Source organism: Bacteroides sp. D20 (assembly GCF_003436255.1).
GTDB classification, from domain to species: Bacteria; Bacteroidota; Bacteroidia; order Bacteroidales; family Bacteroidaceae; genus Bacteroides; species Bacteroides uniformis.
Genome location: NZ_QSOO01000009.1, coordinates 1 through 57,671 on the forward strand (window position 1 = coordinate 1; position 57,671 = coordinate 57,671).

The following is a 57,671-nucleotide window of genomic DNA, read 5'->3' on the forward strand; positions in this document are numbered from 1 at the left end:
TGCGGGCGATTTCACGTGCCACGGAGGGCTTTTCTGCAATGATTGTCTTCATGCTGTTTTACTTTTTAATGGATTATTACTTTGGATTTAGTGGCGGACACGGGATGTTACATCTTCATGCCCTTGTTGTTTTTCTTCTGAGGCTTTTCCTGCTGCTTTTGCTGTTTGTCGTCTTTCGGAGCGGTCTGCCCTTTCAGCAACGGCTCTTTCAGGTTCTTGGTCGCCTCGTTGGTCTTTCCTTCGCTGTTCACCGCCACCTGTGTGCGGCTCTCGTTGGACGGGGCGACCTTCTGCGCGTTGTCGGGGTTGGTGTCGTAGCGGTACGGACGTCCCTTCTCCGGGTTGAACTTGATGTACATCGTGGCGTGGAAGCCTTGCTTGTCGGTCACGTTCTCCAGTTTGATGGCTTTGCCTGCCGCGTAATCGGCTTTCTGCTGGTCGGTGAAGTTCACACCGCTCCATTTGCTGATGGGGCGGATGCTGCCGTCGGCGTTCGTCCACGTGTTGCGGCGTTGCTCTTTCTGTGGGGCTGCGGAGTTTTCCATGCCCTGAGCCTGTCCCTGCGTGGGATTGTTCTTGGCTTCCTGCGTCTGGGCGGTACGGGGCGACCTGCCGGTTCCCGGTACGAACTCCACGCCTCGCTGCTCTACATTCACTTGGAGGGTGGTGACGAACTTCCTGCCGTCGTTACGCTCGATGAGCTTGTCGCGCACGGGCAGCCCGGCACGCAACATATCCTGTTCCTGTTTGGTGATTTCCGTCTTTCCGATGCGCTCCGGTATGCGTACCTTGTTTGCTGGTATGTCTGTGATTTCATTCGTCTTGCGGTCTATGCTGATGAACGAGGGGATGATTTCACCCGTTTCCCTGTCCACGATGTCCACGACCCTGCCGAGGTTGCCCGTTTCGCGCAGGTTCTTACGGTCTTCGTCGGAGAACTTGTGTTCCTTGTACTCGTCGAGTTTCTGCTCCTTGCGGATGAAATGCGGCACGAGGCTGACATTGCCTTCACCGTCTTTCTTGAAGGAAAGGCGGGCATCCAGCTCGAAAGCCTCGCCGCCGAACTTGGGCGACACTTTCACCAAATCGGACTTGCCGTAGTTGAGCATCTTCTGAAGGTCGCCGGACTTTTCAAGGTCGTCACGTTTCACGCCCCATTTCTCTTCCAGCTCCTGCCAGTTGATTTTGCTCTCGTCAATGGGCTGGTAGCCCCGTCTGCCTTGCGTCTGTTGTTGCGGGCCTTCCTGATTCTGTTCCTGCTTCTTTTCCATTTCTTCCTGTTTTGGGGTTTCTTTGGGCTGCTCTTCCTGCTTTTGTTCCGTCTGCTCCGTCTTTCCGGCGGTCTGTTCTTCCTTCACCTGCTTTTCGTAGCCGGAAGTGTCCACCTTGTGGGGCGCAAGCAGTTCCTTGTTGGCTTCGGGGTCTTTCAGCAGGTCTTTCATCACCTCCATCAGTTTGTCGGCTTGGTCTGCCGCGACACGGTAGAAACCGAAGCGGCTGGGTTCCTTGCACTGCCGGAAGAAGTTTTTGAAGAAGTTGTCCAGCACGTCGCCGTGGCGGTCGAATTGCAGGAAACTCTGCGCGTTCTCCGCTTTCGCGGGGGTGCGCTTGGGGGAACCGTCGGCATCCAGCCCGGCTACCACGCTGATCTCGCCCGTCTTCTCATCACGGACTATCAGCACGTCCTTTTCGCTTTTTTTCTTTGCCATTTGAAAAATGTTTTAATGGGTTATTTTTGAAAGAAATTATGGATACGAGCCTTGTAGAAGGCTATATCTTCCTTTTTGAAGTCCTTTACGTGTCCGGAAAGGAACGTCAGCACGTCCTCTTCGCTGTAATAGGTCTTTTTGCCGAGCGTCTTGTACGGCAACGCGCCGATGCTGCGGTAGCGTTGCAGGGTACGCTTGCTTATCTGGAGCAGCATACAGAGGTCTTGGTTGTCGAACATCCTGATACGCTCCATCGGGTTCGGGGCTTTGCCGGACGGCTGCAAGGACAGCAGCAGTTCGTCCTGACGGTCGAGCCGTTCCATCAGCTTCCGCATCCAGCTCTCAAAATTGTTTCGGGTAAGCAGTTCCATATGTCACGTCCTCCTTCTTTTGGGTTTGCCGCCGCCCGTGCGTAGCGTATGGTTGCGTTTCAGTTCCGTCGGTGTCGCCGCGTCTTCCATGACGGTGCAGTCCGCAAGCAGGCGGTCGATTTCAGACTGTCGGTAGCGGCATTTGCCGCGCAGCACTACATAGCCGATGCGATGCTCGTTACGCATACGCTGGAGGGTGCGGGTACTCACATTCAACAGGTGCGCCGCCTCACGGGTGGTGAGCAACCTGTCTGCGGATTTTTCCTTTCTTTCGCCGGAAACGGCACGCACGTGTGCCGCTATCTCGGCTATCTGTTCCGTCAATGCGGTGAAAGCGGAACTTTCCATCGTTATTACTTTCATATTCAGTCCTTTCTTTTGGTTTCTGCGGCAAAATTCGGCAATAAACAAAAGGGGCTTTAACAGCTCACTACGTGTCTCACGTAAGATTTTTATTGGAAATGGCTCCATTACCCGGACAGACGGCGCAACATACAGCCTTTCAGCGGGAAACGATATGCGTTCATGAGGATGGCGTTACCTTTGCGGCAAACCTGAAATGTTTTGAATATGGAAATTGTATCTATCGAGAAAAAGACCTTCGAGATGATGGTGGCGTCCTTCAACGCCCTCTCGGAGAAGGTTGCCGCCCTGAGGCGCAAGAGCGACGGCGGGCGGTTGGAAAGATGGCTCACGGGCGAGGAAGTCTGCGGGCAGTTGAGAATCAGCCCGCGCACGTTGCAGACGTTGCGCGACAAGCGGCTTATCGGCTACTCGCAGATAAACCGCAGGTTCTATTACAAGCCGGAAGAAGTTAGGAGGCTGATTCCGCTTATCGGTACGCTCTATCCCGGCGGCAGGTAATCTTATTATTCACCCACTGAATCCAAAGTTATGATGAACGAGAACAACGATGTTTTTACACTGGAGGACGAGCCGCTTGCCACCGTGGTGCAGAATATGCGCAAAGGCTCTAAATGGCTCTCTGCATTTTTGGAAAACTACCGTCCACCGCTGGACGGGGAACGTTACCTGACGGACAGGGAGGTGGCGGAGTTGCTCCGTGTGAGCCGCCGTACCTTGCAGGAATACCGTAACAACAGAGTGTTGCCCTTTATCCTTTTAGGCGGGAAGGTGCTTTACCCCGAATCGGGATTGCGTGAACTGCTGGAGGCGAATTACCGCAAACCGATGGAGTAATGTCCTGACATTCCGGAATAAAATGCGTACCTTTGTGGTTAAAACGAATACCATTATGCTTCGGAGTGAATTTGCAAAATTGTTAGAATCCACAATAATTCCTGAAGGAATTGAGCAAGAGGACATAAAATCCCGAATCTATCCTATAAGTGCAGCATTGATGTCAATGTTGCCACAAAAACTGTATAGATATAGGAGTTGTTCAACATTAAACCTTGATGCTTTTGACAAGGATCTGGTTTATGCTGTTACTGCTGATAAGTTTAATGACCCCTATGACACTCTTGTTTATTATAGTTTGGATAATATTCAAGAGCAAATGAGAGCTTGTTGTACAGAAGAATTTCTTGAACAATTCAAACAGATACTTGAAACTAAAGATTTCGAATTTCCTCCAAGTGTAATCCAATTTTTCGGAAGAAACAATTTGACAGGTTTAAAAAAACAGGTAATATCGTGTAACGGCATAAATCCATTGACATTAGCTCTTTTTAGTGTTGTAATGGAAAACATATTGAAAGAAATCCTATTAAAAATGGGGGATACATTAAAGGTCGTATCTACAATAGCATGTTTAAGTGAAAGCATAGATTCTGTTATAATGTGGAGTCACTATGCCCAAAATCATGAAGGGTTTGCATTGGAATATGATTTAAGGTTCTTATTAGAACAAGGAGAAATGAATTGTTGTATCTTGCCTGTTATATATGATAATAACCGCTTTGATGCAAATAGTTTTATTCAATGGTATATAGCAAAGAGCTTGGGGCTGGATGTTAAAAATATAGATTCACTATCGCATTTGAAAATGGCTATTCACAAATCCACACAGTGGGAATATGAAAATGAATGGCGTATTATTCATTCAGAGAAACAACCTGCCGCACATTCTCGTGCAACAAGCCTGAAAATTGTTCCTAAAGCAATCTATTATGGAGAGAGAATTTCAAACATCCACAAGAAAACTTTGCATTATATAGCACAAGAAAAAGGAATTGCGGAATATGATATGTACATTGATTGTGGCTCGTTAAAGTATGAGATGTTATATAAGCCATCTCAATTTTGATACCTCATATTCTTTAGCACATAATTTGTATATTCAAAATTGACTATTTTAAAGTTAAAACGGACAGCTTGATGGTTGTCCGTTTTTAATTGATTTTCATCGTCTTTTCAGCAGTAACCGCCTTTTCCGCTATGTACGAATAACATGTAGGCGGTATGCTTGTCTTTTGCAAGTGCCTTGTCCATCAGCCAGCGGCGGAAAAGATGGGCATGGTATGTGCTCAGCCGAAAGGTGACGGGGATGATTATCTCAAGCGAGTAAACATCCGCATACAGACCGTTTTCAAGTTGGATGTAGCGGCATGCCTCGTAGTCGTTCAGCACGTCCGTTTTGAGGATGGCTTTGATGGCGGCGTTCACTGCCGGGACACCCGTGTGGAACAGTCTGGCGATTTCTCCGGCGGTCATCCATACATCGTTACCGGTTACGCTGACCGCCTTGTCCTCAATGATGATTATGTCACGTTTCATGGCTTCTCTGTTTTAGATGGTACGACCTGCAAATTCTTCGATTTGGTTCAATCTCGCGGCAAGGTTCTCCATGTCTTGATTGAGCTTCTCTTTGGTTATTTTCGCGTATATCTGCGTTGTCTTTATGCTTTTGTGTCCCAGCATGGAACTGACCGTTTCGATGGGTACGCCGTTGGAGAGGAACACCGTCGTGGCGGCCGTGTGGCGGCTTTGATGCCATGTAATATGCTTGGTGATACCGCAACGCTTGGCGACGGCACGGATTCCGGCAAGGCACGTGTTATAGTGGGGTACGGGGAATATCCTGCCGTCCCCACACAGCCCACGGTATTTGTCGATGATGCGCTTCGCTATGTCGAGCATACGGATGTTGGACACCACACCCGTCTTCTGGCGGTTGATGTTTATCCACTCGTGTTCGTCAAAGTAGGTGCGGATATTCTCTTCCGTCAGGTTGCGCATATCGGCGAACGACAAGCCCGTGAAGGCGCAGAACAGGTATAAATCACGATACAGTTCTTGCTTCGCATTCTTCAGCTTACCTTCCATCAGCAGGCGGATTTCATCTTTCGTCAGAAAGCTGCGGGTCGTTTCCTCCTTCTTGATTTCATACTCGCGGAACGGGTCGCGCGTGAGCCACTCATTGTTGATGGCGATGAACACCATCGTCCGAAGCGGGCAGACATACAGCCACACGGTGTTGGTGCAGCAGTGTTTGTCCGTGCGCAGGAACATTTCAAAATCGGAAATGAAAGCGGGGGTAAGCTCTTTCAGGGCGATGTCCTTCACGTGGTAGCGGATGGTGAGGAACTCTTGCAGGTGCTTGTAAACGATCTTGTATTTGTCAAACGTGCCTTTGGCTTTCATGCCTGCCTCCACCTGCTTGGCATAGTCCTCGTTGTGTTGCCGGAACACCTGCAATAGCGTGTGGTAGCGGTGTTCCAGTCCAAGAAAGGCGTTTTTCACCTTTTCCGCAGTGACGAAGTTGTCACGCTCCATGATTTCCTGATAGTGCTTGTTGATGCGTACGCGCATCTTGTCGAGCATACGGTTCGTTTCGAGTGCAGCCGTGCTTCTGCCCGTGACACGTCCTCCTTTGGTGTCCCACAGCTTAGGATCGACGGTCAGTTTGCAGCTGAACTGTGTTTGGCTGCCGTCCACCGTGATACGTCCCATGACGGGTACTGTCCCGTCCTTTTTCACTACCTGACGTTTGAGGTAGTAGATAACTGAAAATGTACTCTTCATCGTCCTTAATTTTTTTAGGTTCAAAATTAGTCGGTGAAGAATCCTTCGTCGGTACGCAAAACACGGAGGAACGACGCAATCTTTTTCCGTAACTGGATTTGTCGCGTGAGTTGTTAGTAACTCACTATATCACAACGCCTTGTTTTGCCATTCGTGCCAATTTCGTCACCTATATGGTGTGGTTACGAACAAGTAACGTTGCGACGTCTTGACTTGGCTTCGGCAAGGATTGTGGTGGCGTTGGAGATAATCGGCTGCTTAAATGAAACCTCTGTAAATCAATTCTATTACTTCATTCTTCTGTATTCCACTTTTTTGTAGTATCTTTGTATTAATACTATTCACGATGTAATATATATTTCGGCTATATTACATATGCGAACAAACAATAAGAAAAACAGAAAAAGGGGAAAAACAATATAAGTGCAGCTTAAAAAATAGTTTAGAAGAATTATTAATACCTGAGAATGAATGTTCTTAAAAAAGAAAAAGACTGAATAACTAAGTATTCAGCCTTTTATAAAGAGCGGCAAGCGAGACTCGAACTCGTGACCCTCAGCTTGGGAAGCTGATGCTCTACCAACTGAGCTACTGCCGCATAAACATTTCCAAGGTCATGCCTTAAAAACGGTGGCAAAGTTAATAAATTCCTTCCTAAAAAAACAAACGTTTCGTCAAATATTTCCTATTTTTGCTCGGGAAAACAAAGATATTCTTTCAAAATACAGACTAAATACCAATGAAACGAATCATACTCATCACCGGAGGAGCACGTTCCGGCAAAAGCACCTATGCGGAAAAGTTGGCACTCAAGCTCTCTCCCACTCCCGTTTATCTTGCCACAGCACGCATTTGGGACGAAGAATTCCGCCAGAGGGTAATCCGGCATCAGGAACGCCGGGGACCGGAATGGACAAACATCGAAGAGCAGAAAGAACTCAGCCGCCACCGGCTGGAGGGACGGATCGTCCTGATAGACTGCATCACCTTATGGTGTACCAACTTTTTCTTCGACCTGCATTCAGATACCGACCGGGCACTTGCCGCAGTAAAGGCAGAGTTCGACCGCTTCACGGCACAAGACGCAACCTTCATCTTTGTAACCAATGAAATAGGTATGGGAGGAGCTTCCGAGAACGAACTGCAACGAAAGTTCACGGACATGCAAGGCTGGATGAACCAATATGTAGCCGCCCGTGCCGACGAAGTGATACTGATGGTATCCGGCATCCCACTTACCGTAAAAAACACTCATTCATAAAACAACAAACAATTAAAATTCAACAGACTGATGAAAACATTTCATATCACCCGTCCGGACGAGTCAATCCGTCCCGCATTGATTGACAAAATCAACAACCTGACCAAACCCAAAGGTTCATTGGGCATTTTAGAAGAACTGGCACTCCAAATCGGACTCATACAACAGACATTATCCCCCGCCTTGAAACATCCGCAAAACATTATCTTCGCCGCCGACCACGGCATTGTAGAAGAAGGTGTCAGTCTGTCTCCAAAGGAAATCACCTGGCAGCAAATCAGCAACTTCCTTCATGGAGGGGCAGGTGTCAATTTCCTCTGCCGGCAGCACGGCTTTACCCTGAAAATAGTAGATGCAGGAGTAGACTACGACCTCCCCTACGAGAAAGGCATCATCAATATGAAAGTGCGCAAAAGTACCAGAAATTATCTGCACGAGGCAGCCATGACGGAAGAGGAAATGGAGATGTGCCTGGAACGGGGTGCCGAGGTGGTGCGCCAATGCCATGAAGAAGGCAGCAATGTCCTCAGCTTCGGTGAAATGGGTATCGGAAACACCTCTTCATCCTCCCTGTGGATGACCTGCTTTACCAGTATTCCTCTGGAACAATGTGTCGGCGCAGGCAGCGGACTCGACAGCGCGGGCATCCGCCACAAATACGAAGTGCTGAAACAGTCTATGGAGAATTACAAAGGCGACGGCTCTCCCCGGGACATCATCCGCTACTTTGGTGGACTGGAAATGGTAATGGCCATAGGCGCCATGCTGCAAGCTGCCGAGCTGAAGATGATTATCCTTGTTGACGGATTCATCATGACCAACTGCCTGCTTGCCGCCGCCAGGCTCTACCCGGAAGTGACGGATTACGCCATCTTCGGACACTGCGGAGACGAGTCGGGCCACAAACTGGTGCTCGACGCCCTGCATGCCCGTCCGCTGCTGAATCTGGGGCTGCGTTTGGGAGAAGGAACAGGGGCCATCTGTGCATATCCCATTGTCGACTCGGCCGTGCGGATGCTCAATGAAATGGATAACTTTGTACATGCCTCCATCACCAAATACTTTTAACATGAACAATGTCTTGGCTGCATTCATAATGCTCACCCGACTGCCCTTCTGGAAAATCAAGGAAGTACCGGCAGAATGTTTCAAGCATGTGGTTCCCTATTGGCCGCTTATAGGCTGGCTGACGGGAGGCGTGATGGCGGCAGTGCTGTGGCTTGCCGGACAGATTATGCCGGTGTCATTGGCATGGATTCTTGCCCTCATCGCACGCCTGCTTGTCACCGGTTGCCTGCACGAAGACGGACTGGCGGACTTTTTCGACGGCTTTGGTGGCGGCACCACCCGAGAACGGACTCTTGCCATCATGAAGGATTCCCACATCGGAAGCTACGGTGTCATCGGATTGATATGCTATTTCCTGCTGTTGCTCCAACTTCATCACCTGCCACTGGGACTTCTCTGCATCCTTGTGCTCAGCGGTGACTGCTGGTCCAAGTTCTGTGCCTCCCAGATTGTCAACTACCTGCCCTATGCCCGGAAAGAGGAAGACAGCAAAAGCAAAACCGTCTACAACCGCATGAGTCGGCACGAGTTACTGGCCGGATTTCTTTGCGGCCTGCTTCCTTTCGTACTGCTGCTGCCTATAAAACTGTGGATTGCCACCCTCTTCCCACTGCTCACCTTCTTCCTGCTCTACCGATTGATGAAGCGACGCCTGCAAGGATATACGGGGGACTGCTGCGGGGCTACTTTCCTGCTATGCGAACTGTCCTTCTACTTGGGAAGCCTTATCCTAATTATAAATTAAAACCAAAAATTAAAGATGGAAGTAATACTCATTCGACACACTTCGGTAGATGTTCCTCCGGGCGTATGCTACGGACAGACCGATGTTCCCCTGAAACCCACGTTTGAAGCGGAAGCCGCCGTGACAGCAGAAAACCTGAAGGCATACCTTCCGTTCGACCACGTCTACACCAGTCCCCTGACCCGCTGCGTGCGCCTCGCCACCTATTGCGGCTATCCCGATGCAGAACGGGACAAACGGATTATGGAAATCAATTTTGGCGACTGGGAGATGAAGCCGTTCGAGCAGAATGAGGACCCACGCCTGCAGGAATGGTATGCCGACTACATAAACGTGGCAGCTACCGGTGGAGAATCTTTTGCTATGCAATACCGGCGTGTCAGCCAGTTTTTGGACGAATTAAAGAAGAAGCCCTATACACGCGTTGCCATCTTCGCACACGGAGGCGTATTAATCTGCGCACAACTCTATGCCGGAATCCTTAAAGCCGAAGAAGCCTTCGACGCATTGACGCCCTACGGCGGCATCGTCCGCATCAATCTCGACAAGGAATAGTGAACGAAATAGTAGGGCCTTCCTCCGCTTCGGTTTGCACCTTGTAGATACCTCCAAAATAATGAATAAAATGGGCATTGATTTCATGGCGAATCAAGCTCGTTTTATTCTCAAAATGTACCTTTGCAAACGGGGCGTTGACCACGTCGAAATAAAGGAGCGGTTTACTCCGGTCGCGTCTGATGCGGATAATCGCCTCATAACGGGAAGTGTCATTCTCTGACGGAGTCAGCAGGCTGACAAGCAATGTATCGAACCACCTCCGGTCCGTCCTTGCAAGCTGTTCCTTGAGATCGGTCTGCAGGCTGACAGACACAGTGCTCTCCCCACGACCGTTCACTTTATCCAGCACCTCACTGCACAACTGAATAACGTCACACTCCTCGTCCTCATACTGAATCTTGCCGGACTCCAAGCGGGACAACTCCAGAATGCTGTTGACATAATTCAGCAGACTTTCCGCATTGGTCTGAATCATCTGTCCGTACTCCTTCTTAGTCTCTTTATCCAGCTCCTCTTTCCCGATCAGCAATTCGGCAAAGCCCACCACCACATTCAGCGGGGTACGTATATCATGGCTGATTTCCGATTTCAGACGCTCCTTCGCGATGTTGTCCGTCTCTGCCTGCAAGGCGGCTTCAGCCGTCTTCTTCTCTACGACAGCAATCTTTCCGGAGACATAGCGCGTATACAGATAGAAAAGCAGCATCAGCAGCAGGCAGACACCCAGGAATATAAATCCTATACGGTAATTCATGTCCTGAATCTTCTGCTTCTCCAGCAACAGCTCGTCAATGTGGTAAATCTCCTTCACCTGCTTCAACTGGTTGGCCGAGAAGGCATTGTTCAGCGAATCCTGCTTGCGTATGAGGTAGCGCCGGGTCTCGATGGCCCCGTCAATGTCCCCCTTGTCATATTGCGTACTCGCCTTGTAGTTTATCAAAGTGGCAAAGGTGGAGACGTAGTTGTTCAGTACCGTAGGGGTCACCTCGTCTATCAATGCGATGCTTTTGTCATACTCATCGGTCTTGGCATAATATTGAAGCTGTATCAACTGGACATTCAGCCAGAAGACGGGATCTACATGCGGCTCAAGCAGTTTCTTTACTTTCTCGATATGCTCGTGCGCCACTGTAAAGTTCTTCTGGTTCATGTAGTGCAGGATATACTTCACTTCGCAGTCAATCTCGAAATTGCTCCAGTTCTTCCGTGTCTCGGGTTCTTTGGAAATGACCGCCTGCAACGTCGTGTCCATTTCATGCAAATAGGGCAGCTTCAGGCTGTCTTTACCGCCATTGCCGTATACCTGGGCAATACGCGACAGTATATCCACCTTCAGGCTGGCCTTTGTCTGGGGAGAGAAATTCCGGTAAGCCTCCAAGAAAGAGTCCAGTGCCTCATTCGGGCGGCTGGACACTCCGTAGGCACATCCCAGACTGTTATACGCTGCTATCATCCCGTTATTGCTATGGCGGAGTTTTGATTCCTCCAACGTCTCCTTAGCCACATACACCGCTTTCTCTATCTGTCTCTTGGAAGCCAGGGCGCGGCTGATGGCAGCCTTCTGCTCCAGATAATAATCGTAAGTGCCTACCTGGGGGACAAAATCCTTCAGCACATCCACCCAATACGACAGACTGTCCGGGTCGTGTTTCTTGTCATAACATGCCGCCAGATAGTAAGCGCCCATATTCTCATAGAAAGCGTTCTTCTGCCGCCGCGCCTCCTCGTACAGACGGGTGGAAAAAGTCATGTTATAGGGAGCATACTGGTGCTTGTAGGCCATGTCACGGAGATACGTCAGCCGGACAAGGGTGGCCGGCAGGGTATCGGCAACCTTCAGGATGCTGTCCTGATACCGGACAGCCCCCGTGTCTTCTGCCAGCAGCGGACAGATATATCCGCAAAACAAAACATGGATGAGAATCAGTATTCGTTTCATTGCGCCGTTCCTCCGTGTAATGCGGGATTATACTTCAAAGGATGCGTAAAACAGAAACGCGCGCCACGGGTGTACCCACTGTCCACCCACAGCTTGCCGTTCATATATTTCACAATCAGTTGGCAGATGGAAAGGCCCAGTCCGCTTCCCTGCACAAAATCATTCAGCTTTTCAAAGCGTTCAAAAATCAAGTGCTGCTTCTCCGGTGGAATGCCGCATCCGGTATCCGTCACGGAGAAAAGTGCCGTACCGGCATCAGCCATCTTCAGTTCCAGCACGATGGAGCCTTGTTCCGTAAACTTGGTGGCATTCACCAGCAGGTTTATCAAGACTTGGCGGAGGCGCGCATCGTCCGTATCCAGCATCAGGACGGACAAATCCGTGTCAAAACGCATTTCAACCTCCAGCTTGCGCGAGGCCATCACGGTCTCCACGACCTCATTACACAACTTCACGGCATCATGCGTGCGGATGTTGAAGGTTATATTGTCATTCTCGAAATCCGAGAAATCCAGAATGTCATTGATAAGTTTCAGCAACTGAAAGGAATTCACCTTGATAATTTCGGAGAACTCCCGGCGCGATTCGTCATCGAACGACTCGTCCTCATCCGTCAGTACCGCCGAGAATCCGACAATGGCATTCAGCGGCGTACGTACCTCATGGCTCATGTTCGAAAGAAACATATTCTTCCGTTGTATGGCTTGCACCGCTTTCTCCTTCATCGCCTCCTGCCGCATCTGGGAACGCTTCAAACGGAATATCTTCTTCCAGCCCAGCACCAGGAGGAATATCAGAAACAGTACGGACACAATGATGCCTGCCAGATAGAAACGCATGGATACAATGCGGTCGCGTTCGTTCTGGTAGGCCAGTTGGTCGGCCTGGAAACGGGTACAGAGCCGGTCTATCTCCTTGGGATAGTTCTTCTCGAACGAAGTCTTGATATACGAAAAGACCTTGCCGTACTGTCCGTAGGCTTCTTCCTTATTTCCCATCTTCACCAGTAAATCCGCTTTTTCGAGCAGAGCTTCCTTGTAGATGTTATGGTTTATCCGGGCATATTCGGTTTGAAGGAAATCATTGTAGGCGGTCAAGGCTGCCTCATGCTCTCCGGTGGCCACCAGATAACGGGCATCTATAATCAGAAGGTATTGCCGTATCTCCGGAATCAGCTGCGTTTCAAGCTGGCCTATCTGTACCAGACAATGGCTGGCAGCTTTCAAGTCACCCTTGAATAATTGGCAGGAAGCATTGGAGATGTGACGCATGGCCAGCTCCAGCGGAGAAAGCCGGTCTTCCGGATAGAGGTTCAGACGTGCAAGATAACGCGAGGCACCGTTTACATTCCGTATGCGCAGGTTATAATCTATCAGTTCCACCAGTAGCATACGGATATGCACATCCTCCCCGTCCATCCCATCCAGCAGTCTCAAGGACTCTTCATAAGCGACACCGGCTTCCCGGAGCCTGCCGGTATAGCTGTACACCTCTCCCATGGCATTCAGCGCAAGGGCATTGCCGAAGGGGTAGGCAAGCGCGCGGGCTTTGGAGTACATCTGGTCGCTCTGGGCAATAGCCATACGGATTTCTCCACGGAAAAGGGAGGATTTTATAAGTATTCTTTCCAGTTCGAAATAGGTGTAATAGCGCTGGGATTCATCCAATTGGGACAAAAGGCCGTCGGCATTCAGCGAGTCACACTCCTCCCGGGTCAGATAGTCGAAACCGAGGCTGTTGTGAAAAGTGGAGATGACCTCATGGACTATACTTTCCTTTTCTTTAGTCCAAGAATCCGCTTTATCTGTTGCCGATGCAATTATTGTGCTCCCGAACCAAATAAAGAAAAGGAATATATATAGTTGCTTTATCCTCATTTATAAGACTTTGTCTGCTTTAAAAGTTACATTTTTAATGCAACGCGGTCTTGCAAAGATATTATATCTTTTTGGAACGGACAAAGAATCAGTTAAAATAACAACATTTTAAAAACAAAAGGAAGCCAAGGTCGATGTCACTATTACGGCAACTACCATCCACCACTCCACACGCCGGTTGATGCGGACAGCCACACGCATATCTTCTGTCTTCAGAGGCCGTTCATTAGAACCGATATAAGGTTTCCATACCTCCTCGCCGAAATAGTTGTGCGGCCCCCCGAAACGGCAATTCAAAATACCGGCAAGGGCGGCTTCCGGATAACCGGAATTGGGACTGGCATGCTGGCTGCCATATCTGCCCACAAAAGCAAACAAGGAAAGGCGACCGGAAACCAGTACCATCAGAAAGGCTGTCAGACGAGCAGGAATATAATTGGCAACATCATCCAGACGGGCGGCGAAACAGCCGAACCGACGATAGCGCTCGTTCTTGTAGCCGACCATGGAATCCAACGTGTTCACCATCTTATAGGCAAGCATGCCCGGAACTCCCAACAGCAGATACCAGAATAAGGGAGCAACGACCCCGTCACTCAAATTCTCTGCCAAAGTCTCCAATGCCGCGGTTCTCACCTCCTGCGCCGAGAGCGCAGACGTATCACGCCCAACGATACGTGCCACTTGCATCCTCCCTTCCTCCAAGGAACGGTCCACCGCCTTGAACACCATACGCACCTCGCGAACCAGCGTAGTGCCCGCCAAGCAATAGAATATCAGCAGTATCTGCACCGTCAGCAGCATGCCCGGAGAAAAGAGTGCAGCCAAGCGGAGTAGCAGAAGCGTGACGAAATACACACCTGCCACGAGGAGCACCGTCATAAGCGCTCCTTTCAGGAAACGCGAATCGCCCCGGTTCAACCGGTGCTCACAGAAAGAAATGGCTTTGCCGAAAGCCACCACCGGATGGGGTAGCCACGCCGGGTCGCCCAGCCAGTGGTCGAGCAGCCAGGCTGTGAGAAGCGGCAGGTTCAAGTTGAAGGCGACACCCAAAAGTATAAGCACATCTTCTTCCATCGGTTATTCCTCCTCAAGCCATTGTCCTATTGCTTTTACAAGCCTGTCATTCTCCTCCCGGCTCTGGGCGGCTATACGGAAGAAATGCTCATTCAGTCCGTCGAAGTTGGAGGCGTCCCGAATCAAGATACCATGCTCCCCTGCCAGATAGTCTTTCAAAGCGGAAGCCCTACCCATACGGAGGCACACCAGCATGAAATGGGTTTCGGTGGCCCATACCTCCAGTCCTCCCAATGCCTCGAGCGCACTGCGCAGGCGGGCAGCCTCTTGCAAGTAAGACGCCACATCCAGCGGATTGGGAACATCATGTTCCAGCAGATGGAGCCCTGCCTCAATGGCAAGCTGGTTGACCGACCAGGGCATACGGTTGGTACGCAGACGGTGCAGCAGGTGGGGGGCGCCGGTGACATATCCCAGTCGCAGACCGGGAACGGCATAACGCTTGGTCATGGAGTGCAGCAGCAAGACGTTGGGAAACTCCGCAGCCTCGGCAGCAGAGAAAAGCGGACGCAAGGTGAAAAACTCGTAGGACTGGTCGATGACGAAACAGACCTGCGGATTATGACTGATAAGTGTTGCCAGATATTCCTTCTCCACAACCGTTCCGGTAGGGTTATTGGGATTGCACAGCCACAGCATGCGCACCTCTTCCGGCAAGCGATACCCCTCGCTCTCCGCAGGAAGCCGGTAGAGGGAAGTGACCCGATGGCCGTGCATGCGGCAGGCATCGGCATATTCACTGAAAGTGGGCTGCACAATGGCGGTGTTTGTCCCGCGGAAAGTCTGTGCGGTAAGATAGATGGCTTCGGTAGCTCCGTTCGTCACGCACACTGCCTCGGCAGGAAGACGGTGGCAGCGGGCAAGGCAGGCCTCAAACGTGTAAGGCTCCGGTTCGGGATAGTTGCCGATGCCGTCAATCCGGGCACACAGATGCGCCTTCAAGGCAGAGAGGTCTACCCTGCTGTAAACGTTCGAGCTGAAGTTTGCCGTAATGGGACGGCTGTATTTATAGGAATCGTCTCCGTGTCCTTCAATCATGGTTCTTTGTCAATATTTGGTAGATAAGCGGCAGGTTGACGTGGCGGCGCACGTGCTCGGCAAGCCTATCGTATTGTTCTTCTTTGAATGTATGGTAATCGAAAGCGCCGGCATTCCCGGACAGTTTGTCTGCAAAAGGCGCAAGCAGGAAATCTATGAATTCCGGATTGTCGAGAATGCCATGAATATAGGTCCCCATGCAGGTGGAGTCCACGCAGTAACCGTCGGTAGAGCCGTTCTCCAAAAGATTCAGGGGAGAATCGGGAGTACCTTCCACGGGGGTGGTCACTCCCATATGGATTTCATAACCCTGCATTAATGAAGAATGGAGAGTGGAAGATGGAGAATGGGGACTGCACAGACCGAACTTCACCTGGCGGGTCACCTTCTCTCCCGACATGCGGGTACTGATGGGCAACAGCCCCAGTCCGGGCAGGCGTTCAATGTCCCCCTCCACATGCTCAGGGTCGAGCACCTCCTGCCCCATCATCTGATAGCCGCCGCAGATACCCATCACGGTGGCACCTTCACGGTGGGCACGGATGATGGCAGCCGCCACACCGTTACGGCGTAATTCGTAAAGGTCATCAAGCGTGCTCTTGGAGCCGGGCAGCAGGATGACGTCGGCCTTTGCCAGCTCATCCACATTGTTGGTATAGAAGAGATGTACGCGCGGGTCACGTTCCAGGACATTAAAATCGGTAAAGTTACTGAGGTGGCGCAGCAGAATGACGGCGATGTTCACCTTTCCCTTCTCGGCACGGACAGACTTTGCGGCAAGCGCCACGGAGTCTTCTTCTTCAATGTAGATATCACGGTAGTAAGGTACTACCCCGACAACGGGAATGCCGCAAAGCTCCTCCAGCATCGTAATGCCCGACTCGAAGAGACGTATATCCCCCCGGAACTTGTTGATAAGAATTCCTTTAATGCGTTCCCGCTCATGGGGACGAAGCAACATCAGCGAACCATAGACACTGGCAAACACACCGCCACGGTCAATGTCCCCCACAAGGATTACATCGGCTCCGGCATGCAGGGCCATCGGCAGATTGACAAGGTCGGTATCCCGCAGATTGATTTCGGAGATGCTTCCCGCGCCTTCCAGCACAACGGGATTATAGCGAGCGGCAAGGCGGTCGTAGGCAGCACAAACCTCCCGGCGCAGCTCGTCGCGTCCTTCCTTGCGGAAATACTCATAAGCATTGCGGTTGCCGATAGGACGCCCGTTGAGGACAACCTGCGAGGTATGGTCCGACTGTGGTTTCAGCAGTAGCGGATTCATGTCCGTGTGGCAAGGCACTCCGGCGGCTTCTGCTTGCACAGCCTGGGCACGGCCTATCTCCAGCCCTTCGGGAGTGGCAAATGAATTGAGCGCCATATTCTGTGCCTTGAACGGTGCGGGCTGATAGCCGTCCTGCTTGAAGATGCGGCAGAAGGCGGCAGCAATGATACTCTTTCCCACATCACTGCCCGTCCCGGCAAACATAATCGGATGAAGTTTCTCCATAAATTCCATTTTAGCGAATGCAAAGATAGTGCAAATCCGAATATCTCTCCCATTCATAAGCCATATCTTCGGAAACTATTCGTTATATTTGTAACGTTCTATTCAAAAAGATGACTACTGAACAATTCCCACCTCCTCTTGTTTAGAGAAACAAGAACCCCTAAACCGAACGAACTTATGAATAATCTATTATGCCGGAGATTCTTTCCGGCTGCTGCCTGCGTGCTGCTTGCCATCGGTGGAGTGGCCGCACAAACCTCCCTTCCCCTTAGCTTCGGTGATGCCCTGAGGCAGATGCAAAACGGCAACCGCAGCCTGAAAATAGCCGACAAGGGAATTGAAGCCGCCCGTGCGGAACGTGACAAACTGAATGCCCTCTGGTACCCCTCCCTGCAAGGTGCCGGTACGTTCGTGCATCTTTCCGAAAAGATAGAGGTAAAACAGCCCCTTTCCCAGTTCACCGACCCGGCAAAGGACTTTGTGCACAACATCGTGCCGGACGACCAATTCATCAGCAGCATACTCGACCAGATAGGCTCCCATACCCTTGCCTTTCCACTGGCTCCACGCAACCTGACTTCCGTCGGCCTGACCGCCGAATGGGTCGTATTCTCCGGCGGCAAGCGCATCCGGGCCTCGAAGATAGGCAACACCATGATAGACATCGCCCGCGAAAACCGGGGACAGACCGATGCCACGCAACGCACCCTGCTGGCAGAAAGCTACTTCGGGCTGAAACTTGCGCAAGAGGTAGTACGCGTGCGGCAGGAGACTTACAACAGCCTACAACGCCATTACCAGAATGCCCTTAAACTGGAAGCTGCCGGCATGATAGACAAGGCAGGCCGGCTCTTTGCCCAAGTGAATATGGATGAAGCTGCCCGTTCACTGGAGGCTGCCCGGAAGGAGGCCTCCGTCGTGCAAAGTGCCCTGCGCACCCTGCTCAACCTGCAAGACACATGCAGCATCCATCCTACTTCGGAGCTTTTCATCAACAACCAACTGCCCGCCAAAGAGGAGTTCCTGCAAGCCATGCGGGTGGAGAACTACACCGTGAACCAACTGCAACTGCAGTCACAGATTGCCCGCCAGCAGCTCCGCATCGACCAGAGCGGCTACCTGCCGGACATCGCCGTATTCGGCAAGCAGACCCTCTATGCCCACGGCATACAAAGCAATCTTGTCCCCCGCACCATCGTAGGTGTGGGCTTCACCTGGAACCTGTTCGACGGACTGGCGCGTGAGAAGCGCATCCGCCAGTCGAAGATAGCCCAGCAGACCCTTGCCCTGGGACAAGAAAAAGCCAAAGAAGACCTGAGCGTAGGCATCGACAAGCTATACACCCAACTGCAAAAGGCACAAGACAACGTACGCGCCCTGAATACCACCATCGAGCTGAGCGAAGAGCTGGTGCGAATCCGCAAGAAATCCTTTGCCGAAGGCATGGCAACCAGTACCGAGGTCGTAGATGCGGAAACGATGCTGGCAACCGTCCGCGTGGCGCGTCTGGCAGCCTACTACGAATATGATGTGGCACTGATGAACCTGCTGGCTATCTGCGGAACGCCGGAACGGTTCGAGAAATATTTCGAGACAACTTATTAAAACCTACCCTTTATGAAAATCAATAATAAAAGCATCAGCATTGCATTCGTCATTATCCTGGCCGCAACGGTCATCATTTCGCTTGCCGGCATATTACTCATGAGCCGGCAGCCCCTGGTTCTGCAAGGACAAGTGGAAGCAACGGAAATACGTATCAGCGGGAAGCTGCCCGGACGTGTGGACTCCTTCCTCGTACAAGAGGGCGACTGGGTGAAGGCAGGCGATACGCTTGTCGTCATCAACAGCCCCACCATCGAAGCCAAATACCGCCAGGTGAATGCCCTGGAGCAGGTGGCCCAGGAGCAGAACAAGAAGATAGACGCCGGTACCCGCCGCCAGATTGTGGCCACCGCCCGGCAACTCTGGAACAAGACGCAGAGCGACCTTGCCCTCGCCAAGACTACTTACCAGCGCATTGTAACGCTTTATAAGGACAGTGTCGTCACCTCCCAGCGGCGTGACGAGGTGGAAGCCATGTACAAAGCCGCCCAAGCCGCCGAACGTGCCGCCTACGAGCAATACCAGATGGCCGTGGACGGAGCGCAGAGCGAGGACCGTGCCTCGGCCCGCAGCCTGGTGGAAGCGGCGCGAAGCACCGTCGATGAAGTCTCCTCCCTCCTCGTCGACTCCCGTCTCACCGCTCCCGAAGACGGCCAGATAGCCACCATCTTCCCAAAACGCGGAGAGCTGGTGGCCCCCGGCACTCCCATCATGAGCCTTGTCGTGATGGACGATGCACACGTGGTACTGAACATACGCGAGGACCTGATGCCGCAGTTCAAGATGGGAGGCACTTTCCGTGCCGATGTCCCCGCCATCGACGGCAAGGACATTGAATTCCGCATCTATTACATCAGTCCGCTGGGCAGCTTCGCCACCTGGAAATCCACCAAACAGACGGGCAGCTATGACATGCAGACGTTCGAGATACACGCACGTCCCACACAGCAGGTAGAGGGATTGAGACCGGGGATGTCCGTACTCTTAAAAATGAAGAATAAAAAATGAAAGATAAAGAATTTGGCTACGCAATGAAAGCGCTCCGCATGGTTATCCGTCGCGAATGGCACCGCATGACCTCCCGCCGTCTATACCTCGGCGTCTGCGTCGTGCTACCCTTGCTCTGTCTGTTCTTCATGGCCACCATCTTTGGAAACGGACAGATGGAGAACATTCCCGTGGGTATCGTCGACCTGGACAACACTGCCACTTCGCGCAATATCTCCCGACGCATCTCTGCCGCCCCCACCTTCCGTGTGACGGAGCATTTCACCGACGAAGCCGACGCCCGCCGGGCATTGCAACAGAAGGACATATACGGCTACCTCGTCATCCCGCCCCGCTTCGAACAGAAGGCGGTGACGGGAACTGGCGCAACGCTCACCTATTATTACCACTATGCCCTTCTTTCAGTAGGCAGCGAGCTGATGGCGGCGTTCGAGAATACGCTTGCCCCCGTGGCGCTCTCGCCCATCGTGATGCAGGCCGAAGCTCTGGGAGTCAGCGGAGAACAGATACAGACCTTTCTGCTCCCCGTAGAAGCCAGTACCCATCCCCTCTACAATCCGGACATGGACTACTCCATCTACCTGAGCCAGCCTTTCTTTTTCGTACTGTTCCAGATACTCATCCTGCTCACCACCGTCTACTCCATAGGCAGCGAACTGAAATTCGGCAGCGCCGGCGAATGGCTGGAGATGGCACGAGGCAATATCCTCACTGCCGTAGCAGGGAAACTGCTGCCCTATACCCTCATCTTCTCGTCCATCGGTATCCTGGCAAACTATGTACTGTTCGGCCCGCTACATATCCCCTTCGCTGGCAGTCTGTGGCTGATGAATGCAGTGACCGTGCTCTTCATCATCGCTACCCAGGCATTGGCGGTCTTTATCTATTCTGTCTTTCCCAAGATTGCCTATATCATCAGTGTAGTATCCATGGTGGGGTCGTTGGGGGCTACGCTGTCCGGAGTCACGTTTCCCGTTACAGCCATGTATGCGCCCGTGCATGCGGCCTCCTACCTCTTCCCCGTGCGGCACTTCACGGAGGCGGCACAAGCCATGATTTACTTCGATGCAGGATTTGCCTACTTCTGGCAGTCGGTAGCTACACTCTTCATCTTCCTATTGGCAGCACTGCTGATACTGCCATTGCTGAAATGGTGGATAAAAAAAGAGATAAGGGAAGAAGCAATCTCCGCCTCCCCATCACCTTGCCCACCTACCGCATTGTCAACAGCTTCCGTCATCCGCCACGAGTGGCATGCCATCGCCACCAATCCCGCCATCCTGCTCGTGCTGGCAGGCGGTATCTTCCTCTACGGACTGCTCTACAACTACATGTACGCCCCCAACCTGGTGCGCAAGGCTCCCGTCGCAGTGGTAGACCTCTCCCACTCCGCCCTCAGCCGCGAATACATCCGACTGCTCGACGCCACTCCCCAGACCGCCGTCTACGGCCAGACACCCAACATCCTCGAAGCCCGCCAATGGATGAAGCAGGGCGACGTGGCAGGCATCCTTTACCTGCCTGCCGACTTCGAGGCACGTGTGGCACGGGGCGAGACTTCGGTCTTCGTACTCTATGCCGCCACGGACGCTTTCCTCAACTTCAAAGGACTGCAAGAATCCAGTGCGCGCGTCATGCTTGCCGTGAACGATGCCCACCGCATGGAGGGCACCGTATTCCTACCTCCGCAAGGACTGCTGGCAGTGGCTTCGTCCGCTCCCGTCAGCGTGTCCGGCACGGCGCTCTACAACTATACAGAGGGCTACGGTTCCTATCTGATTCCCGCCGTCCTAATTGTCATCATCTTCCAGACGATGCTGATGGTGATTGCCATGCTGACGGGCGAGGAAGCGGAAGCCCGAAGAAAAGGAATACGGCTGATGCGTGCCGACTCATTGAAGGATACATTACGGATTGTCGGAGGCAGGACCTTCGTATACTTCATGCTCTACGTGGTGTTTTCCCTATTCCTGCTGGGACTGTTGCCGCACCTGTTCAGCATCCCACACATCGGCAGCGGAGGAGACATCGTCACAATGATGATACCCTTCCTGCTGGGCACGAGTTTCCTTGCCCTGGCCGTCTCCCGCTGGTTTACAGACTCCGAAGCGCCGTTGCTGATGATAGCCTTCTTCTCTGTGGGCTATATCTTCCTTTCGGGCGTGTCCTATCCGCTGGAGCTGATGCCGTGGTATTGGCAGACAGCCCACTATCTGTTTCCGGCAGGTCCTGCCGTACTTGCTTTTGTAAAACTGAATTCAATGGGTGGAACGCTGGCCGACGTATGGCCGCAGATGCTGACGATGTGGATACAAGTATTGGTCTATGGAACTTTGGCGCTCTGCACTACACGCCACCTCTACGGAAAAGGAAAAGTGAAGGCATAAAAAAAGGCTATCTATCCCAGACAGCCAATCTTTTGTTAACCTTAAATCTAATACTATGAAAAACACATTGCAAATGTACGGACTTCCCCGAAATATCCAAAATTTCTGTCCATGACGGTCTCATTTATAACATGGTTTAATAGGAATATGCCGTTGTTAACAGATAGAGGCTGATCAAATAAGAAATTTTCACTATCTTCATCCCCAAAATCGAACATCATAACTAAAGAATATTTTGCCATGATTCATACCATACTCGATACAGACCTTTACAAATTCACCACCTCGTATGCCTACATCAAATTGTTTCCCTATGCCATGGGCACTTTCAGCTTCAAGGACAGAGACGACACCGCCTATACGGACACGTTTCTGAAGGAACTGCAAGAGGCGGTGGACAGCCTGGCACAGACCGTACTTACTGCCGAAGAGCTGGAATACATGACCCGCCACTGCCGTTTCCTGCCGAGGGTCTATTGGGAGTGGCTCTCCTCCTTCCGCTTCCAGCCGGAGAAGGTAAGCATCCATCTGGACGAGGACCGGCACCTGAACATTGAAATCACGGACTATCTGTACAAGGCCACCCTTTACGAAGTCCCCCTGCTTTCCATCGTATCCGAAATAAAGAACCGTTCTTTGGGAAACGTGGCCGACATGGACGGCATACTCTGCAAACTGTCCGAAAAGGTGGCACTCTCCAACCGACACCAGCTGTATTTTTCGGAGTTCGGCACCCGGAGACGCTTCTCGTTCGAGGTACAGGACAAAGTCATAGACCGTCTGAAGGAAGCCGCCGAATACTGTACCGGGACTTCCAACTGCCACTTCGCCATGAAATACGGCATGAAGCCTATGGGGACGCATCCGCATGAATGGTTCATGTTCCACGGCGCACAGTTCGGCTACAAACACGCCAACTACATGGCCTTGGAAAACTGGGTGAACGTGTACGACGGTGACTTGGGCATCGCACTGTCCGATACCTATACCTCCGGCATTTTCTTAAGTAACCTGAGCCGCAAGCAGGCCAAACTATTCGACGGTGTACGCTGCGACTCCGGCGATGAATTCGATTTCACCGACAAGCTCGTTGCCCGCTACCGCGAACTGGGCATCGACCCTACCACTAAAACCATCGTCTTCAGCAATGCGCTCGATTTTGGCAAGGCACTCGACATCCAGGAGCATTGCAGGGGCAAAATCCGCTGCTCCTTCGGCATCGGCACCAATCTGACGAATGATACCGGATTCAAGCCCTCCAACATCGTAATGAAACTGACGCAATGCAAGATGAACGTCAACCAGGAATGGCGCGAATGCGTGAAGCTGTCCGACGATGCAGGAAAGCATATCGGCAGCGAAGCGGAAGTACGGGCATGTCTGTATGATTTAAGGCTCGGACAGCAAATAGAACCCCTATGCTGAAAACAGCTTCCCGGCGGTTAGCGATAAGTGCTTACTGTCTTTTCCTTTTGTAGGCAAACTCTTGCCATTTCTCCTCCGGCCAGTCCTGCCGCTGCATCTCCATGCGGGCCATGACGAAGAACAAGTCCGAAAGGCGGTTGATGAAGCGCAGAATATCCTCGTTCACGGGGTCTTGGCGATGGAGTGTCCACAAACGGCGTTCGGCACGGCGGGCCACGGTACGGGCAAACTGCAGTTGGGCTGATATGGGAGTGCCACCAGGCAAAAGGAAGTAGCCGTTGTCCGTCAGCAAGACGGTCATGGCATCCATCTCCTGCTCACAGCGTAGCGTGAGCTCTGCGGCAGAAAGCGGATTAGGATTTACCACTCCCGAGGGAGTGGCCACATGGCTCATTACCACCATCAGTTCCCGCTGGACAGCATGCAGCAACTCCTGCCAGCTATCTTCTGCCGAAAGCATGGAACGCACAATGCCAATCACCGCATTCAGTTCATCAAGGCATCCGTTTGCCTCGATACGGATATCGTCTTTCGGCACGCGCATGCCACCATGAATACCTGTTGTTCCTTTGTCTCCAGTTTTGGTATAGACTCTTTTCATTCTCTATTTGATAAGGAACTGTGCCCACTGCGGGATTTCCTCTACATATTGTTTGAAGAGGGTCCCGTTTACAGTGCGGAACAATAATCGAGGAATTTGATTTTCTATTGAATTATCGTAGACATATACCCTATCAACCAAGGATATTGCTTTGCCTATATTCAATAACGATTTATAATAACGGGAAATAATTTTGGAAATGGGAACTTCATGCCCTCCATTCAAATAGCGCTGTGTAATACGCCGTACATTTATCTCAGGATTATTTGTACAGACAAAAAAAATGCGAATAAAAAATCCTGCTTTTTTTGCTTCTTCAACAAATGCAAGTTTTTCGTCTGAGGAAAAGACTGTTTCAAATACAAAATCTTGCCTTTTCCTTAAACACTCATAACGCATTTTAGTCGCCAATTCTGCTGCCTTCAATACTGCAACGGGAGAATTCCAATCACCATATTGTTCTTGCGCTATATTATCAGGATTAATGTAAAGGCTATTTTCTGCCCATTCATTATGAAGCAGTTGCACTGTCGTAGAAGTTTTACCCGAACCATTCGGACCAGCTACTATACAAAGTGTCGGATTTTTTTCGTTCATCACATGGATATATCACTTACATTTTTAGCTCTATATGCTTTCAATTTTTCTCTCACCTCTTGCATTCTCCGCTCCAATTCTCTTTTTGCCTTGCGAGAACTTTCACGGGCCGCAACAGCCACTTGTTCCATCAAAGCATGCAGTTGTTCATCAGTAGGGTCTTCCAAAGAAGACAAGCGATAAGTATTCAGTTTCATAATCAATATATTTAAATGAAAACAAAGATACTCCACTATTTCGAGAACACAAACGAAATTACATAAAATATCAATGCGCTATCCGGACTTTTTCATAATGAATTCAAACTTAGATTAGGACTATTTTTAATCAAGGAATGATTAAAATGCAAAAAACGGCCGGACATGCCATGCAGAAGTCTTATTATATCCTTGTAAGCAAACCCTTTCCCACTTATATAAGGGATCATCAATATGCCAGAGAAGCATCCAGCTTCTATCTTTATCATATTGAGAACTGCAACTGAAACCAAGTCTGTAGTTCACGTTAAACTGCGGTAACGATTTACCAACTTTGAATAACTGTCCTTCTAATTTATCTAACGTTTCCTGTCCCCACTTTTCATCTTGTAAACCATTACCGGTATTGTGTTGGAAGTTTTCCGGAGATCTTCCACAAATATTCACCAACATATCAAACCATTGCCCTATACTTGGCAGAAACCACGGACTGCGTTCAATCCCATCCGGTACCTTATTGCTGTTATTGTAAGTTTTCACCAGATAAAAAGCACGACAGTCGCTTACAAAAGATGCATCACCCTCATGATTTGCCAGCATCTGTAAAGTTTCAGAGTAGCCATTCATGTTATTCTTGATTCTACTAAAATCATGCTTTGACTTTACATCAGCTATTGATATTGTGTCAATACCCACTTCGATTAAATCCACCGGTCCCCAATTCCCTTCTTTCAAACTATCCAACATCATCACATAGGCATGATTCCATCCCTTTTCATTGCACTTCTTGTCTGTCATCCTTTCCGGATCGCAAGTAATTACCATTCCGATAGCATTTTTATAATCATAGATTTTCCCATCTTCTTCCAACATTCCATTTCCTGGATGTACCTCTATTCTTCTATCGATTTCGTTCTGAAAGATAAAATCCCCGGGATAAAGCTTTCTTTCTATACTTCCTTTACCGGGTACGGGACTGATAACTTTCAGAGTATAGCATTTTCCAGAAACAAGAGTAATGGAGCTGCCCGAATAATTTATCTTTATATTCGTATCATCTCTTCCATTGGTAGTCGTATAGTTTCCGGTAACCCGTGCATTTGCTTGTGGCGGAACAATGGCACAATATTTCAAAGAATCTATCTGATATGGAGTAATACCATTCAGACTCACATTAATAGCTACCGAGTCTGTTCCTAAAACCCTCGATTCCATATGGTAAACAAAGCCTGCCTTTTCAGGAGCAAAACAACCTACGTATACTTGCGGTTGCAACACAAGCAATGCAAACTGGTGTTGAAACTGCAAGCTCAAGATTATTCCGGAAGAATTGTCAATAGCAGGTACGCCGGTGGCAATCAACAAGTCGCTGACAATATGCTTTTCTGTTGTGGACTGGTCTTTCGAAGGTTGCAGTTTTTCATTCCCGGTCAGTGAGGCAATAGCTCCGTCCATACCCTTTGAGACATCTATTGTGATATTCCTCCTATATGGATAGTATGCGACATAACTCACTCCATCATACCAATAAAGTGTACCATTTCCCACCGGATTCCAACTGCCGCTTGACCTATTGTAAACCAATTTGGCATTATCAATATCATCCATTATAGCACCGTCCTTTATGGCAAAAACACCAATCGAATCACCATCGACAAACTCCATTTTAAGATGTTCATCCTTTACAGAGGTACGTGTAGAGGACTTTCCTGCATGGGATAACTCTTCAAAATCAGCTACTATAGCCCGGATTGTAAAGGGGACTCCCTCACAGCCCGTAGACCTTTTCTCTATCGCAAAGATACAAACAAATTTGGAATATAAATATGCAGAAATACCGGGACTTTTCAAGCAAAACATGAAAGGAAAAAGAAGGAAAGTCCAGCAGATTCAAAAGATGTTTTACAAGATTAGGCTCCACCGAACAAAGACATCACATCCATCTCGCCCCAATACAGATGTGTATAGCTGGCAATCAGGTTCTTATAACGAAAAATGGGAGTAGCGACCTTCTCTCCTCTGGCATTGAAAACCTGCACTATCGAGGGAGTAAGACTGTACGCACCACTTTCTTTTCCACCAGCTTCGGGCACAGCAAGCTGCGTATAATGGAATTCGTGTCCTTTAAGCCGCCATCCGTTATAGTCGAACCGACGGTATCCCAATGTCAGTTTCCTGCGTTTACGCTCGTTCGTGATGCTGAAAGGTAATACTCCCACCATCTCATTTCCGACATTGCTTACACTGTTCCCGGTGCTTCTTCCGTCTGTATCACTGCCTCCCCCGTCCGTATCCCCATCAGAAAGAACGGACTGCGAAAGATATATCATCCCCCCGCATTCTGCCAGCGTCCTGCCACCAGCCTCTATATAGCTGCGGATAGACTCCCTGGCAAGCCTTGCCCCGGCAAGTTCCTCCAGACGGTTCTCGGGATAGCCGCCGGGCAGATAGAGCAAATCCGTCTCTTGCGGAATAGCCCGGTCCTGCTCCGGATTGAAGAAAGTGACCGTGCCCATACAGCGCAGAATATCCAGATGCTCCGCATAGAGGAAGGAAAAGGACTCTTCGTTGCGCGCTACCGAGATATGCAGCTTCCCCGGCTCTGATAGTACCGACTTCTCCTCCACAGCCGCCGCAGGCAATGGAAGCCCGATTGTCGAGAGTAGCAGTTCCCAGTCCACATGTTCCTCCAGCAAGCCTGCCAGCATGTCCAGCCCCTCCGTCTCCTTAGAACGGCTGAAATCCAGCCCCAGATGGCGTGACTCCTGCTCCAGTTCCTTCCGTTTGGGCAGATAGCCCAGACAAGTCACGTTCAAGTCTTCACAGACCTCCTGCAGCATCCGGTAGTGGTGGGGTGAGCCGACACGATTGAAGATAACTCCCGCAATACGTATATCCGGACGGAAATTGATGAACCCCGACAACAAAGGAGCCATGGAATAGGCAGCCGACTTGGCATCGACCACCAGCACCACAGGAATACCCAAGAGCCGTGCCACTTCTGCCGACGAGCCCCGGTCGCGGTCGTACCCGTCGTACATCCCCATCATCCCCTCGACCACGGCAACATCAGCATCTGCCGAATAGCGTGCATACAGACTGCGGACATGCTCCGGAGATGCCATGAAAGTATCCAGATTGATGGAAGGACGGCCACATACCGCCTCGTGATACTTAGTATCTATATAATCGGGACCGCACTTGAAAGGCTGCACCTTCAGACCTTTCTTCACAAACAATGCCATCAGTCCACGACTGACGGTGGTCTTTCCACTGCCCGATGTAGGGGCGGCTATGAGAAACTGAGGAATGGAATCCATTATGAAGCTATCAAATTAAATATTTTCCTCCTGCAAAGGTAAGCATATCTCCGACAAAAGTTTTATCTTAGCTGCGAAAATAAAACATACCACCATGATAACCGAAGAACTTAAGAAACTCTACATCGCACATACCGGACACGAACCGGAACAGATTGACGAACTCCCCTCCTCCGGCTCCAACCGCCGTTACTTCCGCCTCATCGGAAGTCCTACACTTATCGGCGTCAGCGGAGAGTCTGTGGAGGAGAACCGCGCCTTCCTCTACATGGCAGAACATTTCCGCCAGAAAGGACTGCCCGTACCGCAAGTGTTCATCCGCTCCGAAGATGATATCTATTATCTGCAAGAAGACCTGGGCGACTCGCTCCTATTCAATGCCATCGAGAAAGGCCGCAAGACCAGCGTATTCGGTGAGGAAGAGAAACAGTTGCTGCGCAAGACCATCCGTCTGCTGCCCGCCGTACAGTTTGCCGGAGCCGACGGCATGGACTTCTCCTACTGCTACCCGCAGGCAGAGTTCAATAGCCGCAGCATTCTGTGGGACTTGAACTACTTTAAATACTGCTTCCTCAAGGCTACGGGAATGGACTTCCAGGAAGACCGGCTGGAAGACGACTTCCAGAAGATGGCAGACGTGTTGCTCCGTAGCAGCTCCGCCACCTTCATGTACCGCGACTTCCAGAGCCGTAACGTTATGATAAAGGACGGCGAACCGTGGCTCATCGACTTCCAGGGCGGACGCAAAGGTCCGGTCTACTACGACGTTGCCTCCTTCTTGTGGCAGGCCAAAGCAAACTATCCCGACAGCCTGCGCCAAGAGTTGCTGAAGGAATACATCGACGCCCTGCGCAAGTACCAGCCCGTGGACGAGGCTTATTTCTATGCCCAGCTTCGCCACTTCGTATTGTTCCGCACCATGCAGGTGCTGGGTGCCTATGGTTTCCGCGGTTACTTCGAGAAGAAGCCCCACTTCATACAAAGTGTCCCCTTCGCCATCGAGAACCTTCGCCAACTGCTCCAAGAACCTTATCCAGAATATCCCTACCTCTGCCGGATTCTGCGCGAACTCACCGATCTGAAACAGTTTACAGACGACCTGCAAAAGCGTCGCCTCGTGGTGAAAGTCACCAGCTTTGCCTACAAAAAAGGTATCCCCGAAGATTCCACGGGCAACGGAGGAGGTTTCGTCTTTGACTGCCGCGCTGTGAACAACCCCGGCAAGTACGAGCGTTACAAACCCTTCACGGGACTGGACGAACCCGTTATCCGCTTCCTGGAAGACGACGGCGAGATAGCCGTATTCCTGGAGCATGCCTACGCCCTTGTCGACGCTTCCGTGAAGCGCTACATGGAACGCGGCTTCACCAATCTGTCTGTCTGCTTCGGCTGCACCGGCGGACAGCACCGCTCCGTATATTCGGCACAACACCTGGCGGAACATCTGCACAAGAAGTTCGGCGTGCAAGTGAACCTGATACATAGAGAACAGAATATTGAACAGACGTTTAAGGCCAAAGTTTAATGTGCTAATGTGAGAATATGCCAATATGAAAGCCATGATTTTCGCCGCCGGCCTGGGCACCCGGTTGCGCCCCTTGACGGACAACATGCCCAAGGCCCTCGTTCCCGTAGCAGGAAAGCCCATGCTGGAACGGGTGATACTGCGGTTGAAGGAAGCAGGATTCAACGAGATAACGGTCAATATCCACCACTTCGGGGAGCAGATTATCGACTTCCTCCGTGCCCACGACAACTTCGGCACGGAGATTCACATCAGCGACGAACGCGGCATGCTGCTCGACACCGGAGGAGGCATCAAAAAGGCACGCCCCTTTCTGGACGGACAAGAACCTTTCCTGGTGCACAACGCGGATATTCTGACGGACATTGACCTTGCAGGTCTCTACCGCCACCATCTGGAGAGCGATGCGGAGTCTACCCTGCTTGTGAGCGAGCGCAAGACTTCCCGCTATCTCCTTTTTGACGACGACTACCACCTGCACGGCTGGATAAACAAGTCCACCGGAGAGGTGAAACCGGCAGGCTTCGACTACCGGGAAACGAAGTACCGGGAACTCGCCTTCGGAGGTATCCACATCATCTCCCCCTCCCTCTTCCACCTGATGGACGATGGGCAGTGGAACGGCAAGTTCTCCATCATTCCTTTCTACTTGTCCGCCTGCACAAAGGTGCACATACAAGGCTATCCGCTGCAAGGATTCCGCTGGTTCGACATCGGCAAACCGGAGACACTGGCACAAGCGGAGGAATACTACAAACAAAAATAACAAGTAATGTAAAGCAGCCTAACATTACTTGTTAGCTCCCTTTACATTACTTGTTATCAAATCAACCTATGTACCATAGATTATCTATGGTGAAACTACGCCAACGCCAGTATCAGCAACTGAGCCGTCAGCACCCGCAGGAACATAGCCAGCGGATAGACTGTGGCGTATCCCACCGCAGGGGCATCGCAGGATGTCAAGTCCGAGGAATAGGCCAATGCAGGTGGATTGGTGTTAGCTCCGGACAGCACACCTATCAGCGTATAGTAGTTCAGCTTCCAGAAATAGCGCCCCATGAATCCTGTCACCAGCAACGGGACAACCGTGATGATGGCCCCATAGCCAATCCACACATAGCCGCCTTCGTAGATAATGGTATCGATGAATCCCTTTCCTGCACCCAACCCCACGCAGGCCAGGAACAAGGCGATACCGATTTCGCGTATCATCAGATTGGCACTCATCGTCGTGTAGGTTATCAGCTTATATTGAGGCCCGAAACGGCTGATGAGGATGGAAACCACCAACGGTCCGCCGGCCAGTCCCAGTTTCACGGGTTGGGGAATGCCGGGGAACATGAACGGCAGACTGCCCAAGATACATCCCAGGGCAATACCCAGGAAGATAGGAATCAAGTTGGGATGGTTGAGACGCTTCAGCGAGTTACCCAGCACCTTCTCCGCATGGCTCACGGCAAGCTCACTGCCTACAATCGTCACACGGTCTCCCATCTGCAACTGCAAGTGGGGAGTTGCCACCAGGTCCACGCCCGAACGGTTGATACGGGTGATGCAGGCACCGAAGTTGTTACGTATCTTGAGCTGAGACAGAGACTTGCCGTTCAGTTCCGGCTTGGTGATGAGGATGCGGCGTGAAATCAAGTTCTTGTCCTCCCGTTCCCACTCCACCGAAATTTTTCTTCCGAAGAAGGCAACAATGGCCTCCACATCTTTCGGGTTGGCAATGAACAGAATTTCATCCTGCATGTGCAGCACCGTATCGGCATTCGCCAGTTCTGTTTCCTGACTGCCGGTGTGCCGGATGCGGGAGATGACAAACGCACGGTTCAACAATGGTTTCACATCTCTGATCCGCTTGCCGTCTATTGCCTCATTGCGTATCTCTACCGATATGGGACGCACGGTCAGCTCCTGCAGATGACCCAGCCCGTGCTCGGCATCCTCCTCTTCTTTTTGGGTGTTAATCCGCATGAAAATCTTCAAGGCTAGCAGCGCCAGGATGCAGCCCACCACACCCAGCGGATAGGCAACGGCATATCCGAGTGCGATTTCCGGAGCATCCACCCCGTTGAGGTCACTGTTTGCCTGCTGGGCAGCACCCAGACCGGGGGTATTGGTCACGGCTCCGGACAAGATACCCACCATCGTAGTAATGGGGATTCCGGTGGCAAAGTGCAACACAATGGTGATAACCACGCTGAGGAAGACGGAAAGCATTGCTACCATGTTCAGCGTAAGTCCGCCCTTCTTGAAAGCGGAGAAGAATCCCGGTCCCACTTGCAGACCGATGGAATAGACAAACAGTATCAAGCCGAACTCCTTCAGGAAGTGCAGCAGATGTTCGTCGAGGTTCATGTCGAAATGTCCGAAGACAATGCCCACAAACAAAATCCAGGTGACACCCAGCGAGATGCCTGCCACCTTCAACTTGCCCAGCATGATACCGAAGGTGATGACCAGGGACAGAATTAGGACAGAGTGTGCCACTCCTCCGCCCCAAAGATTGGGATAACCCTCAAAGAGGTTTCTTAATAGTTCCATAGTTTCTATCTTTAGTTTTTACTTTTCAGCCTTATTGTTTAATTCTTAATTCTCTATTTAAAAAGTGTATCCCCACAGAAATCACTTCTCCGGGGATACGCATTTCACACATAAAAAATAACTACTATTATAAAGGCATGTTGCCGTGCTTTTTCGGTGGATTGCTCTGATTCTTGTTGTGCGCCATCTCCAATGCCTGCACCAGCTTGTAGCGGGTGTCACGCGGCATGATGACCTCATCTATGAGGCCACGCTCGGCGGCGCGGTAAGGGTTGGAGAACTTGTCTTCATACTCCTTGATAATCTCCTGCTTCTCTTCGGCAGAGGACTTGCGGTAGAGGATGTTCACTGCACCCTCGGCACCCATCACGGCGATTTCCGCCTGCGGATAAGCCAGGTTCACGTCGGCACCCGTCGGTTTGCTGGACATCACGATGTAGGCGCCGCCGTATGCCTTGCGGGTAATCAGCGTTATCTTGGGCACGGTGGCCTCGGCATAGGCATAGACAATCTTGGCGCCGTGGCGGATGATGCCGTTGTGCTCCTGCATCGTTCCGGGCAAGAAGCCGGGAACATCTTCGAAGGTTATCAGCGGGATGTTGAAGCAGTCGCAGAAACGAATGAAACGTGCCGCCTTGTCGCTGGCATCAATATCGAGCACACCTGCCAAATAGGCAGGTTGGTTTGCCACGATACCTACCGAACGCCCGTTCAGGCGACCGAAACCGATAACGACGTTCTTGGCAAAGTGAGGCATCACTTCGAAGAAGTACTGGTTGTCCAGCACCGGTTCTATAATATCCTTGATGTCATAGGGCATGTTCGGGTCCTCAGGAATGACGGTCTGAAGCGCCTCTACCCGGCGATGGATATCGTCGGAACAGGGAGTGAAGGGAGCATCTTCCATATTGTTGGACGGCAGGAAGCTCAGCAGCTCGCGGATGCTCATCAGTGTCTCCTCCTCCGTATTGCACATGAAGTGGGTAACGCCGCTCTTGCTGCTATGCGTATAGGCACCGCCCAGTTCCTCCTTGTCCACCTCCTCGTGGGTCACGGTCTTTACCACGTCCGGACCGGTGATGAACATGTGGCTCTGCTCCTTTACCATGAAGATAAAGTCGGTAAGCGCCGGAGAGTAGCATGCCCCACCGGCACACGGACCCAGAATGGCAGATATCTGCGGAATGACACCCGACGCAATGGTGTTCTGATAGAAGATGGAGGCATAGCCTGCCAAGCTGTTCACACCTTCCTGGATGCGTGCGCCGCCCGAATCGTTGAGGGCAATGACGGGAGCACCGTTCTTCAGGGCAAGCTGCTGCACCTTCACAATCTTTGCGGCATTCGTCTCGCTGAGCGAACCGCCATGCGCCGTGAAGTCGTAGGCATAGACAAATACAAGGCGGCCGTCTATCTTTCCGTAACCGGACACCATGCCGTCTCCGGCAATCTGCTTCTTCTCCATGCCGAAGTTGGTGCAGCGATGGTTCACGAACTTGTCCAGCTCATTGAACGAGCCTTTGTCCAGCAGCATGTCAATACGTTCGCGGGCAGTCATGCGGCCGGAGGCGTGTTGTTTCTCTATCTTGTCTACGCCCCCACCCAGCGAGGCACGTTTGTCCAGTTCCTCAAACTGGCGGTATATTTCTTCTCTGTTCATATTTGCATTTACAATTTAGTGATTTATAATATACGGACTGAATGCGACTCGGGATTATTCCTCCTTTATCAACTCCAATTCAATCAATACTTGGTTGGCATTTACCGGTTCGCCCTCGCTCACGAGAATGTTGCGGACGATGCAGTCGGCATTTACCTTATAGTTACTCTGCATCTTCATGGCTTCCAGCACCACGGCAATGTCTCCGGCAGCCAGTCGGTCGCCCACCTTGACGGGGATGCTCACTACCTTGCCCGGCATCGGTGCCAGAATCTTGTCGCCCTGCTTCTCGTCGGCTCCTTTCTTCATGTGCAGATACTTGGCTTGCGTGTCTACAATGTCTACGTGGAAGGAACGCTGGAGCATGCTGATGTCATAACTCTTGCCGCCCTCGCCGCGCACAAGGCCTGCGTTGAACGAGTTTCCGTTGTGCAGGATGGAGCAACTTCCGTTCTCTGCCATCACAATGTCCACTTCGTAGGGCTTTCCGTCAATGGTAAGTTGTACCTTATTCCCTTCCTTACCCACCAGGGTAATGTCTGCGATACGGTCTCCTATATGTATTTCCATTATTAATTATCCATTATCAATTATCCATTCCTTAAATCCTGAGCACTCCCTTCTGCAAGCCAAATTCCCTCCAACGGCTGATGGGGCGGGCATCGGGTAGCTGTGCCGAAACATTCTCCTCCAGATTAACCAGATAGTCCATATAGGCAGCTATCATGGCTATGTTCTCCAACTCTTCGTTGGCAGTGTTGGTGCGTACCAGCATGCGGGCGTTCTTCTCGATAAAGAGGGTGTTGTACTCTCCCTTCACAAAGTCGGGCACGTGCATGATGCGCTTCAGATAGGCAAGGTTGGTCTTTACGCCCGTAATTTTGTACTCGTAGAGCACACGGCGCATACGCTCGATGGCATACTGGCGGGTGGTTGCCCATACGATGAGCTTACCTATCATAGGGTCGTAGTAGATGGGAATCTCATAGCCGTCGTACACATAGCTGTCTATACGCACACCGATTCCGTTCGGCTCCGTCAGTTGCTTGATGACACCGGGAGACGGCATGAAGTTGTTTTCCGTATCTTCGGCACAGATGCGGCACTCTATAGCATGGCCGCGCTGGAACAGTTCCTCCTGCTTGAGGTGCAGCACCTCGTCGTTAGCAATGCGGATTTGCTCTTTCACCAGGTCCACGCCTACCACTTCTTCCGTGATGGGGTGCTCTACTTGCAAGCGCGTATTCATTTCGAGGAAGTAGAACCGACGGTTCTTGTCTACCAGAAACTCGATGGTACCTGCACCGGAGTAGTTTACTGCCTTGGCTGCGGCAACCGCCTTCTCTCCCATCTCCCGGCGCAATTCCGGCGTAAGGAAGGGTGACGGGCTTTCTTCTACCACCTTCTGATTGCGACGCTGCACGGAGCATTCGCGGTCGAAGAGGTGGATGACGTTGCCGTGGTTGTCGCCCAATATCTGGAACTCGATGTGGTGGGGTTCTTCCACGAACTTTTCCAGATAGACCGTGTCGTCTCCAAAGGAGGACATGGACTCGGAGCGTGCCGTGTTGTAGGCTTCCACCACTTCGCTCTCGTTATGGATAAGGCGCATACCTTTACCACCGCCACCCATAGACGCCTTCAGCATCACGGGATAACCTATCTCGTTGCAGATGCGCACGGCTTCTTCGGCACTCTGCAAAGGTTGTTCCGTTCCGGGAACCACGGGTACGCCTGCCGCAATCATTCGCTTGCGGGCAGCTATCTTGTCGCCCATCGCCTCCATCGTCTCGGCGGCGGGACCGATAAAGATAATCCCTTCCTCCTTGCAACGGCGTGCAAACTCCGAGTTCTCCGACAAAAAGCCGTAACCCGGATGGATGGCATCGGCACCGCATCGCTTTGCCGTGGCAATCACTTTTTCAATATTCAGATAACTCTCTTTTGCCACGGCCGATCCTATCGGATAGGCTTCATCGGCATATGCCACATGATGAGAAGTACGGTCGGCATCGGAAAAGACGGCAACCGTAAGCAGTCCCATCTCCCGGCACGAACGCATGACGCGCAAGGCAATCTCACCTCTGTTGGCAATCAATACTTTCTTAATCATTTTACTTTTTCTTTAATATATAAAGGATATATATAGTCACACCACAATGCGGACATACCTTTAACAAAGGCATTCCATTTCTTGTTTAAATGTTCAACTAATATCTTCGTACTGTCTTCCTAACCCACGAGCAAAGGCAGCCTTTAATGAATGGCAGGTCTTCTGACTGACTCCTAATCCTGAAGCCTTCCCGATATTTCAATGCATATCAGTGGCAAAGGTGTTTTTCATGATATAAACGGAGCTTCACAGCAGCGGGACTGTCCGGGATTTACACCCGATTCCCTTTTAATCCAGATGATGGAAACATGCATCCGGAACCAATTCGCGGGCAAAGATAACAAAAATTATCAGGAGTATTCGCAAACCTAATAGTTTTTGTTATCTTTGTCCCAGTTTTGGTTTCACCTCTCCCGGTTCTGTTGGAGATGAGTGATGAAAAAGGGAATCAGGTGCAAATCCTGAACAGACCCGCTGCTGTAAGTCCTTCCAAAATCTTTGAATATTCTACAAGCCACTGTCCGCCCGGCGGATGGGAAGGCATTCAAAGAGGGATAAGTCAGAAGACCTGCCAAGACAACATAGTTTTAGTGCTTTCGGGGAATAAAGCAACAAAACATTGAGTCGAGGCATTCTTTATCCATATAAAGGAATCTTTCTCTTTGTTCATTTTTCCTTGAGGGCAAGTTACGAACGCTTATAAGGAACTGAAATGAGATTCATCACAGGACTGCTATTTACATTTATCTGCCTACTGCCTGCAGGTAGTATGGCACAGAATAAGGTCACCTTATCCGGAAAAGTCATAGACCAGCACGGGACACCGATAGCCCAAGCCACCATCGCTGTGGAAAACACCACCTCCGGCACCTATACGGACGACCGGGGGAAGTATTCACTGCAAGTCGCTCCGGGCAAACACACCTTCGTCGTCTCCTTCCTGGGCTACCAAACCGTGAAACAATCCCTCGACATCCGGCAGGATAAAAAACAGAATTTCACATTGCAGGAAAGCGCCGTGGCATTGAATTCTGTCGAAGTATACGGAAAGACCCAAACGCAGAAAGTGAAGGAAGGGGCCTTTGCTGTCAATGCACTCGACATCAAGCCGATAGTAAACTCACTAAATAACCTCAACGACCTGGTGAACCGTACAACGGGCATCAAGGTGAGAGAGGAAGGCGGGGTTGGCTCGGACTTCGACCTCTCCATCAACGGCTTGTCCGGAAATTCAATCCGCTACTTTCTGGACGGAATGCCACTGGACACCAAAGGAAGCGGTGTTTCCCTCGCCAACTTACCCATTAACATCATAGACCGGATTGAGATATACAAAGGAGTAGTCCCTGCCAGCTTGGGAACAGATGCACTGGGCGGTGCCATCAATATCATTACAAAGCAGGAGAAGAAGAATTATCTGGATGTATCTTACGGCATCGGCTCCTTCCATACACACAAGACGGACCTGAACACCCAGTTCGTAGAAAAGGGAACCGGACTAATAGTCCGGCCAACCGTTGGCATCAACTACTCCAAAAACGATTATAGAATGAAGAATGTGCAGATGCGCGACGAAAGCGGAGACAATTTCATATATGGCAATCCCAAGCGTTTTCATGACGGCTACTTCTCGCTACTGGCACAGGTGGAAGCCGGATTTGTCAACAAATCCTGGGCTGATGCCTTCTTTGTTTCCGCCTCCTATTCAAAAACAGACAAGGAACTGCAGACGGGGTCTGTCCAAAACAAAGTATACGGAATGGCAGAAAGGAATTCCGATTCCTGGAACATCTCTGCCCGCTATCAGAAGTACAACTTCATCCTGAAGAACATGCAACTGAATGCCTCCCTCTCCCACACCTGGGACCATTCCTTGACCGTGGACACTGCCTATCGGAAGTACTATTGGGATGGAGGATACATCGTGAGCCAGCGCAACGAGATTATGGGCAAAGAACCATCCATGCGCCACTACAAGCGTCCGCTCACCATTATGCGCACCAACCTGGACTATCAGCTGAATACCCATCACAGCTTTAATCTGAACTACCATTTGAGCCGTACCGGAAACGACCGCTTCGATGACCTTGATACCAGCTTCGAGCCGTCAAAAGATGTGGTTACCAAACATATCCTGGGACTCTCCTACAACCAGTCTCTGTTGGATGGCAAGATGGAAAACGTATTCTTCATAAAAGACTACATCAACCATCCCAATATCCGGCAGACCGACCAATCCAGCGTGACCGGCTCGAAGGATGTGCAAGGTTCCACCACCAAGAACTACTTGGGCTACGGTGCTGGACTTCGATACACCATCGTAGAACCTTTATCCATCAAAGTATCCTACGAACATAGTGTGAGACTACCCATTGCCCGCGAGCTGTTGGGAAACGGTACCACCATCTATGCCAACGTGGCACTGAAACCGGAAAACAGTAACAACTTCAATGCTTCTCTATTCGGCACATGGCACCCGGGCAATGGACATACATTCTATTACGAGATGAGCGGATTTTTCCGCAAGGTAAACAACTACATTCAGACCAGCATTGCCGAGAAAGAAGGCACGATGCAATATACCAACGTCCCTGCCGTCCACGTGAAAGGTGTGGAAGGGGAAATACGCTACGACTGGCAAGGCAGACTGCAGCTCTCCACCAACGTCAGTTACCAAGACACCCGCGACCAGCAGAAGTACAAGGGCGACGGAAAACCCTCCGCCACCTACAACAACCGTGTGCCCAACCGTCCCTGGCTCTTTGGCAGTGTAGAAGCATACTATACCTTCCGCAACATCGCCCTGCCCGAAAGCAGACTGCGCCTGGGTTGTACCTATCAGTGGGTGCACTGGTACTTTTTGACCTGGGAAGCTTACGGCTCGTATGACAACAAGGCACGCATTCCCGCCCAGCACATCTGTAATGCCGACATCACTTACTCATGGAGACGCGGACGCTATAATCTGGCTTTGGAGTGTACCAACTTCCTCGACAAGACAGCCTATGACAACTACAAGCTGCAGAAGCCCGGACGTGCTTTTTTTGCTAAATTCAGACTATTCATTAACTAATCATTTAATAATTCATTCAAAATGAGAAAATTCAAATTTACACTGATTGCCTTTATGGCTGCCATGATGGCACTGTCATTCACAGCGTGTTCCGATGATGACCCGGAACCTAATCCTAATCCGGACCCGGAAGTCAATGAGGATAACTATCACTTCGACCTATTTGTAACCGTAGACAAGCACGGCGGGATGAGTAGCAAGAATACCACTATCGTCCATAGCGTCAACTCATTGGCCGCAGAGCAGGGTGTCATCACTGTGAAAAGAGAAGGTTCGGAACTGGGAGATTACTCCATGGAGACTATCTCTAAAGGAAAATATTACTACCAGATTCCCGCAACCAATGACCGTTTCGTGAAATATCAAATCAAGAACAATGCTGTTCAGGTAATTGCAGAACGTCCCTTCAAGACCAACAGCTATAAGGTGCGTGCCTACACACATGCCTGGATTGACGACAATACACTCATCATCATGTCTACCAATGGCGGGAAAGACCAAGTGATTTATACAAAGCTGAACGCAAAAGACCTGACAATCCTCGATGAAGGTACTCTGAACATACCTGATCCTACCAACTGGACCAAGCTGACAAGCTCCGGTATCCTTACCTACCGCAAATCGGACAATAGATTGTACTACTTCTATTATTGGAAAGAAAAAGCCGGTCTGACAATTGCAAGCGAACAAGAGCCTAATTTCCACACAGCCATCATCAATCCGGTAACTATGGAAGTAGAAAAAGACATCAAATCTCCCGTTGAAGGTGAAATGGCAGGAAGTGCCTATGGAGAGCTGATGCAAAACTGCGTGATGTATGACGAAGCAGACAACCTCTACCTGGCTTGTTTCCATGAAGAGGCAAGTGGTATTGAAAAGGGGATGCTACTACGCATTAAGGTAGGCGCAACAGAATTTGACACTTCCTACAACGGTTATCAAAATGCAGACGGTAAGTTGATGACAGTTCAGTATTTAGGAAACAACAAAGCTTTGGTCTATGCTCGCAATGACAAAGCTCCTATCAGCGATAAAGCAGCTGCTGCAGGAATCAAAAAGCCTACAGCTATCGATGCATTCTCACACTACTATACCGTCATCGACCTTGCCACCGGAACCAAGACACGCTTAAGCTATGATGGCAAGGAAATCGGTTACAGCGGCGGTCGCTTCTCACAGCGTTCTGTCATCTTCAACAACAAAGCATACATTGGTGTAAACACTGAAGAAGATGCCAACGCCGTTATCTACATCTATGACATCAAGACCGGTAATGTAGAGAAAGGAGCCGAAGTGGACGGACGCTTCTACTTCGATATGATACGTGTCATAGAGAACGATTAAAACAAGCATCAGTATTTATGAAGAATTTGTTTGTCTTTTTATTCCTTTGTAATTTCCTCCTCCTCTGCCATGCGCACGGGGGAGGCAATTACGAGCACAGCGATATGCTTGCAAGTATGAAACCCGGTGACAAGGCCGCCCTGCTCATGGTGCACTTCGGCACTACGCATGACGATACCCGTGCCCTCACCATTGATGCCATCAACGCCAAGGCACAAGCTGCCTTCCCGGAGTTGAAGTTCCAAGAAGCCTATACGTCGCGCATCATTATCCGCCGCTTGAAAGAGCGCGGCACCACGAAGCTGACTCCACTGGATGCCATGCTGAAACTGCGCAGCGAAGGTTACACACACCTCATCGTGCAGAGCACCAACATCATTGACGGAGTAGAAATGGAATCACTCCTCCGGGATGTGGAAAGCGCACTGCCCTTCTTCAAGGAAATACGCGTAGGTACTCCCCTGCTCTACTCTATAGAAGATGCAGAGAAGGTGGCAGATATTCTGGGCAACCGCTACAACGTCCCGGCACAAGGCAAAAAGGCTGCCAAAGAAAACTTCGTGCTTGTGGGCCACGGCACTTATACTCCTGCCACTGCCATCTACAGTCAGATGGACTATATGCTGAAAGCAGGCGGACTGACCAATTTCCATGTGGGCACCATCGAAGGTTATCCTACCTTTGACACCATGCTGGCACAACTGAAAGCCGGGAAAGCCAAACGTGTGACCCTCATCCCCTTCATGTTTGTTGCCGGAGACCATGCCAAAAACGACATTGCCGGAGAGTGGAAGGAGATGCTCGAGAAAGAAGGCTTCACCGTCAGTGCACAACTGGAAGGACTGGGACAAATTCCGGAAATTCAAGAAATATTCATTGACCATATCCGTTTCGGACTGAAGCACCGCATGCTGGACATCATGACGAAGAAGGCGGCCTATGCTGCCGGAAAAGACACTGAATAATATACCCATTAGTGGGTATTTAGTGTTCTTGAATCATCTTGTACTTTTGCAGGAAAAACGCGAACGACAATGAATGTTATCACCAAACTGATGTACTCTATTCATAGGATACTGGGCACTTTGCTCTGTATCCTATTTCTTATGTGGTTCCTCTCCGCCTTCGTGATGATGTACCACCGTTTTCCCCGTGTCAGCGCCAAGGAGAAAATGCAAAAGCTGGAAATGCTCTCCCAAGCCGGAGACTCACTTCCGGACATCTCCTCCGTCACAGCCCGCCTGCCCCGTGGCGTAAAGGTCAGGTCTACGATACTGAACCTCAATGCCGGACACCCCGAGTTCAGCTTTAGTACCACAAAAGGCACGTTTCATTTCCTTGCCGATTCCACCATCTCACGACCCTCTTTGGACAGCGAGCACCTGCACCGAACAGCAGCTTTGTGGTGTTCTTCTCCCATTACCCGCATCGACACCCTCCACTCTCTGGACCAATGGATTCCCTTCGCTGAACTGAAAAAGGAAATGCCCATTTATAAAATATACTTTGCCGATGATGCCGGGACACAGCTCTATCTGAGTTCACAAAACGGTGAGGCCTTACAGTTCTCCAACAGAAGCGAACGCTTCTGGGCATGGCTGGGTGCCATTCCCCACTGGGTATACTTCACCTGGCTGCGGCAGGACACCGTCCTTTGGACTAAGACCGTCATCTGGCTCACAGCTCTGGGTTGTCTCATGGTCATTGCCGGCATTTGGGTGACCGTAGATGTATGGCGTAAGACGCACCGAAGCCGCCATCCCAAGTTCTCCCCCTACCGAAAAAGATGGTATCACTGGCACTACGTCAGCGGAATATTTTTCGGCATCTTCGTACTGACCTTCACCTTCAGCGGCATGATGTCTTTGGCAGACATTCCCGAATGGATTCATAAACCGGCACTGAAGAAAGGCAGCGCCACACGCACGCTCCATGCCCGTGCCCCACAACCGGAGGATTACCCCCTGGACTACCGCCGTGTCATAGCTGCCTATCCCCAAGCTTTGCAGATAGAGTGGCGCAACTTCCGCGAACATCCCTACTACATCGTAAAAGATAGAAAAAACGAGTATTACATCGATGCCGCCGACAGCCTGCCGCGTCCGTTACAACTCTCCGAAGAAGAAATCCTGAAAGGCGTGGAAAGCATTTATACCTCCCAGCGTGATTCTTCACAACATATCCCCGGCATACGTATCTCCCGGCTCGAACATTTCGAGACCTACTATCGCGACATGAGCAATATGTATCGCGGACGACCCCAGCTTCCCGTCTGGAAGATAACGGTGGACGACCCGGACCGGAGCGTCTATTACATTCACCCGGAAACGGGAATCATCCGCCATGTAGACACCTCCTCCCGCTGGAAATACTGGAGCTATACAGCCCTGCACCGCATGCGTCTGCCCGGTCTGAACTCCAATGCCACCCTGCGCAAGACTGTGCTTTGGGTATTGCTGCTTGGAGGTACAGCCGTTTGCATCACGGGTGTGGCGTTAAGTGTGAATTATATAAGAAGAAAATGTTGTAAAAGACAAAAACGCTATTAACGAGAATAAACTTGTATGAATAAGAAAAGACTTGGAATATTCCTCGGCAGCATAGCCCTATTGATTGTCTGCAGCTTTGCGGCCTATCAGTACTGGCTTGCTCCTACACGTATACTTATTATCAACGCAACCCTGGCACAAGCTGCCGACATTGCCCTGAACAATGACTGCGCCCGGATAGAAGTCACCTGCATAAAAAAAGAAGAGGTGAAGGACCTTTCCGGCTATGATGCCATCGTGATGTACAGCAGAGGGCTATACCTTGACGACGGCCAGATTGCCGAAGTGGAACGGGTGGGTGCCAGCGGAGTACCAGTCTTTACGAATACGTTACGAAATTTCACCCTCTCCCTCAATCACAATGTTACCAATGAACAACAGCATACGCTACGGGAGTATCTCAAGAACGGCAACAAGCACAACTACCGGAATGCCTTACTCTACCTGCGCCACATCGCCACTCCCCACCGGTGGGGACACCAGGATTACGAGCCTCCCATCCCATTGCTGGAGAACATGTTCTACCACCGCGAATACGGCCGCTACTTCAGTACTCCGCAAGAGGTGACCGCCTATCTGAAAGAAAAAAATCTCTACCATGAGGACGGACGCAACCTTGCCCTGATTTCCGGACTCAACTTTCCGATGGAAGGAAACCGTGCCCACGTAGATTCCCTCATCACGTGCTTGACACAAGCAGGCTTCAATGTCTATCCTTTCACAGCCGGAGGTCAACCGCGTGCCGATATGATACGTACCCTCCATCCCGATGCAGTAGTCTACCTGCCTATGGGACGGCTGGGCAATGACTCACTCATCAACTGGCTGCACCAGGAAAACATTCCTTTATTCATGCCCTTCCCGCTGATTCAGCCCCACGAGGAATGGCTGGACCCGGATACCCCCGTCAGCGGTGGCACACTGACCGCCCGTGTAGTGGTGCCTGAGATAGATGGAGGCATGCTACCCCTCTGCATCGCTACCCAAAACGAAAACAAACACGGATACTATCTGTACACCGCTGAAAATGAACGGATAGATGCCGTAGTGGACCATATTACCAAGTACATGTCCTTGAGAGACATGTCCAACAAAGAAAAGCGCGTTGCTATCTGTTACTTCAAGACTCCGGGAAAAGACGCCCTGCTGGCAAGCGGTATGGAAGTGATTCCTTCACTCTATAACTTCTTGAAACGCCTGCGTTCGGAAGGGTACGACGTCAGTGGACTGCCTGCTACTGTAGAGGAGTTCGGCAAGCGGATACATCGTGACGGTGCCGTCATGGGTTCGTATGCCAAAGGAGCACAAGAACAGTTTTTGAAAACGGCACACCCGATATGGCTTTCTACCGAGCAATACGAACAATGGGCACACGAAGTACTCCTTCCCGAGAAATATCAGGAAGTAACAGACAGATATGGAGATGCGCCCGGCAATCTGCTGGTAACAGAGGACAGTATTGCCATTGCCTGCTTGCAATTCGGCAATATCCTACTCTTCCCCCAGCCCCGCCCGGCATTGGGAGATGATGAGTTCAAACTGGTGCATGGAATGCCGGTAGCGCCGCCCCACAGCTACCTGGCTCCTTATCTGTATATGCAAAAAGGATTCAAGGCAGATGCAGTGATTCACTTCGGCACCCACGGCAACTTGGAATACACGCCCGGAAAGAATGTGGCACAGTCGCAGGCCGACTGGTCGGATGTACTGATTGGTAACCTCCCCCACTTCTATTTCTATACCACCGGAAACGTAGGCGAGGGTATCATTGCCAAACGCCGGACACATGCCGTACTGGTCACCCATCTCACTCCGCCCTACGTGGAGAGCGGTATGCGCCAACGCTATTCGGCCTTGCTCGAAGATATTCACAAAGTGCTGGACGAAGGTACCGAAAAACACCGAACCCTAGGAATAAGTATCAAAAAAGAAGCCATGCGTCTGGGACTGCATCGCGACCTCAACCTCGACTCCATCTCCAGTGACCCCTACACAACCAAGGAGTTGGAACGTCTGGATGCCTTCACCGAAGAGATAGCCAACGAAAAGATACTGGGTGCGTACTACACCATGAACGAGCCTTATTCTGACCGCGACCTGCTGACTACCACTCTCGCCGTCGCTGCCGACCCGCTGGCATACGAAACGGCCCGCAAGGACCGCGATAAAGGCAAAATCACCACAGAGCAGTTGCAAGACTTCACCTATATAGCCCACCACTACTTGCCTGCCGCCAGGAAAAGGCTGACCGCCTTACTCCAGAATCCACCCAAGGATACTGCATCTGTAGCACCGGAGCTTCGCCCCGCCCTACTCTATCGCGAACAGTTGCTTGCCTCCCCCGTCAACGAACAGAATGCCATGGTGCGTGCACTCAGCGGAGGAACCGTATTCCCTGCGCCGGGAGGTGACCCCGTACTGAACCCGAACGTTCTGCCCACCGGACGCAACATGTACAGCATCAACGCCGAGAATACTCCCAACCCAAGGGCTTGGGAAGATGGAAAGCGATTGGCAGAAGCGACTTTAAAACAGTACATCAGCAAGCACGGCGAATATCCCCGGAAAGTAAGCTATACCTTCTGGGCAGGCGAATTCATCAATACGGAAGGAGCTACGCTGGCCCAGGTATTCTGGATGCTGGGAGTAGAACCCGTACGCGACGCCCAAGGCAGAGTGGTTGACCTGAAACTGGTGCCCAGTGAAGAACTGGGGCGTCCGCGCATCAATGTGCTGGTACAAGTGTCCGGACAGCTACGCGACATAGCCGGTTCCCGCTTGAAGTTACTGACCGATGCTATACGTCTGACATCGGAAGCCGGAGATGAGACCTATCCCAACTATGTGGCATCGGGTACACTGTTGCAGGAAAAATTACTGGTAGAAAAGGGAACTTCCCCCAAACGTGCCCGTGAAATGTCTGTGATGCGTGTATTCGGACCGGTCAACAGCGGATACAGTACCGGTATGATGGCCTATACCGAGCACAGCGGCTCGTGGGAAAGCGAAAAGGAGATAGCCGAAGGATACCTCAACAATATGGGTGCCTCTTATGGGGACGACGAAAATTGGGGAGACGTCCAGGAAGGTTTGTTTGCCTCGGCACTGTCCGAAACGGATGTTGTCATCCAGCCCCGTCAAAGTAACACATGGGGCCCCATCTCCCTGGATCATGTATACGAATTTACGGGTGGACTCTCGCTCACCGTCAAAACCGTGACCGGCAAGGAACCGGATGCCTATATGGCAGACTACCGCAACCGGACCAACCGCCGCATGCAGGATGCCAAAGAGGCCATTGCCGTAGAGACACGTTCCACCGTCTTGAACCCTACCTTTATACAAGAGCGGATGAAAGGCGGGGAAGGTTCGGCACAGATGTTCGGCGAAATCTTCCGCAACATCTTCGGCTGGCACGTCATGCGTCCGTCGGCCATGGACAAAGAACTGTTCAATGACTTGTATAGAATGTATATAAAGGATGAGAATAAGCTGGGCATTCACGAGTACTTCCTCCGCGTCAATCCCGCCGCATTCCAGGCTATGACAGCCGTCATGCTGGAAAGCGCCCGCAAAGGTTACTGGAAAGCATCTGATGAGCAACTGAAAACCACTGCTTCCCTGCATGCACAAATCACACGCGAAAAAGGTGCCGCTTGTACCGAATTCGTTTGCGACAATGACAAGCTACAGTCGTTCGTTGCCGACCAGTTGGATAATAGCGAGAAGCAGACCTATACCCAGAACATGAAGGAGGTACACGAAGCATCCGCAACCGATGGCAAGGATGTCGTACTGAAAGAACACAAACTGACTTCCGAACAAACGGTACGTAAGAACAGGGTGAACGGAGTGGTTGCAGGCAGTCTTGTCGTCATCACCTTCATCGGACTGGTCGTACTGTTGAAGAAAAGAAAAAAAGAATAAATAGAAACAGAGTATTATGGAATACGCCATTCATCTGTTAGCCCTATTCATCGCCCTCAATTTTCTATTAAAGGTGGGGTTCTATCCACGCTGGGGAATGTGGACGGTTGCCGCAGGCTATGCCTTTTTTGCGTGGCTGGTGACTCCATGGATGACGGAACAGTCCAAGACCGTGGTGGCAGCTTTCTTTGCCTCCCGTCCACAGATGTTGAACTTGTCGGTATGTGTCACTCTGGAAGCCGCCGTAATGATAACTTTCTGTTTCGACTGTTTCGCAGAAATGCGTACCCGCAACACGGCCTTCAAACAAGCGGTCACCCTCTTCCTGAAGTTATACCCCGGCATACTGATAGGCGGAGTAATATGCTATGTCCTGGCACTGCTGCTTTTCACTTTTCCCGGAATAGATTTCGGCAGTCTCTCATGGATAGCAGCCGGCGTTACTTTCCTTGCAGTTTGTGCTGGGAGCCTTCTGCTGCGGCATGCTATCGGTGATAAACCACTGCGCTTGGAAGTACTGTTCATTGTTAATATTTTCATTGTTATATTGAGCATCATTGCCACGGGCTATTGAAATAAATTAAAGAATTAAAAACTAAAAAGATATATGGAAACAATCTCAAACACACTGTTCTGGATTTCAAACGGGCTGCTGGTTCCCGTCGTAGTCCTGCTGCTGCTATTCTTTCTACGTGCCATTATCCTTGCGGGAGGTTTCTTCGGTGAGTTCTACCAGCGGATGAATTTACAGAAGCAATTCACTGAAACACTGGAGAACATCACCCCAGAGAATATAGACGGACTGCTGCAGCAACTCCCATCGGCAGGCAACTCCCCTCTCCTCCGCAACTTGTCCAAATTGTCCGCACACCGGGACGACGCTGCCTACTGCGAACACCTGCTTGCCAACTATGAAATGGAAGCCGAGAAGGAGTTGGGACGTTCGCGTACATTCATCAAACTGGGTCCCATGTTGGGACTGATGGGTACCCTCATCCCGATGGGTCCCGCACTGGTGGGGCTGGCACAAGGAGACATCTCCTCCATGGCCTACAATATGCAGGTGGCTTTTGCCACTACAGTGGTAGGGCTGGTCATTGCTGCTGTCGGCGTCATTACCCTGCAAGTGAAACAACGCTGGTATGCCCGCGAAATGAACGACTTGGAATATCTGTACAAAGTGATAAGCCGCCAAACGGCCGAAAAGGAATAACGGACTAACGATACGAAAACTATGAAGAGTAAGAGAAACAGATTACTGCACAGCGATTCGGACTCCGACCCCATGGGTACGGTAGCCAATCTTTTTGACGTAGCGATGGTCTTTGCCGTAGCCTTGATGGTGGCTCTCGTCTCCCGCTTCAATATGACGGAGATGTTTTCCAAAGAAGACTTCACCATGGTGAAGAATCCCGGAAAGGAAAATATGGAAATCATTACCAAAGAAGGGCAGGAAATCAAGAAATACACTCCCAGCGAAGACCAAAAGACCTCCGGTAAAAGAGGAAAGAAAGTGGGAGTTGCCTATCAGCTTGAAAATGGAGAGATTATCTATGTGCCGGAATAAGGGAATACAGTACCTATTAATAGCTATTTGGCCATCGCAGTATAACAACTATTAAGTATTTCACCCTCCGATAATGGTATGTACATTTGCAGCGTTATATAAAATAAAACAATATATGATAAAGAAAAGACTTCTCACAGCTCTCCTTATGGGAGGAATCATCGCCACCGGTGCCTATGCACAAGCAGAAAAAGGTGACAGCGACGATATGACCAAGAAAACTCACGAGTTGAACCCGGTGGTAGTAACGGGTACAGGTACACATCAGCGACTGAAGAATACCCCGTCTCCCGTATCGGTTATCACTGCCAACGAGATAAAGCGTGCCGGTATCACCGACTTCCAGCAGGCCTTGACCATGATGGTACCCTCGCTCTCCTTCCGTCCGAACGCAATGGGGTCCTATCTGATGATGAACGGACTCTCCAACAAGCACGTGCTGATATTGGTCAACGGACGCAAGGTCACGGGAGACATTACCGGTAACATCGACCTCAACCAAATAGACATGACCCGCGTCAAGCGCATCGAGGTACTGAACGGAGCCGCTTCTTCCCTTTATGGTTCGGATGCCATCGGCGGTGTAATCAATATCATTACCAACGAGCCTAAAGATGTGGTAGCCTTCAGCAGCAATAGCAGCTATACGAGAAAGAATCAATTCTCCCAAGGCTTGAATCTGGACATCGCCCAAGGAAAAATAGGGTCCTATACTTCCTATAAATACGACCACTCCGACGGTTGGCAAAACAGCCGTCTGACAGAAGATGGAGAAGACATCATCGAAACGATTGCCCCGCTCTCCCTGGGCTACAGCTCGAATAACTTTTCGCAGAAGTTTACCTATGATGCTACGGACCAGCTTTCCTTCTATGCCAACGGTGGATACTATAACCGCGGACTCGAACGTCCGGTAGAACGCGAAGACATCACCGGCGGAAGCAAGTACAACACTACCTACGAAGGTTACAACTGGGGGGCAGGCGCCAAATACAAACTGAGTAAACGCAACGTTATCCAGTTCGACTATTCAGGAAACAATTACGCATCACGCTACAAATACCTGATAGAAAACAGCGGATACCTGCCCGGACAGTATGCGCTTACCAAGCTTCAGAAATTCCATGATGCCGAGTTGAAAGGTATCTTCGGTTTTACAACCAACAGCACTACGGTGTTCGGTGCAGACTATCGCTGTGAAGTGCTTCGCCGTCCCGACTCCGATTTGGACAAAAGTGTCTATACGGCATCAGCCTACGGCCAGCATGAAGTGAAGCTATGGAACCATCTGACCGGTGTTGCGGGTGTACGCTACGACCATCACGAACAGACGGGTGGACGCTTCACCCCCAAAGTGGCAGCCATGTACAACATAGGCAACTTCAATGTACGTGCCACCTATGCTGCCGGATTCCGTGCTCCGGGCATCGACGAGCTCTACTACCACATGTTCAAGAAGACAATGGGTACACGGGCCACCATCTCATTGGGTGACGAGAACCTCGACCCCGAACGCAGCAACTATTACTCCATCAACATGGAATACCGCACCAGCCGTTTCAGTGCTTCCGTCACCGGCTACTTGAACTACGTAAAGAACATGGTAACTTCCAAATCCACCAAATTCGATGACCTACCGGAAGCAGAGCAGAACCGGTTGCGTGAAGAGTTCCCCGAAATCGGTGACCTTTCATCCACGAAAAACCTAAGTGTCAAGAACTACTTCAACTTCGAGAAAGCTACCGTCAAAGGCTTTGAAGTGAACTTGAACGGCAATCTGTTCCCGGGCTTCACCCTGGCCGGAAACTATACCTACGCCTATGGACGCGGTCTGAACGAAGGAGGCGAATGGCAAAACATCGAGCGCAGCATACGCCATACAGCCACCATCACCGGAAACTATACACACAGCTGGAGCGACTATACCTTGAACCTCAACTTGAACGGTCGTCTGCAAAGCAAAGTCTACTATCCGGGCGACGCGGACGGCAATGCTCCGGGCTACGGCATCTGGAACCTCAATACCCGCCATACCTTCGACGGCTTCCGCAACTTTGTCATCGAACCGGGCATCGGCATAGACAATATCTTCAACAAGAAGGACAACCGCCCGCTGAACAAGAACTTCGCCTTGTATTCTCCGGGACGTTCGGTAGTAATCAGCCTGGCACTCAGACTAAAATAATCTCTCCATAACGCATTTAGAAACAACAACAATTATGAAACATCTTTTCATCACTCTCTATTTACTCGGCATCAGCCTCTTCTCCTCCGCACAACAAGAGGAGAAGGCGGCTCTGCTCATCACCCATTATGGCAGTTCGGACCCTCAGACACGTGCCTTGACGCTCGACGTCGTGACCCGTGAGGCACAAGAAGCCTTTCCGCAGTTTACAGTGCGCGAAGCATACATCTCGCCGATTGTACGAAAAAGACTTGCCAAGGAGGGTGTGTACAAAGACAGCCCTACGGATGCACTGCTGAAACTTCGCGCCGAAGGCTACCGGACCATCTACGTCCAGAGCACCACCTTGATAGAAGGCAGTGAGATGACCTCCGTCCGCAGGGATGCAGACAAGCTCCGTCCCTTCTTCAAGGAGATAAAAGTGGGAAATCCCCTGCTCTACTCCGTCGAAGACTGCGAGAAGGTAATCGGTATACTGACCGCCGAACAGCCGGAAAAGAAAGAAGACATTGTCTATGTGGGGCACGGCAACCAGCTACCCAGCACGGCTACTTACGCCATGCTCGACTTCATGATGAAAGCCCATGGACTGAAGAACTTCCACGTCAGCACCATTGAAGGATATCCTACCCTGGACGCAACCCTGCTGCAACTGAAAGAGACACGCCCCAAGAGCGTGACATTGGTTCCGTTGCTGTTGGTATGCGGCAACCATACCAAGGAAGACATTGCCGGCGTGTGGAAGACGGAACTTGAAAAGCAAAGCTATCAAGTGAATGTACGCATGCAGGGACTGGGCGAAAACAAAGCCATCCGCCAGCTCTATATGGAACACATCAAAGCTATGCTAAAAGATTGATAACCAGCAAGCGTAAAAGGGCTACACCTTTTACATACCAAGGCTACACCCTTTGCTCCGGATGGCTACACCATTCCGGACAAAGGGTGTAGCTCTTTTCAATGTACACAGATTACGGACATTTGTAACCATATTACGGATTCCTCCTCCTGCGATATGGAACTTTCCGGATTATTCTCTACATTTGTACAAAACTAACAGGAACGTTTATGGAAGAAGTAATCAAGCTCAATGCTGTAGACCAATACAACAAGATGTTCGGTCTCGAAACCCTGCATCCGCTGGTCAGCGTAGTCGATTTGTCCGAAGCCACCGGATATCCCAGGCATTTCACCTTGAACTATGGCGTATACGCCCTTTTCCTCAAAAACACCAAATGCGGAGACATACGCTATGGAAAACAGTATTACGATTACCAGGAAGGCACGGTAACCAGCTTCGCCCCGGGCCAGGTGACCGAGGTCAACATGCTGGAAGGTATGCAGCCCAGCGCCTCCGGCCTGCTGTTCCACCCCGACTTGATAAAAGGCACCTCGCTGGGACAGGGAATAAAGCAGTATTCCTTCTTTTCCTATTCCTCTACCGAGGCACTGCATTTGTCCGAAGACGAGAAAGAAATCTTCCTCGACTGTCTGAAGAAGATTAAGATGGAAATCCAACGCCCCATCGACAAGCACAGCAAGGGTCTGATTGCACGCAACATCGAGCTACTGCTGGACTACTGCATGCGTTTCTACGAACGCCAGTTCATCACCCGCTCGGCAGCCAACAAAGACATCCTGATGAAATTTGAAGCACTGATAGACGACTATTTCCAGAGCGACAAACCGCAGACCGAAGGACTGCCTTCCGTGAAATACTTCGCAGACAAAGTGTTCCTCTCCTCCAACTATTTCGGAGATTTGGTGAAGAAGGAAACCGGAAAGACGGCGCAGGAATATATCCAGAACAAAATCATCGACCTGGCCAAAGAAATGATTATAGGAAGCGGGAAGACGGTCAGCCAGATTGCCTATGAGCTGGGATACCAGTATTCGCAGCACTTCAACCGCGTGTTCAAGAAGAACGTAGGCTATACTCCGAGCGAATACCGGCACTTACAGGTTTAGACAATAAGGATTCACCACAGATTACGCGGATTAACACAGAGTTTTTTCGGTTTCATCAAATATAAGTTCTATCTTTGTATGCCAATAGAACATATGGATATGAAACACCCCAAAATAATTGTTGCCGGCATCGGACCGGGCAATGAATCGGATATAACTCCCGCCGTAATTTCCGCTTTGCAAGAATCAGATGTAGTGGTGGGATATAAGTACTATTTCCAATTTGTAACCCCTTATCTCCACCCCTCAACAGCATGCATAGATACCGGCATGAAGCGTGAGCGCGCCCGTGCCGAGCAGGCTTTCGAGCTGGCGGAGCAGGGAAAGACGGTCTGCGTCATCAGTTCCGGGGATGCGGGCATTTATGGTATGACGCCGCTTGTCTACGAGATGAAGCGGGAAAGGAACAGCGACGTAGAAATCGTTTCGCTGCCGGGCATCAGCGCTTTCCAAAAGGCAGCCTCACTGCTGGGAGCTCCCGTAGGACATGACTTCTGTGTCATCTCCCTTTCAGACCTGATGACTCCCTGGGAACGTATTGAAAGACGTATCACCGCAGCCGCTGCCGCCGACTTCGTGACGGCAGTCTACAACCCCAAAAGTGAAGGACGCTACTGGCAGCTTTACCGCTTGAAAGAACTCTTTCTGCAGGAAGGACGCTCACCGGAAACGCCCGTGGGATATGTGCGCCAGGCAGGACGCCCGGAACAAGCGGTACACATCACCACGCTGGGAGATTTCAATCCCGAAGAGGTGGATATGTTTACAGTCGTATTGATAGGCAACTCACAGTCCTACGAATGGAACGGAGCCTTCATCACTCCGCGCGGCTATTACCGGGACACGAATACCGAAGCCACGGGCATCGGGCAAGACATCATGATTCGCAGTTTCCGTACCATCGAAAAGGAACTGAAGAACAAGCATATTCCCCTCGACCATAAATGGGCTTTACTCCATGCCATACATACCACCGCCGATTTTGAAATGGAGCATCTGCTGCATACGGACGAAGGTGCCGTGGCTTCCTTGTATCAAGCCATCGAGAAAGGCGGAATCAAGACGATTGTCACAGACGTCACGATGGCAGCCAGCGGTATCCGCAAAGGAGCTTTGCAGCGGCTGGGCATAGAGGTGAAATGTTACCTCGGCGACCCGCGCACGGCGACGATGGCTGCAGAGAAAGGCCTCACCCGTACCCAGGCAGGCATCCGCCTGGCTGTGGAGGAGCATCCCGATGCTTTCTTTGTATTCGGCAATGCACCTACGGCACTTATGGAACTCTGCGACCTGATACGTAAGGGCAAGGCACATCCGGCGGGCATTGTTGCCGCACCGGTAGGCTTTGTGCATGTGCAAGAGTCCAAACACATGGTGAAACCCTTTACGGAAATACCCAAGATTATCGTAGAAGGACGTAAGGGAGGCAGCAACTTGGCTGCCACGCTGGTGAACTCCGTGTTGTGCTACAACGATGCGGAGCAGTTGCGCCCGGGCAGGGATGTGTAAGTGAAAAAAGACATTCCATAACATTACTTGTTACGACCGATAACATTACTTGTTATGCCCCTTTACATTACTTGATATTTTCATAAGATTACCCGTTGAATGAAACACAGATTTATAATCATAGGAATGGATGACAACCGTTCCCCCTTCTTTCCACCGGAAGCACTGGCACAGATACGGAAGGGGAAGGTCTTCTCCGGTGGCATACGGCATAAGGAGATTGTCGGTCCTCTGCTGCCTGCCGGGGCCGAATGGATTTCCATCACCGTACCGCTGGACTGTGTCTTTTCCCATTATGAAGAAATATTTACCCGCTTCGAAGAGACGGCTACGGACAACTCCATCATTGTATTCGCGTCCGGCGACCCGTTGTTCTTCGGTTTTGCCAATACCATAAAGCGTAAGCTTCCCGAGGCAGACATTCTGCTCTATCCCGCTTTCAATTCCTTGCAGACATTGGCACACCGCCTCGTCATGCCGTATGACGACATGCGCACCGTCTCCCTGACAGGACGCCCCTGGCAGGAGTTCGACCGTGCCCTCATAGAGCGTGCCCCCAAAATAGGCATCCTCACCGACCGCGAACATACCCCGGCCACCATTGCCGCCCGCATGCTGGAATACGGGTACTCCCACTACACACTATACATCGGCGAGCATCTCGGCAATCCCGAAAAGGAACGCATACGCCGGATGACACCCCAGGAAGCGGTTTCCGGTGACTTCGAACATCCCAACTGCCTGCTGCTGGACAGCCATCCCGGACAATGCCGCACAAACTCCCTGCACGGTAGCGAAGCCCCAGACTTTCCAGTCCGTCCCTTCGGCATCCCCGATGAAGAGTTTGCACATCTTGACGGACGCGCCCGCATGATAACCAAGGCTCCCATCCGCCTGCTCACCCTGCAGGCATTGGAACTGAACCGCCGCCGCGTCTTCTGGGACATCGGTTTCTGTACCGGTTCCGTCTCCATCGAAGCCCGCCTGCAATTTCCTCATCTCGCCGTCATCTCCTTCGAGATACGCCCCGAAGGAAAAGAGCTGATGGACACCAACTCCCGCCGCTTCGGCGCACCGGGCATTACGGCGGTAACCGGAGATTTCCTGCACACCGACCTCACTCCCTTTGCCCGCCCCGATGCCGTCTTCATCGGTGGACACGGCGGACATCTGGAGGAAATGATAGAGAAAGTGAAACAAGTGCTGCACCCCGAAGGCTGCATCGTCTTCAACTCCGTATCGGCAGAAAGCAAGGAGGCGTTCTGCCGAGGAATCGAGCGGAACGGAATGGTGCTCCACCCTTCCACCCATATCGCCTTGAACGAATATAACCCCATTGAAATTATGAAAGCCACGCTTTCTTAAACATACCCATTATGAAAACAGCTATTATTCTAATCTCCGAAGCCGGTTTGAGCATAGCCCAATCACTACTCAACGAACTTCCCGACTCCGAAATCTTCACCCTCAGGCACGAAGAGGGATGCACACATATAGAATCCGCCGGCAAATTCACAGCGGAAAACTTCAACCGCTATGATGCCTTTGTCTTCATTGGCGCCATGGGAATCTGTGTCCGCACCATCGCTCCTTGCGTGAAGAACAAATATACCGACCCTGCCGTGGTTTGCGTGGACAGTACCGGTAAATTTGCCATCTCCGTACTTTCCGGACACATCGGAGGAGCCAACGAACTGACCCACCAGGTAGCGAATATCCTCGGGGCCGAACCGGTAGTCACCACGCAAAGCGACTGCACCGGTCTATGGGGACTCGATACCCTGCCCCAACGTTTCGGGTGGTTTCCGGTCATCAACGCCGAGCCCTCCACCCTCCTGTTGGCAGAACTTGCCAAGACGCCCGAAGAGAAAAAAAGAGTATGCATGAACGAGCATATCAGCCTCTTCGTTTCCGGCAAGCCCACCGCCCTGCTGCTCACGGTGCGCAATGAAGGTACGGACTGGATGGAGGCGCACCTGCCGCCTCATGTAGAAGTATTCTACCGGGTGCAGGACATTAAACCTTCACGCTTCAAACTGATTCTGTGCGTATCTCCCCAAGTCCCCAACTTCCCGGAAATGCCTATGATATGCTACGTGCCCTGTGTCGTACACCTCGGCATCGGCCTTGCCCGGCTGGCAGGCCCTGTGCGGAAAGTGGAGAAAGAGATTATGAACACGCTGAAGGAATACGGTATCATGCCCCAAAGCATCGCCTCCATCTCCACGATTAAAGCCAAAAGTGACGAACCGGTAGTGAAAGCGCTCCAAAAGAAGTTCCCGGTCTACTTCTATACAGCCGAGGAACTGGCAGAGATAGAGGTGCCCCATCCCAGCAAAACCGTCATGAAGCACATGGGTACCCCCAGCGTCAGCGAAGCCGCCGCCTTACTGAGTGCAAACAACTCCCGGCTGCTGGTGCCCAAGAAGAAAGGAGAGAACTATACCGTGGCCGCCGCCCTTGACATAAGAACTGTGCGCCAGGGCCACATCGAAATAGTGGGTGCCGGCCCGGGCGACCCGGACCTGGTTTCCGTACGCGGACGCCAAATGCTGGAACGCGCCGACCTCATTCTGTATGCCGGCAGTCTCGTTCCCAGGGAGCTGACTCTCTGTGCCAAGGCCGGGGCTACCGTACTCAGCTCCGCTTCCATGGATTTGGAAGAACAATTTGAAGTGATGAAGAAGTTCTATGACAAGGGAAAATTCATCGTACGCCTGCATACGGGTGACCCTTGTATCTATGGTGCCATTCAGGAACAAATGAACTACTTTGACCAGCACGGTATGAGCTACCACATCACCCCCGGCATATCCTCCTTCCAGGCGGCGGCAGCTGCCTTGAAGTCGCAGTTCACCATTCCGGAAAAAGTGCAAAGCATCATCCTAACACGCGGCGAAGGACGTACGCCCATGCCCGAACGCGAAAAGCTACATCTCATGGCACGCTCACAAAGTACCATGTGCATCTTCCTCAGTGCAAGCATTGCGAAGCAGGTGCAGGAAGAACTGTTGCAGGAATATCCGGAAACTACCCCCGTAGCTGTCTGCTACCACTTGACATGGAAAGACGAACAAATATTCAGGGGGGAACTCAAAGACCTTGCCAGAATAGTGAAGGAAAATAACCTCACCTTGACAACCATGATTGTCGTAGGCGAAGCCATCGGCAACCGTGAAGGTCTGTCACGGCTCTATGCACACGAGTTCAAGCATCTGTACCGGAAATAAATCAACGATTAATCACCCATAAACATTCAAACATGATATTAATATTTGGCGGAACCACCGAAGGACGCATAGCCATCCAAACCCTTGAAGAAGCCGGAAAAACTTTCTACTATTCTACCAAAGGGGATGAGCAGGACGTACTTCTGCATAATGGCATCCGCCTGCAAGGCGCGATGGATGCAATAGAAATAGAA

The 57,671-nt window shown here is 50.9% G+C and carries 47 protein-coding genes, 1 tRNA gene and 2 riboswitches (1 of these 50 running past the window's edge); of the genes, 28 read left to right on the plus strand and 20 right to left on the minus strand.

Translation table 11 applies throughout. The annotated features are described in order from the left end of the window. Positions 1 to 107: 107 nt before the first annotated feature. The 3 genes from DXD78_RS10655 to DXD78_RS10665 are packed head-to-tail and all read right to left on the minus strand — an operon-like array spanning position 108 to position 2,443. Entirely contained in the window at positions 108 to 1,709 is a 1,602-nt protein-coding gene (locus DXD78_RS10655; protein WP_005809263.1) for a DUF3945 domain-containing protein, read from the minus strand. Positions 1,710 to 1,729: 20 nt separating this feature from the next. Further along, positions 1,730 to 2,080 (minus strand): helix-turn-helix domain-containing protein, encoded by a 351-nt coding sequence (locus DXD78_RS10660; RefSeq protein WP_032538123.1) that lies wholly within the window; start codon positions 2,078 to 2,080, stop codon positions 1,730 to 1,732. A gap of 3 nt (positions 2,081 to 2,083) precedes the next feature. Further along, positions 2,084 to 2,443, minus strand: coding sequence for a helix-turn-helix domain-containing protein (locus tag DXD78_RS10665; protein ID WP_032538124.1), 360 nt, complete (start codon positions 2,441 to 2,443; stop codon positions 2,084 to 2,086). 207 nt (positions 2,444 to 2,650) lie between these two features. Between DXD78_RS10665 and DXD78_RS10670 the strand changes: the two genes are divergently transcribed. From DXD78_RS10670 to DXD78_RS10680, 3 genes are read left to right on the plus strand one after another with little or no spacing between them, the layout of a single operon-like run. Beyond that, positions 2,651 to 2,944, plus strand: coding sequence for a helix-turn-helix domain-containing protein (locus DXD78_RS10670; protein WP_023056835.1), 294 nt, complete (start codon positions 2,651 to 2,653; stop codon positions 2,942 to 2,944). A 30-nt stretch (positions 2,945 to 2,974) separates the two neighbouring features. After that, positions 2,975 to 3,280, plus strand: coding sequence for a helix-turn-helix domain-containing protein (locus tag DXD78_RS10675; protein WP_032538125.1), 306 nt, complete (start codon positions 2,975 to 2,977; stop codon positions 3,278 to 3,280). Positions 3,281 to 3,335: 55 nt separating this feature from the next. Next, complete coding sequence (locus DXD78_RS10680) at positions 3,336 to 4,349, plus strand: DUF2971 domain-containing protein (protein WP_005809274.1); 1,014 nt, start codon at positions 3,336 to 3,338, stop codon at positions 4,347 to 4,349. 107 nt (positions 4,350 to 4,456) lie between these two features. Here DXD78_RS10680 and DXD78_RS10685 read toward each other — a convergent pair whose 3' ends face one another. From DXD78_RS10685 to DXD78_RS10695, 3 genes are all read right to left on the minus strand, one after another. Next, complete coding sequence (locus DXD78_RS10685; protein WP_005809276.1) at positions 4,457 to 4,819, minus strand: hypothetical protein; 363 nt, start codon at positions 4,817 to 4,819, stop codon at positions 4,457 to 4,459. Between the two features lie 12 nt (positions 4,820 to 4,831). Beyond that, positions 4,832 to 6,067 carry a site-specific integrase gene (locus DXD78_RS10690; protein ID WP_032542969.1) on the minus strand — a complete coding sequence of 412 codons (1,236 nt, stop codon included), beginning with the start codon at positions 6,065 to 6,067 and terminating at the stop codon, positions 4,832 to 4,834. A 525-nt stretch (positions 6,068 to 6,592) separates the two neighbouring features. Continuing rightward, positions 6,593 to 6,665, minus strand: a tRNA-Gly gene (locus tag DXD78_RS10695). 141 nt (positions 6,666 to 6,806) lie between these two features. Between DXD78_RS10695 and cobU the strand changes: the two genes are divergently transcribed. The 4 genes from cobU to cobC are packed head-to-tail and all read left to right on the plus strand — an operon-like array spanning position 6,807 to position 9,696. Then, the gene (cobU, locus tag DXD78_RS10700; RefSeq protein ID WP_009038524.1) at positions 6,807 to 7,328 is read left to right on the plus strand and encodes a bifunctional adenosylcobinamide kinase/adenosylcobinamide-phosphate guanylyltransferase; all 522 of its coding nucleotides are present in this window, start codon (positions 6,807 to 6,809) and stop codon (positions 7,326 to 7,328) included. A gap of 30 nt (positions 7,329 to 7,358) precedes the next feature. Further along, positions 7,359 to 8,396, plus strand: coding sequence for a nicotinate-nucleotide--dimethylbenzimidazole phosphoribosyltransferase (gene cobT, locus DXD78_RS10705; RefSeq protein WP_009038525.1), 1,038 nt, complete (start codon positions 7,359 to 7,361; stop codon positions 8,394 to 8,396). Between the two features lies 1 nt (position 8,397). Continuing rightward, the gene (gene cobS, locus DXD78_RS10710; RefSeq protein ID WP_009038526.1) at positions 8,398 to 9,141 is read left to right on the plus strand and encodes an adenosylcobinamide-GDP ribazoletransferase; all 744 of its coding nucleotides are present in this window, start codon (positions 8,398 to 8,400) and stop codon (positions 9,139 to 9,141) included. A 15-nt stretch (positions 9,142 to 9,156) separates the two neighbouring features. Beyond that, complete coding sequence (cobC, locus tag DXD78_RS10715) at positions 9,157 to 9,696, plus strand: alpha-ribazole phosphatase (RefSeq protein ID WP_009038527.1); 540 nt, start codon at positions 9,157 to 9,159, stop codon at positions 9,694 to 9,696. Here the strand turns inward: cobC and DXD78_RS10720 are convergent. The 5 genes from DXD78_RS10720 to DXD78_RS10740 all read right to left on the minus strand — a co-directional run bounded on the left by DXD78_RS10720 (position 9,677) and on the right by DXD78_RS10740 (position 17,140). Further along, positions 9,677 to 11,638, minus strand: a complete 1,962-nt coding sequence (locus DXD78_RS10720; protein WP_009038528.1) for a sensor histidine kinase KdpD — start codon at positions 11,636 to 11,638, stop codon at positions 9,677 to 9,679. The genes cobC and DXD78_RS10720 overlap by 20 nt on opposite strands. Then, positions 11,635 to 13,515, minus strand: a complete 1,881-nt coding sequence (locus DXD78_RS10725) for a HAMP domain-containing sensor histidine kinase (RefSeq protein WP_117652725.1) — start codon at positions 13,513 to 13,515, stop codon at positions 11,635 to 11,637. The genes DXD78_RS10720 and DXD78_RS10725 overlap by 4 nt, the downstream gene beginning before the upstream one ends. Before the next feature lie 108 nt (positions 13,516 to 13,623). Beyond that, positions 13,624 to 14,592 (minus strand): adenosylcobinamide-phosphate synthase CbiB, encoded by a 969-nt coding sequence (gene cbiB / locus DXD78_RS10730; RefSeq protein ID WP_009038530.1) that lies wholly within the window; start codon positions 14,590 to 14,592, stop codon positions 13,624 to 13,626. A gap of 3 nt (positions 14,593 to 14,595) precedes the next feature. Then, positions 14,596 to 15,630 carry a threonine-phosphate decarboxylase gene (locus DXD78_RS10735; RefSeq protein ID WP_009038531.1) on the minus strand — a complete coding sequence of 345 codons (1,035 nt, stop codon included), beginning with the start codon at positions 15,628 to 15,630 and terminating at the stop codon, positions 14,596 to 14,598. After that, a complete protein-coding gene (locus DXD78_RS10740; RefSeq protein WP_178611733.1) occupies positions 15,623 to 17,140 on the minus strand; it encodes a cobyric acid synthase in 1,518 nt (505 codons plus the stop codon). The genes DXD78_RS10735 and DXD78_RS10740 overlap by 8 nt, the downstream gene beginning before the upstream one ends. 177 nt (positions 17,141 to 17,317) lie before the next feature. Between DXD78_RS10740 and DXD78_RS10745 the strand changes: the two genes are divergently transcribed. From DXD78_RS10745 to pncB, 4 genes are all read left to right on the plus strand, one after another. After that, the gene (locus DXD78_RS10745) at positions 17,318 to 18,745 is read left to right on the plus strand and encodes a TolC family protein (RefSeq protein ID WP_008663462.1); all 1,428 of its coding nucleotides are present in this window, start codon (positions 17,318 to 17,320) and stop codon (positions 18,743 to 18,745) included. 12 nt (positions 18,746 to 18,757) lie between these two features. Continuing rightward, positions 18,758 to 19,753: an HlyD family secretion protein gene (locus DXD78_RS10750; RefSeq protein WP_009038534.1), complete on the plus strand. Its 996-nt coding sequence runs from the start codon at positions 18,758 to 18,760 to the stop codon at positions 19,751 to 19,753. Beyond that, a complete protein-coding gene (locus tag DXD78_RS10755; protein WP_034529802.1) occupies positions 19,750 to 22,140 on the plus strand; it encodes an ABC transporter permease in 2,391 nt (796 codons plus the stop codon). The genes DXD78_RS10750 and DXD78_RS10755 overlap by 4 nt, the downstream gene beginning before the upstream one ends. A gap of 240 nt (positions 22,141 to 22,380) precedes the next feature. Beyond that, complete coding sequence (gene pncB / locus DXD78_RS10760) at positions 22,381 to 23,565, plus strand: nicotinate phosphoribosyltransferase (RefSeq protein ID WP_005829296.1); 1,185 nt, start codon at positions 22,381 to 22,383, stop codon at positions 23,563 to 23,565. A gap of 31 nt (positions 23,566 to 23,596) precedes the next feature. Here pncB and DXD78_RS10765 read toward each other — a convergent pair whose 3' ends face one another. The 5 genes from DXD78_RS10765 to DXD78_RS10785 form a co-directional block, all read right to left on the minus strand. Beyond that, a complete protein-coding gene (locus DXD78_RS10765; protein ID WP_009038536.1) occupies positions 23,597 to 24,166 on the minus strand; it encodes a cob(I)yrinic acid a,c-diamide adenosyltransferase in 570 nt (189 codons plus the stop codon). 3 nt (positions 24,167 to 24,169) lie between these two features. After that, on the minus strand, positions 24,170 to 24,763 hold the full coding sequence (locus DXD78_RS10770; RefSeq protein ID WP_005829300.1) for a zeta toxin family protein: 594 nt from the start codon (positions 24,761 to 24,763) through the stop codon (positions 24,170 to 24,172). Next, complete coding sequence (locus DXD78_RS10775; RefSeq protein ID WP_005836934.1) at positions 24,763 to 24,960, minus strand: hypothetical protein; 198 nt, start codon at positions 24,958 to 24,960, stop codon at positions 24,763 to 24,765. Before DXD78_RS10775 ends, DXD78_RS10770 begins: the two co-directional genes overlap by 1 nt. Before the next feature lie 141 nt (positions 24,961 to 25,101). Continuing rightward, a complete protein-coding gene (locus DXD78_RS10780; RefSeq protein ID WP_009038537.1) occupies positions 25,102 to 26,820 on the minus strand; it encodes a fimbrillin family protein in 1,719 nt (572 codons plus the stop codon). Positions 26,821 to 26,870: 50 nt separating this feature from the next. Further along, positions 26,871 to 28,280, minus strand: a complete 1,410-nt coding sequence (locus tag DXD78_RS10785; protein ID WP_009038538.1) for a cobyrinate a,c-diamide synthase — start codon at positions 28,278 to 28,280, stop codon at positions 26,871 to 26,873. A 94-nt stretch (positions 28,281 to 28,374) separates the two neighbouring features. Here DXD78_RS10785 and DXD78_RS10790 point away from each other — a divergent pair, with 94 nt between their 5' ends. Beyond that, the gene (locus tag DXD78_RS10790) at positions 28,375 to 29,805 is read left to right on the plus strand and encodes an RNase adapter RapZ (protein WP_009038539.1); all 1,431 of its coding nucleotides are present in this window, start codon (positions 28,375 to 28,377) and stop codon (positions 29,803 to 29,805) included. Between the two features lie 25 nt (positions 29,806 to 29,830). Beyond that, on the plus strand, positions 29,831 to 30,571 hold the full coding sequence (locus tag DXD78_RS10795) for a nucleotidyltransferase family protein (RefSeq protein WP_009038540.1): 741 nt from the start codon (positions 29,831 to 29,833) through the stop codon (positions 30,569 to 30,571). Between the two features lie 95 nt (positions 30,572 to 30,666). Here the strand turns inward: DXD78_RS10795 and DXD78_RS10800 are convergent, their stop codons facing one another. The 4 genes from DXD78_RS10800 to accC all read right to left on the minus strand — a co-directional run bounded on the left by DXD78_RS10800 (position 30,667) and on the right by accC (position 36,125). After that, entirely contained in the window at positions 30,667 to 32,352 is a 1,686-nt protein-coding gene (locus tag DXD78_RS10800; protein WP_009038541.1) for a putative transporter, read from the minus strand. Positions 32,353 to 32,479: 127 nt separating this feature from the next. Then, a complete protein-coding gene (locus DXD78_RS10805; protein ID WP_009038542.1) occupies positions 32,480 to 34,012 on the minus strand; it encodes an acyl-CoA carboxylase subunit beta in 1,533 nt (510 codons plus the stop codon). A gap of 54 nt (positions 34,013 to 34,066) precedes the next feature. After that, positions 34,067 to 34,582, minus strand: coding sequence for a biotin/lipoyl-containing protein (locus DXD78_RS10810; RefSeq protein ID WP_005836686.1), 516 nt, complete (start codon positions 34,580 to 34,582; stop codon positions 34,067 to 34,069). A gap of 31 nt (positions 34,583 to 34,613) precedes the next feature. Then, entirely contained in the window at positions 34,614 to 36,125 is a 1,512-nt protein-coding gene (gene accC / locus DXD78_RS10815; protein WP_009038543.1) for an acetyl-CoA carboxylase biotin carboxylase subunit, read from the minus strand. 134 nt (positions 36,126 to 36,259) lie between these two features. Further along, a riboswitch (cobalamin riboswitch) is annotated at positions 36,260 to 36,465 on the minus strand. Between the two features lie 42 nt (positions 36,466 to 36,507). Next, a riboswitch (cobalamin riboswitch) is annotated at positions 36,508 to 36,716 on the plus strand. Positions 36,717 to 36,837: 121 nt separating this feature from the next. On the opposite strand from accC, the gene DXD78_RS10820 reads away from it, so the two are divergent. The 15 genes from DXD78_RS10820 to cbiD form a co-directional block, all read left to right on the plus strand. After that, the gene (locus DXD78_RS10820) at positions 36,838 to 39,198 is read left to right on the plus strand and encodes a TonB-dependent receptor (RefSeq protein ID WP_009038544.1); all 2,361 of its coding nucleotides are present in this window, start codon (positions 36,838 to 36,840) and stop codon (positions 39,196 to 39,198) included. Positions 39,199 to 39,219: 21 nt separating this feature from the next. Then, a complete protein-coding gene (locus tag DXD78_RS10825) occupies positions 39,220 to 40,542 on the plus strand; it encodes a hypothetical protein (RefSeq protein ID WP_008663413.1) in 1,323 nt (440 codons plus the stop codon). Positions 40,543 to 40,559: 17 nt separating this feature from the next. After that, complete coding sequence (locus tag DXD78_RS10830; protein WP_009038545.1) at positions 40,560 to 41,507, plus strand: sirohydrochlorin cobaltochelatase; 948 nt, start codon at positions 40,560 to 40,562, stop codon at positions 41,505 to 41,507. 69 nt (positions 41,508 to 41,576) lie between these two features. After that, positions 41,577 to 43,091, plus strand: a complete 1,515-nt coding sequence (locus DXD78_RS10835; RefSeq protein ID WP_034529807.1) for a PepSY domain-containing protein — start codon at positions 41,577 to 41,579, stop codon at positions 43,089 to 43,091. Positions 43,092 to 43,106: 15 nt separating this feature from the next. Continuing rightward, positions 43,107 to 47,018, plus strand: coding sequence for a cobaltochelatase subunit CobN (locus tag DXD78_RS10840; protein ID WP_009038547.1), 3,912 nt, complete (start codon positions 43,107 to 43,109; stop codon positions 47,016 to 47,018). A 16-nt stretch (positions 47,019 to 47,034) separates the two neighbouring features. Then, positions 47,035 to 47,592, plus strand: a complete 558-nt coding sequence (locus tag DXD78_RS10845) for a hypothetical protein (protein WP_008663409.1) — start codon at positions 47,035 to 47,037, stop codon at positions 47,590 to 47,592. 33 nt (positions 47,593 to 47,625) lie between these two features. Then, entirely contained in the window at positions 47,626 to 48,231 is a 606-nt protein-coding gene (locus tag DXD78_RS10850; RefSeq protein WP_008663407.1) for a MotA/TolQ/ExbB proton channel family protein, read from the plus strand. A gap of 21 nt (positions 48,232 to 48,252) precedes the next feature. After that, positions 48,253 to 48,585 (plus strand): DUF2149 domain-containing protein, encoded by a 333-nt coding sequence (locus DXD78_RS10855; protein ID WP_005829376.1) that lies wholly within the window; start codon positions 48,253 to 48,255, stop codon positions 48,583 to 48,585. Positions 48,586 to 48,700: 115 nt separating this feature from the next. Beyond that, positions 48,701 to 50,770, plus strand: a complete 2,070-nt coding sequence (locus DXD78_RS10860) for a TonB-dependent siderophore receptor (RefSeq protein WP_034529811.1) — start codon at positions 48,701 to 48,703, stop codon at positions 50,768 to 50,770. 34 nt (positions 50,771 to 50,804) lie between these two features. Beyond that, the gene (locus DXD78_RS10865) at positions 50,805 to 51,629 is read left to right on the plus strand and encodes a sirohydrochlorin cobaltochelatase (RefSeq protein WP_005836669.1); all 825 of its coding nucleotides are present in this window, start codon (positions 50,805 to 50,807) and stop codon (positions 51,627 to 51,629) included. Between the two features lie 209 nt (positions 51,630 to 51,838). After that, the gene (locus DXD78_RS10870) at positions 51,839 to 52,738 is read left to right on the plus strand and encodes an AraC family transcriptional regulator (RefSeq protein WP_005836667.1); all 900 of its coding nucleotides are present in this window, start codon (positions 51,839 to 51,841) and stop codon (positions 52,736 to 52,738) included. A 99-nt stretch (positions 52,739 to 52,837) separates the two neighbouring features. Further along, entirely contained in the window at positions 52,838 to 54,247 is a 1,410-nt protein-coding gene (gene cobJ / locus DXD78_RS10875; protein ID WP_034529850.1) for a precorrin-3B C(17)-methyltransferase, read from the plus strand. A gap of 99 nt (positions 54,248 to 54,346) precedes the next feature. Further along, positions 54,347 to 55,612 (plus strand): bifunctional cobalt-precorrin-7 (C(5))-methyltransferase/cobalt-precorrin-6B (C(15))-methyltransferase, encoded by a 1,266-nt coding sequence (locus tag DXD78_RS10880; RefSeq protein WP_034529813.1) that lies wholly within the window; start codon positions 54,347 to 54,349, stop codon positions 55,610 to 55,612. An 11-nt stretch (positions 55,613 to 55,623) separates the two neighbouring features. After that, positions 55,624 to 57,477: a precorrin-4 C(11)-methyltransferase gene (gene cobM / locus DXD78_RS10885; protein ID WP_009038551.1), complete on the plus strand. Its 1,854-nt coding sequence runs from the start codon at positions 55,624 to 55,626 to the stop codon at positions 57,475 to 57,477. A gap of 32 nt (positions 57,478 to 57,509) precedes the next feature. Continuing rightward, a protein-coding gene (gene cbiD, locus DXD78_RS10890) for a cobalt-precorrin-5B (C(1))-methyltransferase CbiD (RefSeq protein ID WP_009038552.1) crosses the window boundary here: on the plus strand, positions 57,510 to 57,671 show its 5' portion. Its footprint extends 1,734 nt past the window's final position; only the first 162 of its 1,896 coding nucleotides appear in the window; it begins with the start codon at positions 57,510 to 57,512; the stop codon falls past the right edge of the window.

Bases quoted from the DNA above. Each gene is read 5' to 3' on its own strand.
- DXD78_RS10655 (WP_005809263.1), bottom strand. From the start codon at position 1,709: ATGGCAAAGAAAAAAAGCGAAAAGGACGTGCTGATAGTCCGTGATGAG.
- DXD78_RS10660 (WP_032538123.1), bottom strand. From the start codon at position 2,080: ATGGAACTGCTTACCCGAAACAATTTTGAGAGCTGGATGCGGAAGCTG.
- DXD78_RS10665 (WP_032538124.1), bottom strand. From the start codon at position 2,443: ATGAAAGTAATAACGATGGAAAGTTCCGCTTTCACCGCATTGACGGAA.
- DXD78_RS10670 (WP_023056835.1), top strand. From the start codon at position 2,651: ATGGAAATTGTATCTATCGAGAAAAAGACCTTCGAGATGATGGTGGCG.
- DXD78_RS10675 (WP_032538125.1), top strand. From the start codon at position 2,975: ATGATGAACGAGAACAACGATGTTTTTACACTGGAGGACGAGCCGCTT.
- DXD78_RS10680 (WP_005809274.1), top strand. From the start codon at position 3,336: ATGCTTCGGAGTGAATTTGCAAAATTGTTAGAATCCACAATAATTCCT.
- DXD78_RS10685 (WP_005809276.1), bottom strand. From the start codon at position 4,819: ATGAAACGTGACATAATCATCATTGAGGACAAGGCGGTCAGCGTAACC.
- DXD78_RS10690 (WP_032542969.1), bottom strand. From the start codon at position 6,067: ATGAAGAGTACATTTTCAGTTATCTACTACCTCAAACGTCAGGTAGTG.
- cobU (WP_009038524.1), top strand. From the start codon at position 6,807: ATGAAACGAATCATACTCATCACCGGAGGAGCACGTTCCGGCAAAAGC.
- cobT (WP_009038525.1), top strand. From the start codon at position 7,359: ATGAAAACATTTCATATCACCCGTCCGGACGAGTCAATCCGTCCCGCA.
- cobS (WP_009038526.1), top strand. From the start codon at position 8,398: ATGAACAATGTCTTGGCTGCATTCATAATGCTCACCCGACTGCCCTTC.
- cobC (WP_009038527.1), top strand. From the start codon at position 9,157: ATGGAAGTAATACTCATTCGACACACTTCGGTAGATGTTCCTCCGGGC.
- DXD78_RS10720 (WP_009038528.1), bottom strand. From the start codon at position 11,638: ATGAAACGAATACTGATTCTCATCCATGTTTTGTTTTGCGGATATATC.
- DXD78_RS10725 (WP_117652725.1), bottom strand. From the start codon at position 13,515: ATGAGGATAAAGCAACTATATATATTCCTTTTCTTTATTTGGTTCGGG.
- cbiB (WP_009038530.1), bottom strand. From the start codon at position 14,592: ATGGAAGAAGATGTGCTTATACTTTTGGGTGTCGCCTTCAACTTGAAC.
- DXD78_RS10735 (WP_009038531.1), bottom strand. From the start codon at position 15,630: ATGATTGAAGGACACGGAGACGATTCCTATAAATACAGCCGTCCCATT.
- DXD78_RS10740 (WP_178611733.1), bottom strand. From the start codon at position 17,140: ATGGAGAAACTTCATCCGATTATGTTTGCCGGGACGGGCAGTGATGTG.
- DXD78_RS10745 (WP_008663462.1), top strand. From the start codon at position 17,318: ATGAATAATCTATTATGCCGGAGATTCTTTCCGGCTGCTGCCTGCGTG.
- DXD78_RS10750 (WP_009038534.1), top strand. From the start codon at position 18,758: ATGAAAATCAATAATAAAAGCATCAGCATTGCATTCGTCATTATCCTG.
- DXD78_RS10755 (WP_034529802.1), top strand. From the start codon at position 19,750: ATGAAAGATAAAGAATTTGGCTACGCAATGAAAGCGCTCCGCATGGTT.
- pncB (WP_005829296.1), top strand. From the start codon at position 22,381: ATGATTCATACCATACTCGATACAGACCTTTACAAATTCACCACCTCG.
- DXD78_RS10765 (WP_009038536.1), bottom strand. From the start codon at position 24,166: ATGAAAAGAGTCTATACCAAAACTGGAGACAAAGGAACAACAGGTATT.
- DXD78_RS10770 (WP_005829300.1), bottom strand. From the start codon at position 24,763: ATGAACGAAAAAAATCCGACACTTTGTATAGTAGCTGGTCCGAATGGT.
- DXD78_RS10775 (WP_005836934.1), bottom strand. From the start codon at position 24,960: ATGAAACTGAATACTTATCGCTTGTCTTCTTTGGAAGACCCTACTGAT.
- DXD78_RS10780 (WP_009038537.1), bottom strand. From the start codon at position 26,820: ATGTTTTGCTTGAAAAGTCCCGGTATTTCTGCATATTTATATTCCAAA.
- DXD78_RS10785 (WP_009038538.1), bottom strand. From the start codon at position 28,280: ATGGATTCCATTCCTCAGTTTCTCATAGCCGCCCCTACATCGGGCAGT.
- DXD78_RS10790 (WP_009038539.1), top strand. From the start codon at position 28,375: ATGATAACCGAAGAACTTAAGAAACTCTACATCGCACATACCGGACAC.
- DXD78_RS10795 (WP_009038540.1), top strand. From the start codon at position 29,831: ATGAAAGCCATGATTTTCGCCGCCGGCCTGGGCACCCGGTTGCGCCCC.
- DXD78_RS10800 (WP_009038541.1), bottom strand. From the start codon at position 32,352: ATGGAACTATTAAGAAACCTCTTTGAGGGTTATCCCAATCTTTGGGGC.
- DXD78_RS10805 (WP_009038542.1), bottom strand. From the start codon at position 34,012: ATGAACAGAGAAGAAATATACCGCCAGTTTGAGGAACTGGACAAACGT.
- DXD78_RS10810 (WP_005836686.1), bottom strand. From the start codon at position 34,582: ATGGAAATACATATAGGAGACCGTATCGCAGACATTACCCTGGTGGGT.
- accC (WP_009038543.1), bottom strand. From the start codon at position 36,125: ATGATTAAGAAAGTATTGATTGCCAACAGAGGTGAGATTGCCTTGCGC.
- DXD78_RS10820 (WP_009038544.1), top strand. From the start codon at position 36,838: ATGAGATTCATCACAGGACTGCTATTTACATTTATCTGCCTACTGCCT.
- DXD78_RS10825 (WP_008663413.1), top strand. From the start codon at position 39,220: ATGAGAAAATTCAAATTTACACTGATTGCCTTTATGGCTGCCATGATG.
- DXD78_RS10830 (WP_009038545.1), top strand. From the start codon at position 40,560: ATGAAGAATTTGTTTGTCTTTTTATTCCTTTGTAATTTCCTCCTCCTC.
- DXD78_RS10835 (WP_034529807.1), top strand. From the start codon at position 41,577: ATGAATGTTATCACCAAACTGATGTACTCTATTCATAGGATACTGGGC.
- DXD78_RS10840 (WP_009038547.1), top strand. From the start codon at position 43,107: ATGAATAAGAAAAGACTTGGAATATTCCTCGGCAGCATAGCCCTATTG.
- DXD78_RS10845 (WP_008663409.1), top strand. From the start codon at position 47,035: ATGGAATACGCCATTCATCTGTTAGCCCTATTCATCGCCCTCAATTTT.
- DXD78_RS10850 (WP_008663407.1), top strand. From the start codon at position 47,626: ATGGAAACAATCTCAAACACACTGTTCTGGATTTCAAACGGGCTGCTG.
- DXD78_RS10855 (WP_005829376.1), top strand. From the start codon at position 48,253: ATGAAGAGTAAGAGAAACAGATTACTGCACAGCGATTCGGACTCCGAC.
- DXD78_RS10860 (WP_034529811.1), top strand. From the start codon at position 48,701: ATGATAAAGAAAAGACTTCTCACAGCTCTCCTTATGGGAGGAATCATC.
- DXD78_RS10865 (WP_005836669.1), top strand. From the start codon at position 50,805: ATGAAACATCTTTTCATCACTCTCTATTTACTCGGCATCAGCCTCTTC.
- DXD78_RS10870 (WP_005836667.1), top strand. From the start codon at position 51,839: ATGGAAGAAGTAATCAAGCTCAATGCTGTAGACCAATACAACAAGATG.
- cobJ (WP_034529850.1), top strand. From the start codon at position 52,838: ATGAAACACCCCAAAATAATTGTTGCCGGCATCGGACCGGGCAATGAA.
- DXD78_RS10880 (WP_034529813.1), top strand. From the start codon at position 54,347: ATGAAACACAGATTTATAATCATAGGAATGGATGACAACCGTTCCCCC.
- cobM (WP_009038551.1), top strand. From the start codon at position 55,624: ATGAAAACAGCTATTATTCTAATCTCCGAAGCCGGTTTGAGCATAGCC.